Genomic DNA, 47,920 nt, shown 5'->3' with positions numbered 1-47,920 from the left:
GCTGGCCGCCCGTCATCTTCATCAGTTGCACGCCCGTGCCGGCCAGCTCGGCGTCGGCCTGTACCCAGTAGCGGCTGTCGACCCACAGCCCCGCGAAATCCGCGGTCACGACCAGCGTGCCGACCGAGCCCGTGAAGCCGGACAGCCAGCGGCGCGCCTGCCAGCGCTCGGGCAGATACTCGGACAGATGGGGATCGGCGGACGGCACGAGATAGGCGGCCAGGTCCTCGCGGGCCATGGCACCGCGCAACAGCGCAAGGCGGGCCGGCACCGGCGAGACTTCGGGAAGACGGGCATTCATGATTTCACCTGAGAGCATTCAGCGACGGGCCGACAGCGCGACCGTCACGGCTACGGCAAGGAACGCGACGCCGGTGCAGACCGGCCATTCGAGCGTCTCGCCATCGTAAAACAGTCCCGAGAGATTGCCGGCCATGCGGGCGGCGGCCGCACCGACGATGCCGGCGAGCACCGCGATCCACCACGCCGGCCGACTCGTGCGCCGCATCGGATGCAGCCAGCGGCCGAACAGCCCGACGGCCGCTCCCAGGACAATGATTCCAAACCAGTTCATTCGACGCCTTCTATAAATTCAGATTCGTCCCATAGGCGTGAACGTTACCAGCGGCTAGCATCGATTCATCCATCGAACCCGAGACCAGCCGGGTGCCGCGAACGTTCGAGTGTAGGGGCCGACTCGACGTTATGGCAAGCGCGCACCGGCTACCGTAATGAAGAAACTCTCATGCGAATCGCTCTGATCGATCCCGAGTCGCGTCGCGCCGCGCTCCTGAACCGGCTGCTCTTCGCGGGCGGTCACGTGTGCCACGCGTTTCCGTCCAGCACCGCCTTCTTCGCGTGGCTCGCGGCCGACAACACCTGCGACATGCTGATCACCGGCCACTGGGCCGGCGATCAGCCCGCCGAGGAAGTCATTCCGCGCGCGCAGACGGTCCTGCCCGGGTTGCCGGCCATCGCCGTGATGCAGTCGCCGCGCGAAAGCGAAATCGTCTCGTGCCTGCACGCGGGCGCCGACGATTGCCTCGCGCGGCCCGTGAGCGGCCCCGAGCTGCTTGCGCGCGTCAACGCACTGAGCCGGCGCGCCGGCGTACGCCGGCCGCCGACCCGCTCGCGCGAAATGTATGGGGAATACGCATTCGACGCAACGCACGACCTCGTGCGCTTCGGCAACGCAATCGTTTCACTGACGCCCAAGGAATTCCGTTTCGCCCAGCTGCTGTTCACGAACCTGTCGCGGCCCGTGTCGCGCGCCCATATCCTCGAAACCGTGTGGGGGCGCCGCCGCGACATGAAGTCGCGCACGCTCGATACGCACGCATCCCGGCTGCGCAGCAAGTTGCAATTGCTCCCGGAGCGCGGCTACCGGCTGTTGCCGCTCTACGGCTACGGCTATCAGCTCGACCGCGTGCCGATCGAACCCCCAAATTCCCGGCCCCGCCACGCTGATGCCCGGTATGCCGCGAGTGAGGAAATCGCTGAAACGCTATAATATGGGGCTAAACGATAGCCCTCGATATGCAACTCCTCACGATCGGAATCAATCACCACACTGCGCCTGTCGCCTTGCGCGAACGCGTGGCGTTTCCGCTCGAGCAGATCAAGCCGGCTCTCGTCACGTTCAAGAACGTGTTTCTCGGCCCCCAGGCACCCAATACGCCCGAAGCGGCGATCCTCTCCACCTGCAACCGCACCGAACTGTATTGCGCGACCGACGATCGCGCGGCGCGCGAAGGCGCGGTCCGCTGGCTGTCGGAGTATCACCGGATTCCGGTCGACGAGCTCGCCCCGCATGTGTACGCGCTGCCGCAGTCGGAAGCGGTCCGGCATGCATTCCGCGTCGCGTCCGGCCTCGATTCGATGGTGCTCGGCGAAACCCAGATTCTGGGCCAGATGAAGGACGCGGTCCGCACCGCGACGGAAGCCGGCGCGCTCGGCACCTATCTGAACCAGCTGTTCCAGCGCACGTTCGCGGTGGCGAAGGAAGTGCGCGGCACGACCGAAATCGGCACGCAGTCGGTGTCGATGGCCGCCGCCGCGGTGCGCCTCGCGCAGCGGATCTTCGAAAAGGTGTCGGATCAGCGCGTACTGTTCATCGGCGCCGGCGAGATGATCGAGCTGTGCGCGACGCACTTCGCCGCGCAAGGCCCGCGCGAACTCGTCGTCGCGAACCGCACGGCCGAACGCGGCCAGCGGCTCGCCGAACGCTTCAACGGCCGCGCGATGCCGCTGGCCGACCTGCCGACCCGCATGCACGAATTCGACATCATCGTGTCGTGCACCGCATCGACGCTGCCGATCATCGGCCTCGGCGCGGTCGAGCGCGCGGTGAAGGCGCGCCGCCACCGCCCGATCTTCATGGTCGACCTCGCGGTGCCGCGCGACATCGAGCCCGAAGTCGGCAAGCTGAAGGACGTGTTCCTCTACACCGTCGACGATCTCGGCGCGATCGTGCGCGAAGGCAACGCGTCGCGCCAGGCCGCGGTCGCGCAGGCCGAAGCGATCATCGAGACGCGCGTGCAGAATTTCATGCAATGGCTCGACACGCGCAGCGTCGTGCCGGTGATTCGTCACATGCATACGCAGGCCGACGCGCTGCGCCGCGCCGAAGTCGACAAGGCGCAGAAACTGCTCGCACGCGGCGACGATCCGGCCGCCGTACTCGAGGCGTTGTCGCAGGCGCTGACCAACAAGCTGATCCACGGCCCGACGAGCGCGCTCAACCGCGTGAACGGCGCCGATCGCGATTCGCTGATCGACCTGATGCGCGGCTTCTACCAGCACGCGCCGCGCTCGAACGACCAGTCCGGCCACTAGCGCCGCCCGGTCGCCCTGCCGCCGGCCCCGCGCCGGCCTATCCTTTCCGAATACCCCTTGCCCGGGAGCGCCGCTCCACACCATGAAAACGAGCATGCAACGCAAGCTCGACCAGCTGTCCACACGGCTGGCCGAACTGAACGACCTGCTGAGCCGCGAAAACGTCACGGCCGACCTCGACCAGTACCGCAAGCTGACGCGTGAACATGCGGAACTCGGCCCGGTCGTCGAGCAATACGCGCTGTGGCGCCAGTCGCGCAGCGACGAGAAGGCCGCGCAGGAACTGCTCGCCGACCCGTCGATGCGGGACTTCGCCGAAGACGAAATCCGCAGCGCGCGCGACGATATGGCGCGCCTCGAGACCGAGCTGCAGAAGATGCTGCTGCCGAAGGATCCGAACGACGATCGCAACATCTTCCTCGAAATCCGCGCGGGCACGGGCGGCGACGAATCGGCGCTGTTCGCGGGCGACCTGCTGCGCATGTACCTGCGCTTCGCGGAACGCCAGCGCTGGCAGGTCGAAATGATGTCGGAGAGCGCGTCGGATCTCGGCGGCTACAAGGAAGTGATCGTGCGGATCGCGGGCCAGGGCGCGTTTTCGCGCCTGAAGTTCGAATCGGGCGGCCATCGCGTGCAGCGCGTGCCGGCGACCGAGACACAGGGGCGCATCCATACGTCCGCGTGCACGGTCGCGGTGATGCCGGAAGCCGACGAGATCGGCGAAGTCGAGATCAACCCGGCCGACCTGCGGATCGACACGTTCCGCGCATCCGGCGCGGGCGGCCAGCACATCAACAAGACCGATTCGGCGGTGCGCGTCACGCACATCCCGACCGGGATCGTCGTCGAATGCCAGGACGACCGCTCGCAGCACAAGAACAAGGACCGCGCGCTGAAGGTGCTCGCCGCGCGCATCAAGGACAAGCAGTATCACGAGCAGCACGCGAAGGAAGCCGCGACGCGCAAGAGCCTGATCGGCTCCGGCGACCGTTCCGAACGGATCCGCACGTACAACTTCCCGCAAGGCCGGATGACCGACCACCGGATCAACCTGACGCTGTACCGGCTCGAGGCGATCATGGACGGCGATCTCGACGAACTGATCGGCGCGCTCGTCAGCGAGCACCAGGCCGAGCTGCTCGCGTCGCTCGGCGAAGCCGACTGAGGCCGCGATGCCCGACACCACCGCCGCCGAATTGCTGCGCGCGTCACCGCTCGACGCGGTCGACGCACGCGTGCTGCTCGCGCACGCGCTCGGCTGGACCCGCACACAGCTGATCACGCGCGGCGATGTGCCGCTCGATGCGGCCGCGGTCGAACGCTACCGCGCGCTCGAAGCGCGCCGCGTCGCCGGCGAACCCGTCGCGCAACTGGTCGGGATCCGCGAGTTCTTCGGCCGCCCGTTCGACGTGACGCCCGACGTGCTGATCCCGCGCCCCGAAACCGAACTGCTCGTCGAAGCCGCGCTCGATGCGATCGACGGGCTGCCGCATCCGGCCGTGCTCGATCTCGGCACCGGCAGTGGCGCGATTGCCGTGTCGATCGCCGCCGAGCGCCCCGATGCACGCGTGTGGGCGCTCGATCGCTCGCCGGCCGCGCTGGTCGTCGCGCAGCGCAACGCAGGCAAGCTGCTCGACGCACGCCGCCCCGGCGGCCCGCTGCAGTGGCTGCAGAGCGACTGGTACGCGGCGCTCGATCCGGCGCTCGTGTTCGACACGATCGTCAGCAACCCGCCGTACATCGCGCGGCACGATCCGCATCTCGCGCAGGGCGACCTGCGTTTCGAGCCGCGCGGCGCACTCACCGACGACGCCGACGGCCTCAGCGCGATCCGCACGATCGTCGCGGGCGCCGGCGCCCATTTGAAACCAGGCGGCACGCTCTGGATCGAGCACGGCTACGATCAGGCCGAAGCCGTCCGCGACATTCTCGCCTCGCACGGCTTCGTCGCGGTCGAATCGCTCGCCGATCTCGCCTCGATCGAACGCACGACAGGCGGCCGGCGGCCGGGCTGACGCCCGGCTCGCCCGGTTGAAATCCGCTATCATTTCGATCTAACGCCCCGCAAACGCAAGGTCAGTCATGGACACCCAACAACGTATCAAGCAAATCGTCGACGAAAACCAGGTCGTGCTCTTCATGAAGGGCAACGCGCAATTCCCGATGTGCGGCTTCTCGGGCCGCGCCGTGCAGGTGCTGAAAGCCTGCGGCGTCGACCAGTTCAAGACGGTCAACGTGCTGGAAGACGACGAAATCCGCCAGGGCATCAAGGCATTCTCGAACTGGCCGACCATTCCGCAGCTCTACGTGAAGGGCGAATTCATCGGCGGCTCGGACATCATGATGGAGATGTACCAGTCGGGCGAACTGCAGCAACTGTTCGCCGCCGCCTGACACGCGGCAGCCGCTGCCCTTTCGATGGCCTCTCCCAGCGCGCCGCCACGCCGGCTGATCGTCGCGATCACCGGCGCCACCGGCGCGATCTACGGCGTCCGGCTGCTCGATCTGCTGCGCGCCGCGGGCGGCGTCGAAACGCACCTGCTGATTTCGAACGCCGGCTGGCTCAACATCCAGCATGAACTGAAGCTGCCGAAGGCCGAGGTCGAACGCCGAGCGGACGTCGTGCACTCGGTGCGCGACGTCGGTGCGACGATCGCGTCGGGTTCGTTCGCGACCGACGGGATGGTGATCGCACCCTGTTCGATGAAGACGCTCGCGAGCGTCGCGCACGGGCTGTCCGACAACCTGATCACACGCGCGGCCGACGTCACGCTGAAGGAACGCCGCCGTCTCGTGCTGATGGTGCGCGAAACGCCGTTCAACCTCGCGCATCTGCGCAACATGACCGCCGTCACCGAGATGGGCGGCATCGTCTTTCCGCCGCTGCCCGCGTTCTACGCGATGCCGAAGACGATCGAGGAACTCGTCGACCAGACCGTCACGCGCGTCCTCGACCTGTTCGCGCTCAGCGCGCCGCAGACGACACCCTGGGCCGGCATCCGGCACGCGCAGTAAGCCCCCTTCTTCGCCCATCTTCGCCGATTTTCACGGAAATTCACTCGATTGCACGCGTACTGACGATTTCGCACACCGTCACGCATTACGTTGCGACGATTATCAACAAACAAGCGTCAATCAAATTCCGCCACGCGGATTTATCAATACGCGGTGCGCGCCTATAGTCACAGGCAAACCCTTTTTGCAGGCCACCACCATGAACCGCTTGCCTTCGCTGTACCTGTCCCACGGCGCCCCGACGCTGCCGATCGACCCGACGCTGCCGTCCGGCGCATTCACGCATCTCGGCGCCGAATTGCCGCGCCCGCGCGCGGTACTGATGCTGTCCGCGCACTGGGGCACGCAACGGCCGGTCGCGAGCGTCGCCGCGCATCCGGAAACGATTCACGATTTCTACGGTTTCCCGCAGGCGCTGTACGACATCCGCTATCCGGCGCCGGGCGCGCCCGACGTCGCCGAACGCGCGGCCACGCTGCTGAATGCGGCCGGCATCGCGACCGCGACGACCGAGCACGGCCTCGACCACGGCGCGTGGGTGCCGATGCTGCTGATGTTCCCGGAGGCGGACGTGCCGGTCGCGCAGCTGTCGATCCAGCCGCGCGCGGATGCGGCGCACCACTTCGCGCTCGGCCGTGCGCTGCGGCCGCTGCGTGACGAAGGCGTGATGGTGATCGGCTCGGGCCAGATCACGCATAACCTGCGTGCGGCCGATTTCGGTGCCGCGCCCGAGGATGCGGACCCGCGCGTCGCGGAATTCACCGACTGGTTCGAGGCGAAGCTCGCCGCGCGCGATGTCGATGCGCTGCTCGACTACCGCCGGCAGGCGCCGCACGCGGTGCTGATGCATCCGACCGACGAGCATCTGCTGCCGGTCTTCACGGCGCTCGGCGCGGCGGACGACGACTACCAGCTCGGCATCCAGTCGCTCGGCACCTACCAGCGCGTGCTCGCGATGACGAACTACGTGTTCGCGAGCGCCAACGCCTGAGCCGCGACGCCATCGCCGACGCAAACAAAAAGCCCGCCCGAGCATCGCTCGGGCGGGCTTTTTCCGCTGCTTCCCGCCGCCGCCGAATCCGGCGACAGGTCATGCGTCAGGCACCGACCCCTTCGAGGATCTCGTCGTGCGACTCGCGCTCGTCGAGATACTGGGTCCGGTAACCGGTATTCACACCCCAGAAGTAGAACACCAGCGAGATCGCCGCGACGATCAGCATGTCCCAGCCGTACGGCAGGTAGCCGTGACCGCCGAATTCCTTGCTGCCGATCAGCGACAGCACGGCCATCGTCGGCAGGTACGCGACCAGCCACCAGGCAGCCTTCAGGTCGGCGCCCCAGCCGGTCCAGCCCGATTTCGCCTGGAAGTAGAAGTACACCGGCAGTGCGACGATCATCAGCAGGATGATTTCGCCCGTGAGCGGCCACTTCGCCCAATACAGGATCAGCGACGCACACACGAACGCGAACGGTGCGATCAGCTTCATCAGCGGGATCGACAGCGGGCGCTCGATGTCGGTCGCCGCGCGGCGCAGCGCCATCAGGCTGATCGGGCCGGTCAGGTACGAGATCACCGTTGCAACCGAGATCACCGCCGCGAGCGAGCTCCAGCCGCGGAAGAAGAACAGGAACACGAACGACACGAGCAGGTTGAACCACATCGCCTGGCGCGGCACACCGTAGATCGGGTGCACGTTGCCGAACATCTTCGGCATCGTGTTGTTGCGCTCCATCGCGTAGATCATCCGCGTGGTCGTCGCCATGTAGGTCGTGCCGGTGCCGCTCGGGCTGACGAACGCGTCGATGTACAGCAGGATCGCGAGCCAGTTCAGGTTCAGCGCGATCGCGAGTTCCGCGAACGGCGACGAGAAATTGAAGTGCGCCCAGCCCTGCGCGACGTCAGCCGGATTCACCGAACCGATGTACGCCATCTGCAGCAGCACGTAGATCACGAGCGCGATCAGGATCGACGTGATCACCGCGAACGGCACGCTGCGCGAAGGATTGCGCGCTTCGCCCGCCAGGTTCACCGGGCTCTGGAAACCGTTGAACGCGAACACGATGCCGCTCGTCGCGACCGCGGTCAGCACGGCCGACCAGCCATACGGTGCGAAGCTCGCATTCGACGCGGTGCCGAGGTTCTCCGAATGGAAGCTCGTCAGCATCAGGCCGAGGATCGTGGCGCCCGGGATCAGGAACTTGAAGATCGTGATCGCGGTGTTCGCCCGTGCAAAGGCCTTCACGCCCCAGTAGTTCAGCATGAAGTAGATGACGACCAGCACGGCCGACAGCAGCAGGCCGGGTGTCGTCAACTCGCCGTTCACGAACAGCGCATGCGCCCATGGATACGGCCACGTACTCATGTACTGGATCGACGCTTCGGCCTCGATCGGGATCACGGAAACGATCGCGATCCAGTTGGCCCATGCGCTGATGAAACCGACCAGCGAACCGTGCGAGTAGCGCGCGTAGCGCACCATGCCGCCCGACTCGGGGAACATCGCGCCCAGTTCGGCGTACGTCAGTGCAATCGCAAGAATCACGACCGCACCGATGATCCATGCGCAGATCGCCGCCGGACCGGCGATCTTCGCGGCTTTCCAGGCACCGAACAGCCAGCCCGAGCCGATAATCGAACCCAGCCCCGTCAGCATCAATGCAAACGGGCCGATGTTCCGTTGAATAGAACTCTTCACATCCTCTCCTGTGTCTCAAAAAGCATGGTCGGCCCGCGGTCCGGGATCGGCTCGGACAGCACCGCGCACGCATTCTTGGGGGGACGAGTCATCCGATCGGGGCAACCCGTCCGCGCGGCGCGTAGTTTAACGGTTGCACCTCGAACGTGCCGCCAAAATCGTTCGGCCCCTACAAAAAATTCGCATCGCCTGCAAGCTTTGTAAACCTGATATACGCAATAACCCTGAGAGCATGGGAATACGGTTGACCATGAGCGCGATTAGCCGTATAAAGGACTTCGCAGGATTTCAGGTGGCGAGTGAATTGGTTCTTTCGTAGTTCGCCCATCAACGGTACTCCGGTGGTCCTATTACCCCTTCCTTGATTTTCCGCACCCCATGGGCTTCGGCCCCGTTTTATCTTTTTAGGAACAAGTAACATGGCAACCGGTACCGTCAAGTGGTTCAATGACGCAAAGGGCTTCGGCTTCATCACCCCGGAAGGCGGCGGCGACGATCTGTTCGCGCACTTCTCGGAAATCCGCGTCGAAGGCTTCAAGACGCTGCAAGAAAACCAGAAGGTTGAATTCGAAGTGAAGACGGGCCCGAAGGGTCTGCAAGCTGCGAACATCCGTCCGGTCTAAGCTTGGCGCGATAATTCGTGTAAAAAAGCCCCGCTTCGGCGGGGCTTTTTGTTTTTGGGCGCCGATGCGGGATGGCAGCTACGCCCTTCCGCCTGCCGCCATTCAACCGAACAATCGCTGCGCGTGAATGCCGAGGCCCGTCGCGACGCTCGCGAGGCGGTCGCCGAATACCGGTTGCGCCTCCGGAAACGCGCCCGCGAGCGCACCCGACAGGAACGCGAGCCCGGTCGAACCGCCGGTGAAGTACAGCGCGCCGACCTCGCGCGGCGCGATGCCCGCAAGCCGCACCGTCTCGCGCGCGGCGTCGACGATGCGTGTGGTGTCGTCACGGCTCGCATCGACGAGGCGATCGGCGTCGAACGCGATCAGCAGGTCTTCTTCCACGTCGTTCAGGTCGATCATCGTCTCCCCGCCCGCCGCGACGCCGATCTTTGCCTCTTCCGCGCGCGCCATCAGCGCATGCCCGAGCCGCTGCTCGACCACGCTCGTGAGCCGGTCGTACTGCCGCACGTCCTGGTACAGGTGCTTCATCAGCTTCAGCTCGCCGAGCCGCTTCGGCGTGTAGACCGTGTTGATCAGGTGCCAGGTCGCGAGATCGAAGTAGATCTTGTTCGGCAGTTCGCGCCCTTCCGGGTCGAGCGAACGGTAGCCGAATGCGGGCAGGATCGCCGCCAGTTCGACACGCCGGTCGTAGTCGGTACCCGCGACGTGCACGCCGTGGTGCGCCAGCACGTCGTCCTTGCGCTCGAGCCGCGCCATCCGCTCGGGCCCGACGCGCACCAGCGAGAAGTCGGACGTGCCGCCGCCGATGTCCGCGACGAGCACGAGGCGCTCGGCCTGCTGGCGCGATTCGTAGTCGAACGCGGCGGCAATCGGTTCGTACTGGAAGTGAACGTCCGCGAAACCGACCGATTGCGCGGCCGCCGCGAGCTGATCCTGCGCGAGACGGTCGGCGCGCGGATCGTCGTCGACGAAGAACACGGGCCGGCCGAGCACCGCGCGGCCGATCGGCGCGCCCGCGCGCGCTTCGGCCTTGCGTTTCAGGTGGGTCAGGAAGCGCGCGATGATTTCGGTGTACGCGATCGCGCTGCCGTCGCCGAGATCGGTCGTCGTCTCCGCGAGCGGCGAGCCGAGGATGCTCTTCATCGAGCGCATCAGCCGGCCGTCGAAACCGTCGATATAGGAAGCCAGCGCCGCACGGCCGTATTCGACCGTTTCCTCGTCGTTGTTGAAGAAGATCGCCGTGGGCAGCGTCAGGTGGTCGCCCTCGACGGGCGCGAGGCGCATGCCGTCGCCGTCGGGCAGCGCCACGGCGGAATTGGACGTGCCGAAATCGATCGCGCAGTAAGTCATGGGAAATTGCCGCAGCAGGGCCGGCGCGAAAACGGAAAGGACGGGCTTTTTAACATGAAGCCCGCTGGATCACAACCGGGGCGGGCCACCGGTGCCGCGCGGCGGGCGCGGCAGGCGACGGCGCGCGCCGCGGCGCGCCAGGGACACACACGGGCGGGATGCAGGACGCAGCCCGCCGCCTGCGGGGTCAGGCTGCCGCGTCGAAGCCCTTCTTCCACGCGCCCGCATAGACGACTTCGCCGATCGCATGGCGCGTACGCGGCGCCTTTTCGCGATCGCGCAGCACCGGATCGAGCTTGTCGACGTTGCCGTAGTGGCCGAGCGAGATGATCGACAGGATCGCGACGTCGGCCGGAATCGCGAACGCGTCGCGAAACGCCTTCGTATCGAAACCGCTCATCTGGTGGGCCGCGAGGCCGAGCGCATGCGCCTGCAGCACCAGCGACATCGCGGCGGCGCCCGCGTCGTACGACGCGGTCGGTGCCGGCTCGCCCTTCGGCGTCAACGTGTGCGCGGTCACCGCGATCAGCACGGGCGCCGGCGCATTCCAGCCCTGGTTGAACGGCACCAGCGTCGCGAACGCGCGCTTGAATGCGTCTTCGTCATGCGCGCGATCGAATACGATGAAACGCCACGGCTGGGCGTTGTACGCGGACGGCGCCCAGCGCGCCGCTTCGAGCACGGCGTGCAGATCGCCGGCGCTGACGGGCTCGTCCGAATAGGCACGCGGGCTCCAGCGGCCTGCGATCAGATCGTGAATCGAAACAGTGGTGGGAGCAGGTTTGACGGACATGCGGTTCCTCGCTGACATCGATGAAGGGGCGCGAACGCCCGGCGAACCGCAAGCATACCCGCTTGAGCGGCGGCGCGCCCGCTCCCGCCGCGCTATGCAAATCTCCGTGCGTGCATTGGCCGGCCGCAGGCTGCGCGGCCGGCCGCGTTCACCGCAATCAGGCCGCCTGCGCGGCCGCGCGCGACGGGCCGCGGTTGATCCGCAGCACGATCAGCGCGCCGGCGATGCACAGCCCGCCCGAGATCATCGAAGCGACCGTGTAGGTACCAAGGCTCGCGCGCAGCAGCCCGGCCCCGAGCGCCGCGAACGCCGCGCCGAGCTGGTGGCCGGCGACGATCCAGCCGAACACGACCGGCGCCGCGGCCTTGCCGAACACATCGGTCGCGAGCCGCACGGTCGGCGGCACGGTCGCGATCCAGTCGAGCCCGTAGAACATCGCGAACAGCGGCAGCCCGAAGAAATCGATCCCGAACGCATGCGGCAGATAGATCAGCGACAGCCCGCGCAGCCCGTAGTACCAGAACAGCAGCACGCGGTTGTCGTAACGGTCGGAGAGCCAGCCCGACAGCGTCGTGCCGAACAGGTCGAACACCCCCATCGCCGCAAGCAGCGATGCGCCCTGCACTTCGGTCATCCCGTAGTCGCTGCACATCGCGATCAGGTGCGTGCCGACGTAGCCGTTGGTGCTCGCGCCGCAGATGAAGAAGCTGAAGAACAGCAGCCAGAAGTCGCGCGAACGGCTCGCCATCAGCAGCGTGCGGAACGCGACCGCGAGCGGGTTCTCCTTCGTCGCGTCGGGCGCGGGCGGCGCGTCGGCCGGCTCGCCGTACGGGCGCAGCTTCACGTCGGCCGGCCGCTCGGGCAACAGGAACGCCACCAGCGGAATCACGATCGCGGCCGCCACCGCGACGACCAGCACGACCGGCCGCCAGCCGTGGCGCTGCGCGATCGCCGCGAGCATCGGCAGGAACACGAGCTGGCCGGTGGCCGTGCTCGCGGTCAGGATCCCCATCACGAGGCCGCGCCGTGCATGGAACCAGCGCGTGACGAAGGTCGCGGACAGCGTCAGCGCGACGACGCCCGTCGAGCAGCCGACCATCAGCCCCCAGATCACCACCATCTGCCAGCTCTGCGTCATCATCGACGACAGCGCGACGCCCGCGCTCATCGTCACCAGCGCGGTGAGGATCGTCGGGCGCAGCCCGAAGCGCTGCATCGCGGCGGCCGCGAACGGGCCCGTCAGGCCGTACAGCGCGATGTTCACCGAGATCGCCAGCGAAATCGCCGCCCGGCTCCAGCCGAGCTCGCGCTCGAGCGGCACCATCAGCACGCTCGGCGTCGCACGCGTGCCGGCTGCCGCCAGCAGGATCAGGAATACCACCGCCGCCGCGAGCCATCCGTAGTGGAAGCGCCCGCTGATTCGTGTCACTGCCCAGTTCATCTTCGCGTTCTCCAGTTGGCGGCTCCGGCGCCATCGCACCTGCTCCGCCCCGATCAGGCCACCTCCGCCGCGCATTGCAACGTCGGCTGACCCGGGCCGACGCTTGGCATTCGTCTGTCGATCCGGTGCGATTGTTACCGACCGGTCACAAGTGTGTTGCGATCGTAGTTACCAGTCGGTAACATGTCAAGCAATTCATCACGTAGTCGAGGGTCATCATGTCGGGCATCGAGATCGACAAACCGCCGGCGCGGCGTACGCGCCGGCCGATCGACGGCGCCACCGCACAGGAGCACCTGCTGCGTGCCGCCGAGGAGCTGTTTTACAGGGAAGGCGTGCGAACGGTGGGCGTCGAGGCGGTCGTGGAGCGCGCGGGCGTCAACAAGATGAGCCTGTACCGCCAGTTCTCGTCGAAGGACGAGCTGATCCTCGCGTATCTCGAACGGATGGACGCATGCTTCTTCGAGCGGCTCGACACGAGCGCCGCGAAGCACCCGGGGCAGCCGAAGGCGCAGTTGATCCAGTATTTCGTCGATCTTGCCGAGCGCGCGACGCAGAAGGACTATCGCGGCTGCCCGTTCGTCAACGTGGCCGCCGAATTCCCGGATGCGTCGCACCCGGCGCGCGAGCGCGTCGCGCAAAACAAGGAACAGTTGATGAAACGGCTCGTCTCGCTATGCGAAGGCGCCGGAGCGCGGCAGCCGAAGGCGCTGGCCGACGCGCTTGCGCTGGTGGTCGAAGGCATCTATGCGGCGAGCCAGACGTACCGGCACGGCGAAACGCCGATCGGCACCGCGCCCGCGCTCGTCACGCAGTTGATCGAAGCCGCCTGCGCTTGACGCGGCGCATGCGCCGGCGCGCGGCGCGCCCGCTACAATGCGGCCCTCGCCGTTCTTCCGCCCGACTGGTTTCACGATGACCGACACCCGCCCCGAATCGCACGACGACATCCTCGCCGCCACCCGGCACTGGCTCGCGCGCGCGGTGATCGGGCTCAATCTGTGCCCGTTCGCGAAAAGCGTCTACGTGAAGGAACAGGTGCGCTACGCGATCAGCGACGCGACGACGCTGGAAGATGCGCTCGCCGAACTCGAGACCGAGCTGCGCGCGCTCGATGCGGCGGACCCGCGGCAGGTCGATACGACGCTGCTGATCTTCCCGCATGCGTTTGCCGATTTCGTCGATTACAACGACGCACTGTTCTTTGCCGAACGGCTGGTGCAGCAGTTGCGGCTCGACGGCGTGCTGCAGATCGCGAGCTTCCACCCGCAATACCGATTCGAAGGCACCGCGCCCGACGACATCGAGAACTACACGAACCGCGCGCCGTACCCGATCCTGCATCTGCTGCGCGAGGACAGCATCGCACGCGCGGTCGACGCGTTTCCCGACGCGTCCGCGATCTACGAAAAGAATCAGGAAACGCTGCGCCGCCTCGGCCATGACGGCTGGCGCGAATGGATGCGCAGGCCGGGCGACGACGTCTGACGCGCCGCGCGGGCCGTGCGTCAGCCTTCGGCCGGCTCGGCGGCCTCGCCGCCTGCTCGCGCGGCTTGCGCCACGAAGAAGCGCTCGTTCAGTTCGGCAAGGCCGAACATCCCGAGGATCTCGTTCAACCGCTCGCCGGGCCGCCGGCGCGGCAGGTTCTTGTACTGCGCGATGATCAGCTCGTTCTTCATCGAATGCTCCCAGCCGACCAGTTCGGTCACGCTGACCTGGTAGCCGTGCGCCTCGAGTTGCAGGCAACGCAGCACGTTGGTGATCTGGCTGCCGAATTCCCGCGTATGCAGCGGATGCCGCCACACCTCGGTCAGCGCGTTCGCGAGCGACTTGCCCTTGTTCTTGCGCAGCACGCCCGCGACTTCCGCCTGGCAGCACGGCACCAGCACGATGTGCTGCGCGCGCTTCGCGAGCGCGAAGCGGATCGCGTCGTCGGTCGCCGTGTCGCATGCATGCAGCGCGGTGACGACGTCGACGGTTTCGGGCAGCCGCGGCGACGTGATCGAGTCGGCGACCGACAGGTTCAGGAACGACATGCCGCCGAACCCGAGCCGCGCGGCCAGCTCGGTCGAGCGCGTGACGAGCTCCTCGCGCGTCTCGATCCCGTACACGTGCGACGCGAACGCCGGCGTACCGTGCCCCGGCTGCTGCTTGAAGAACAGGTCGTACAGGATGAAGCCGAGATACGACTTGCCAGCACCGTGATCGACGAGCGTCACGTTGCCTTGGTCGGCCTGCACGCCGGCGAGCAGCGGCTCGATGAACTGGAACAGGTGGTAGACCTGCTTCAGCTTGCGGCGGCTGTCCTGGTTCAGCTTCCCGTCGCGGGTGAGGATGTGCAGTTCCTTCAGCAGCTCGACGGACTGCTCCGGACGGATTTCGTGGGTCTTGTTCGACATCGTGATGCGGCGCCGGGCCACGGTCGGTCGACCACGGCCCGGCGGCGGGAATTCGTGAGGAATGGCGACAGTTTACCGAAAATGCGCGGTCAGGCTCGTGCGCCGAGCCGCCACAGCGACGTGACTTCGGCGCGGCGTGCCGCGTGCAGCGGATCGTCGGCGTCCGTCGACTTTGGGTGGGCGGGGCGGATGTCGTCGCGGCCGAGCACGACGAGGCCGGCTTCGTCGATCCATTGCAGCAGCGTTTCGCGCGGCCGCAGGCCGAGATGCTCGGCGAAATCGGACAGGATCAGCCAGCCCTCGCCGCCCGGCTCGAGATGCGCGGCGAGCCCCGCGAGGAAGCCGCGCAACATGCGGCTGTCGGGGTCGTAGACCGCGTATTCGATCGGCGCGCTCGGCCGGGCCGGCACCCACGGCGGGTTGCAGACGACGAGCGGCGCGCGGCCGGGCGGAAACAGGTCGGCTTCCACGACGTCGACCTGGCTCGCATGGCCGAGCCGCGCGACGTTCTCGCGTGCGCACGCCAGCGCACGCGGATCCTGGTCGGTCGCGACCACGCGCTCGACGCCGCGCGACGCAAGCACGGCCGCCAGCACGCCGGTGCCGGTGCCGATGTCGAACGCGAGCGATGTCGCCGGCAGCGGCGCGCGCGCGACGAGGTCGACGTATTCGCCGCGCACCGGCGAGAACACGCCATAGTGCGGGTGGATCGGCGCGCCGCCGAGCGCCGGAATCGGTACGCCCTTCTTGCGCCACTCATGCGCGCCGACGAGACCGAGCAGTTCGCGCAGCGACACGACCGACGGCGCGCCGCCGGGGCCATACGCCTCCTCGCAGGCGGCACGCACGTCGGGCGCACGGCGCAGCGGGATCGTGTAGTCGGCGTCGAGCGGGATCAGCAGCATCCCGAGCGTGCGCGCACGCTGCGACTGCGCGAGACGATGCAGGTTGAATGCGTCGACGCCGGCCGCGGCTTTCGCCTTCTTCGGCTTGCGCTCGACACGGCGCGCCATCGCCTGCACGAGCTGGCGCGCATTCTGGAAATCACCCTGCCAGACGAGCGCGGTGCCCTCGCAAGCAAGGCGGTAAGCCGCGTCGGCGGCAAGACGATCGTCGGCGGGCACCGCACGCTTGGGCGGCGGCACGCCGGCTTCGGAGCGCCAGCGCACGGCATGATCGGCGCCGTCGGCGTCGGTCCAGTGGAAAACGGGGAAATCGGTCACGCGAACTCGGTTACGGTTGGCATCGATGGCGGCGGGAATTCACCGCGCGGACCACACCATACCGCGCTTTGCCCGGACCGGCAAAACGGGCGCCGCGACGCCCGCCCGAAAGCATGCGTCGCGGCGCGATCGACCGTCAGGCGAGATCGATGGCTTCCGCGCCGGGCGCATCGCGCTTGACGGCCGCGATGCCGTTCTCGCGGCCCTGCACGCTCTTGTACGTTTCGCTCGTGCCGATGACCTGATGGTTGGCCGCCTTCAGGTTGAACATCGGCTCGCCGTTGTGGGCGAGCTTGCGCTCATAGCGCTCGTCCAGCGGCGCATTTTCCCGCACGGATGCGATCCCGTTTTTCGCGCTGCCCTTCTCTTCGTACCGCTCGCTCGCGAGAATGATCTCGCCGTTCGCCGACTTCAGGTGGAAGTAGTACTGACCGTTCGTGGCTTTCTTGATCTCGAATTTTGCCGCCATGGTTTGCTCCTGGAAGAATGTCCGGCCCTCGGACATCGGCAAGTGTAGGGGCAACGCCCGCAAAAATCGACCTCACGCGACGATAAGCATTGAAGACCGTCAAATCGTCAATTTTCGTTGACATTTGAGCGACGTTACCGGAAACCGCATGGCCTACCCGCCCCACCCCGGCATGACCGGCATGCGCAGCGTGCCCGCGTCGTTGAAGCGCACGGTGCCGATCACGCCGCCGGCGAGTCGGCCGCGCAGCGCATACGGCAGTTCGCCGTTCGCGGCCGCGCCGGGCAGGTTCCACGCCTGCCGCGCGGCGGCGAAGGCGGACACGGACACCGGCACGTCGAGCACCGCTTCGCCGAAACGCGGCACGGTGCCCGCGCGATCGCTGACGCCGCTCGCGAACGGCGTGCCGTTCAGGTCGAGCGACACCGAGATGCCGTCGTACTCGATCGGCGCATCGTTCGGGTTCTGCACGCGCAGCTTCAGGTTGAAGCGCATCTCGAGCCCCTGCCCGACGAGCGGGTCGAGCCCCGCGACCGACACGCGCACGGGGTCGCGCGTCAGCCCCGCGCAACCGCCGAGCAGCAGCAGCACGGCGGCGAACAGCATCGGCACGGCGCGCAGCGGCGCGAAACGGAACAGGGTACGTGGCATGGAAGGGCCTCCTCGCGGCGATCGGTGAGCGGGTCGTCGATGCATTGTACCGAGCGTGCCGCTCCACGCCGGATTTCGTAGTTTTCGCGGCAGCCCAAGATCGTTAATAGATTAAAACTACGAAATCATCAGCTAAACGGAAAGCGAATTAATGACTTCCAGCATTCAATGAAGCGCGGAGAATTCAATAGATGCTCTTTCTAAATTTTTCGTTTCCTTTACCCAAAACCATCAAGTATATTTACGCATCCTTGGAGCAAGCCGACAAACCTTGAAGCCGCATGACGGCGCATTTACGGAATGGCAACCCGCCTTCCTTCCGTCCTGCGGCCTGGCCCGGCCAGCCCCGTAGGTCGTCGGTTCAAAGGGATTGCGCGCCCCACCGGGCGCGCGGCCCCGTGTCGTGCGCGCGAAATCAATTCAGTACAACACGCGTCCGGCCATTTTGAACTGGCAAGTTAACCAATATCCGGAAATCCAGAGGGGGCAGTAAACCATGATTACCTTCACGTAGTCGGCTACCGTCTTTTCGAATAATCCGTCATTGCCATTTTTTCGCCGTTGATTAACGGCGAGGGGAAGGTTTTTGCCGGCGTTTTCGCAGCACTGAACGATTCCTTCAACAATCGAGGTTTCAGTCATGTCGATCCATATTCGCAAGATGCGTTATCTGCCGCTCGTCGCCGCACTGGCACTCGCCGGGTGCGGCGGCGACGACGGCGGTGCGGGCTCCGCTTCCGCGCTCAGCTCCGCCGGCACGCCGCATTCAGGCTCGTCGCCCGCCGTCACCGCGCCGCCGAGCGCATCGAACGTCGACAAGAGCGTATCGCCTGTCGAATTGCCGGACACCGTGGTGCCCGTGAACTACCGGCTGTGGTTCCGCCCGAACGACGCGCTGAACGCGTTCGACGGCCGCGCCGACGTCGAAATCAAGGTGCTGAAGCCGGTCAACAACATCGTGATCGCCGGCCACCGGATCAAGTTCACGAACGGCCGCATCACGCTGCAGCCGGGCAATATCCAGCTGATTGCGACGCCGCAGGACAAGGGTGACTTCTATCAGTTGCGGCCCGTGAGCGGCACGATCTCGCCGGGCACCTATTCGCTGCACATGGAGTGGTCGGGCATCATCAACTTCAAGTCGTACGACGATCCGGGCACGAAGACGGGCGGCAGCTGCGGCGACGATCCGTATCCGGGCTGCTCGGCCGCGGAAGGCGTGTTCCGCGTCGACCTGAAGGGCACCGACGGCAAGACGAGCGGCGCGATCCTGACGCAGGGCGAAACCAACCTGGCGCGCCAGTGGTTCCCGGGCTGGGACGAGCCCGCCTTCCGCCCGACCTATGAAGTGACGGCCGAAGTGCCGTCGAGCTGGCGCGTCGTGTCGAACGCGGCCGAAAAGCCGTCGACCAACGTCGGCGGCGGCTACAAGCTCGTGCAGTTCGAGAAGACCCCGCCGATGCCGTCGTACCTGCTGTTCTTCGGCGGCGGCATGTTCGACACCTACGAGGACGATTTCACGAGCCCGCTGCCGGGCGGCAAGGGCGGCCTGCACCTTCGCGTGTTCACGCCGCCGGGCATGAGCGAGTGGGCGAAGCCGGCGATGGACCGCACCAAGCAGGCGCTCGACTTCTACTACCGCTACACGGGCATCGCGCTGCCGCTCACGAAGTTCGACACGGTGGCCGCGAACGACGCGTTCAAGGACCAGAAGGACCTGAACTTCGGCGGGATGGAGAACTGGGGGTCGATCCTCGAGTTCGCCGACGACATCCTGCCGCAGCCGGGCCAGCCGATGTCGCACTACGGCAACGAGGTGCTGACGCACGAAGTCGCGCACCAGTGGTTCGGCGATCTCGTCACGACCGACTGGTGGGACAACGTGTGGCTCAACGAATCGTTCGCGACGTTCTTCGAGACGAAGACCACGATCCAGTTCTTCCCCGACGAGTTCAGCTGGCTCGACCAGGTGAAGAACAAGTACCGCGTGATCAATCGTGACATCGGCCCGAACGCGTTCCCGGTCGCGCCGAACTTCAACGGCTGGGCGTCGAACGACTTCGTGCTGAGCGCCAGCGCGTTCACGTACGACAAGGGCGGTCACGTGCTGAAGACGCTCGAGAACTATCTCGGCGAGCAGACGCTGCGCAAGGGTCTGCAGCAGTACCTGGTCGACTACTCGTTCGGCAACGGTACGCCGAAGCGCCTGTGGGATGCGCTGTCGAAGGAAAGCGGCCAGGCGGTCGGCCCGATCGGCGACAGCTACGTGCGTCAGACCGGCGTGCCGCTGATCTCGCTCGACACGCAGTGCGACCTGACGAAGAACCAGACCATCGTCACGCTGAAACAGCAGCCGTTCCCGAACAAGAACGCGTATCCGGGCCTGCAGTGGACGGTGCCGATCACGCTCGCGTACGGCCAGGGTCTCGCGAAACGCACGACGCTCGCGCTGAAGGACACGCAGACGCAGACGCGGATCGACGGCTGCACGGGCGTGGTCGCCGACCCGAGCGGTCTCGACTACTACGTCGTGAACTACAGCGACGCGGCCTGGAGCGGGCTGCTCACGCAGGTCAACGGCTCGACCGATCCGGTACTGCTGGCGAACCTGAAGAGCGAAGCCGCGCTGCTCGTCGCGAACAATCTCGCGCCGGCTTCGCGCTCGACATCGATCGGCTCGGTCGCTTCGCCGGCCGCGATGAAGCTGCGCCAGACGCCGACCTTCGGCGGCGTGGAGCTGACGACGAAGGAACGCCCGGCACTGCAATACCAGGGCATCTTCAAGCCGCGCAAGGTAGTGACGCAGTAACGGTGCGCAGCCGTCCGGCGCCGCGCAGCCTGCGGCGCCGGACGGCGTACCGGCTTCTCCGACCTTTGACGGGCCTCGCATGCGAGGCCCTTTTTTCGTCCGCCCGACGCACGCGCGACCGCGCCGCGGCGCCGATGCGTCGCTAGCGGTCGTCGCGACGCCGGAATGCCCACCAGGCGGCGAGCGCGGTGAAGCCCGCGACGAGCAGCACCATCAGCCAGAAGCCGTGCTTGTTTTCCGAGAACGGCACGCCGCCGACGTTCATCCCGAAGAAGCCGGCGACGATGTTGATCGGCAATGCGATCACGGTCACGAGCGTCAGCGTGAACAGCGTCCGGTTGTTCTGCTCGTCGAGACGCGAGCCGATCTCTTCCTGCAGCAGCTTGATCCGCTCGTTGAGCCCCGCCAGGTCGGCGAGCACGAGCGAGAACTCTTCGGTCGATTCGCGCAGCTCCTGCACGTCTTCCAGGTGCAGCCACGCGGGCGGCTTCGCAAGCAGCCGGAAGATCGACCCGGGTTCCGGCGCGAGCATGCGCTGCAGGCGCGTCAGCGTGCGGCGCATCGCACCGAGCTCGATACGGCTCGACGTGAGCCGCTGCGACAGGAAGCGATCCTCGATGCGGTCGACGTCGACGCTCGTGCGCCGCATGATCTGGATCAGCAGGTCGGCCTGGTCGCGCAGCAGGTGCACGAGCAGTTCGGCGGGCGACCTGAACCGCTCGCCGTCGCGCACGCACGCGCGCAGCGTGTCCACCGAGCGCAGCGGCTTGAGCCGCGCCGTCACCATGATGCGCTGCTCGACGTGGACAAACAGCGTCGCGATCTCCGACGGCGTCAGCTCGAGGTTGAACATCACGTCGTTGACGACCGCGCGCAGCGCGCCGTCTTCCTGCTCGATGCGCGTCGAACGCGACCCCTCGTGGAGAAATTCGAAGAAACTGTCGGGCAGCCCGAGATGGGTGCGCATCCAGCGCTCGCTCGCGCCATGCGCGAGATTGAAATGCAGCCAGACGAAATCGCCCGACGCGCCTGTGCCGTGTTCGCGGCACGTGCGCAGCCACGCGGCGGCCGCGTCGGCGTCGAGCGTCGCGCCGGCGCCGCCGGGCACGAAGCGGAAGCCGCACACCATGCCGGACGTATCGGCGCCGTAAGTCTGTACGATCAGGTCCATCGTGTCGAAGGTCGTGCGGCGCGCGACGCGCCGCACATCGCGGGTCGCGGGCCCGCGCCGGGAAAGGAATGGAGACGTATGCCCGACGGGCGTGACGCGCTCGTGACAGCATCAGGCCGCATCATACCGGCAGCTTGCTCGCCCCCAAAAGCAACGCGCCGCCCAACGGGCGGCGCGGACCAAGCGCGGCGGCAGGCGCAACGCGCGTTACTGCCGCGTCTCCGACTGTGCGGCGCTCGGGCACGCGGGGTCCTTGCCCCAGTGGCCGTCACACACACGCCAGCGGCACAGCTGATCTTCGAAGAAGCCGCGCTCCGAACATTCCTTCACGCGCGACGCGAGCGAGCCGGACGTCGCGGCCGTCTTGGTCGGCACGGCCTGGCCCTTCTGCGCGGCGAGCTTCTTGTCGGCCGGCTTCGTGCGCGCGACGAGCGCCGCGAGCAGGTCGGCATCCGGATCGTCCTTCCCGGCCGCCTTCGCGGTACGGGTCGCGGCCGCGTCGCGGCGCTTCTTCGCCTGCGCGAGCTCCGCCTCCTGTTCCTTGCGATGCTTGCGGGCCTCGGCCTTGGTGTCGGCCTTGCCGTGCGCCGCGACCTTCGTGCTCTTCGTGGCGTCGGCCTTCGCGGTCTTCGTCGTCGCGGCTGCTGCGGCCGTGGCGGCTGCAGCCGCGCCGGCCGTGGCTGCGCCCGATGCGTCGTCGGCGCCATTGGCCAGTGCGCGCGACAGGCGGCTGCCGTCGGCGGCGGACGCGGACGATGCAGAGGCAACGGCCTGGGATGCCAAATCGTCGTTGACGATCGTGGCAGGTTGCACGGCGGACGCGGCGGATGCGCCATTCTGCGCGACTTGCGCGACGGCGTTGCTGGCCGGTACAGCCTTGGCCGGCGCGGCGGCCGCGGGCTCGGCGGCGGCCGTCACGGCGGCGACCGGTTCGCCCGAGTGCTGCTGCATGCGCCACGCACCCCAGCCGCCGACGGCAACCACCAGTGCGACGACGGCGGCGATCGGCGCCTTCAGCGAACGGCGCGGGGGTTCGGCGGGCGGCGTGACACGTCCTTCCAGATTCGCGAGAATGCGCGACTGCTGAGGTCCTCCCTCGCCTGCCGGTTTAGTATCGGACAGCAGGCTGGGCGGAGTTTTCGAATTTGAATTTTCCGGCGCACTCATTCAGCGTCTCATTGAATCCTGGTTTAATTCACCGCGATAATATAGCCCGGCCTCTCGAAGCAGCCTGATTCTAAGAGCAAGCATTGCAAAACACAATCAATTCCAATTTCCGGGGATTTCCTTGATTGCCGTCGCACTCGTCGCCTATTTCGCCCTTGCCGTTGCGGTTGCGGCACTGTTGCTTTTACCGGGTATCCGCGCGACCGTTTTCGAATCCGTCGCCCAGTTTCACGGCCGTCTTACGCGCCGCGCGAACGATCGCGCCGCGCGCACGCGGAGTCAGATTGTTAAATCGGCAAGCGTTACGCGCGGCGCATTAAACGATGTGCAAAATTTACTGGTTCGACGGCGCTTGATGATTATGGTATCGGCAGGTATTCTTGCGACGCCGCCATTGGTCGCCATTGCTTTACGCGGCCGGCAATTGTTCCAGTATGACGACACGGCGCGCGTGCCCGACGAGAAGATCGCCGCGCTGCTGCAGGGCGAGCAGCTCGTACCGCCGCCGCCGCTGCCGCCGGAAGTCTTCGCCACCAAGGAAGTCGAGCAGATACGCCCGGCACTCAAGGATGCGAGCCGCGACTGGAACCTGCTGGACCCGGATTTCCGTACGCGTCTGCTGCTGGTCTACAAGATCATGCACGAACAGCACGGTTATGAGATGGCGCTGCTGGAAGGGTACCGAAGCCCGGAACGGCAGAACCGGCTGGCACAGATGGGCAGCAACGTGACCAACGCGGCGGCCTTCCAGAGTTATCACCAATTCGGGCTGGCGGCCGACAACGCATTCCTGCGCGACGGCAAGCTGGTCATTTCCGAGAAAGATCCCTGGGCGATGCGCGGCTACGAGTTGTACGGCCAGGTCGCCGAGCAAGTCGGCCTGACCTGGGGCGGCCGATGGAAAATGATGGATCTCGGGCACGTGGAATACCATAAACCCGGTTTTAAACTGGGACGCGGCAGCTAGCCAGGGCTGCCGGACAGGAAATAATGAGGGCGGCATGGGGCTTTTAAATATCCCGGCAGGAAACGATACGGGCGACGCAAAAAATCGGGCATTCCGGTGCGCGATTTTTTCCGGCCGCCGCTTCCGTTTTAAATCTCACAGCGTCCTTTCATTAATGCGCGCGCCTTCTCCGATGCCGCGGGCGCATTGATGCCAGCCCCCTTCATCCCGTTTGACAGCATGGCGACACATCGCGGCGCCACCCTTGCCGCTCGGCGCGCCTGCGTCGCCTCACCGAATCGCACCGGAACCTGAACGTCCTATGCAACGCATCCTCAACGTGCTGACTCATCCGCGTACGCTCTCGATTGTCGGGATCGTCGCGCTAGCGGCGATTCTCTTCATCGTCGCCGACATGCTGCAGCTGCCGCTCCTGTGGGCGGCGATCGCGTTCGCGGCGATCCTCGCGCTGTGGCTCGTCGTCGCGCTGTGGCGCCGCTGGCGCGTGAAGCGCGCGAACCAGCAGCTCGGCCAGGTGCTCGAGGAGCAGGCGGAAACCGGCAAGATCGCCGCGCCCGCCGCCGCCGCGCTCGCCCCCGATTCGAAGACCGCCGACCTCGACGTGCTGCGCACGCGCCTGTCGGATGCGGTGAAGACGATCAAGACGTCGAAGATCGGCCAGGTGTCGGGCGGCTCCGCGCTGTACGAACTGCCGTGGTACATCGTGATCGGCAACCCGGCCGCGGGCAAGAGCAGCGCCGTGCTCAACTCCGGCCTGCAATTCCCGTTCGCGGACAAGAACAGCGCCGTGATCCACGGCATCGGCGGCACGCGCAACTGCGACTGGTTCTTCACGACCGAAGGGATCCTGCTCGACACGGCCGGCCGCTATTCGGTGCACGAGGAAGACCGCAGCGAGTGGCTCGGCTTCCTCGGCCTGCTCAAGCGCTATCGCCCGAAGGCGCCGATCAACGGCATCATCGTCACCGCGAGCATCGCCGAACTCACCGGCAACCGCCCCGAATTCGCGATCAACCTCGCGAAAAACCTCCGCCAGCGCGTTCAGGAGCTGACGGAAAAGCTGGAAGTGTTCGCGCCGGTCTACGTGATGTTCACGAAGGCCGACCTGATCACCGGCTTCACCGAATTCTTCAGCAGCAGCGACAAGCACGAGTATGACCGCGTGTGGGGCGCCACCCTGCCCTACGAGCCCGACGACAAGCGCGACGTGGTCGCGCAGTTCGATACGCACTTCGAGGAACTCTACGAAGGGCTGAAGGAGATCAGCGTCGCGCAGCTGTCGCTGTCGCGCGGCAACCAGCTGTCGCCGGGCCAGCTGAGCTTCCCGCTCGAATTCTCGACGATCAAGCCGTCGCTGCGCGCGTTCCTCGCGACGCTGTTCGAGAACAACCCGTTCCAGTACAAGCCGATCTTCCGCGGCTTCTACTTCACCAGCGCCCTGCAGGAAGGCGAAACCAACAGCGCGGCCGCGCAGCGCATCGCGCACCGCTTCGGCCTCGACGGAAACGCGCTGCCGAAGCCGCACAGCGCCTTCTCGAAGAACGGCTTCTTCCTGCGCGACCTGTTCTCGAAGGTGATCTTCGCCGACCGCCAGACGGTGCGCCAGTTCGCGAGCCCGACCAAGACACGGCTGCGCTACGCCACCTTCTTCGGCTTCGTCGCGGCGCTCGCGCTCGCGCTCGGCGGCTGGACCTGGTCCACGATCGGCAACCAGCAACTCGTGTCGAACGTGCAGGCCGACCTCGACAACGTCACGCGCCTGCAACAGGGCCGCAACGACCTGCAGTCGCGCCTGCAGGCGATGGACATCCTCGAAGACCGGATCGAGCAGCTCGAGCAGTTCCGCCGCGACAAGCCGCTGTCCGTGTCGCTCGGCCTGTACCAGGGCGACCGTCTCGAGCAGCACCTGCTGACCGAGTACTACAACGGCGTGCGCCAGATCCTGCTGGCTCCGGTGTCGCAGAACCTCGCGTCGTTCATGAAGGACGTGAACGCGCACCCCGAACAGCTCGTGCCGATGACGCGCCCGCCCGAATCGGGCGCCGTGCAGGGCGGCACGCTGCCGGTCTCGACCAACGCGGCAGGCGCCGCGCCGCAGGCCGGTGCCGCACTGGCCGCGTCCGGCCCCGCGCCGGCCGCCGCGCAACAGCCCGCCGCACCGCAGGGCGGCCTCTACAGCGACGCGTCGCCGACCAACGTGCAGGACGCGTACAACGCGCTGAAGACGTACCTGATGCTGTCCGACAAGCGCCACGTCGAGCAGGCGCACCTGACCGACCAGCTCGCCCGCTTCTGGCGCGGCTGGCTCGAGACGAATCGCGGCAACATGCCGCGCGACGAGATGATCAAGAGCGCCGAGCGCATGATCTCGTTCTACCTGTCCCGCGTGAACGACGACGACTGGCCGATGATCGACGCAAACCTCGCGCTCGTCGACCAGACCCGCGAGAACCTGCGCCGCGTCGTGCGCGGCATGCCGGCCCGCCAGCGCGTCTACGAGGAAATCAAGGCGCGCGCGTCGACCCGCTTCGCGCCGATGACCATCGCGCGCATCGTCGGCGACGGCAACCAGTCCCTCGTGGCGGGCAGCTACGCGATTCCGGGCACGTTCACGCGCGAAGCGTGGTTCGACTACGTGCAGCCGGCGATCCGCGACGCGGCGACCAAGGAGCTGCAGGCGAAGGACTGGGTGCTGAACACGTCGACGCAGGACGACCTGACGCTCGAGGGCAGCCCCGAGCAGATCCAGAAGACGCTCGTCGGCATGTACAAGACCGAGTACGCGCAGCACTGGCAGAAGTTCATGCAGGGCATCGCGGTGCAGGGCTTCAGCAGCTTCGGCCAGGCCGTCGACGGGATGAACCGCCTCGGCGACCCGCAGGATTCGCCGATCCGCAAGATCCTCGAGACCGCGTACGACCAGACGTCGTGGGACAACCCGTCGCTCGCGAACGTGGCCATCAAGAAGGCGCAGACGGGCGTGGTGAACTGGGTCAAGCAGCTGTTCACGCGCTCGCAGGCCGGCCAGGTGGCGGCGGCCAACATCGACATCAACGGCAATCCGGCCGAGGTGCCGATGGGTCCGATCGGCCAGGAGTTCATCGGGCTCGCGCGGATCGTCGCGACGCATGACGGCACGTCGATGCTCAAGGGCTACATGGATTCGCTGTCGAAGGTCCGTACCCGCTTCAACGTGATCAAGAACCAGGGCGACCCGGGCCCGGGCGCGCGCCAGCTGATGCAGCAGACGCTCGACGGCAACGGTTCGGAGCTCGCCGATTCGCTGAAGCTCGTCGACGAGCAGATGCTGACGGGCCTCACCGATTCGCAACGCAAGTCGCTGCGCCCGCTGCTCGTGCGGCCGCTGATGCAGGCGTTCGCGGTCGTGATCCAGCCGGCCAGCGCCGAAGTCAACAAGGTGTGGAACGCGCAGGTCTACCAGCCGTTCCAGAACTCGCTCGCGACGAAGTACCCGTTCGCGGCGAACGCCAAGGTCGAGGCCGGCGCCGGCGAGATCGCGCAGGTGTTCGGTCCGGACGGCTCGATCGCGAAGTTCGTCGGCACGACGCTCGGGCCGCTCGCGGTACGCCGCGGCGACACGCTCGCCGCCCGCACGTGGGGCGACATGGGCATCGGGCTCACGCCGGACTTCACGAACGGCTTCGCACGCTGGGTCGCACCGCTCGCGGGCGGCGCCGCCGGCAGCGCGGCCGCGTCGTCCGAGCCGCAGACCGTGTTCCAGATCCTGCCGCAGCCGAGCACGGGCACGACGGAATACACGATCGCGATCGACGGCCAGCAACTGCGCTACCGCAACACGCCGCCGCAGTGGACCAACTTCGTCTGGCCGAACCCGCAGGGCTCGCCGGGCGCGACGCTGTCCGCGACGACCTTCGACGGCCGCACGGTGCAGCTCGTCAACGAGCCGGGCCGCTACGGTCTCGAGAAGCTGATCAACTCGGCGCAGCGCAAGCGCCGCCCGGACGGCACCTTCGACCTGACGTGGGCGCAGGGCAGCGTGAACGTGTCGGTAACGATGCGCATCATCAGCACGTCTCAACCGTCCGGCGGCGGCGGTGACCAGCCGCAGCAGCAGAGCCTGCGCGGCCTGCAGCTGCCGTCGTCGGTCGCCGACGCGAGCGCGGGCGCGGCGCTGAACGCAACGCAGTCCGCCGGCACGGGCACGCCGGCCGCCGCGCCGGCCGTCGCGGCCGCCAACGCAACGCATGCACAGGGGGCGCAATGACGCAAACCGTTCAGGCGCAAATCGCCTACTTCGGCAAGATTCCGTCGCGCGGCGACTTCGTCAAGAGCGCACACAATCCGCAGCTGCTGCAGACGCTCGATCGCTGGATCGCGCAGGCGCTCGAGCTGCTTGCGGAAGATCCACGCTGGAAGATCGTCTACGAGGATGCGAAGCCGATGCATTTCGCATTCATCGGCTCGCGCAGCAAGCTCGCGATCGCGGGCCACATGGTGGCGAGCCACGACGTGTCGATGCGCCGCTTCCCGTTCCTCGGCGCGACCGCGCTCGAGGTCGACCGGCCGCTCGCGTTCCTCGCGCGCAGCCCGCTCGCGTTCGCGCGGCTGTGGTCGCGCGTGGCGGCGCAGATGCCGGCGCTGCTCGCGAAGGAGGAGCCGCCCGGCGCGCTGCAGGCGCTCGGCGACACGCAGGTGCCGATCGATGTCGGCGGCCCCGGTACGTCGCACGACGGTACCTTCAACGATTTCGTCGAACATCAGTCGCTGTACGGCCTGCAGCAGATGCTGCTCGAAAGCGGCCATCCGGTGCGGCTGCGCGGCGCGATGCTCGCGCTCGGCTCGCTGCTGCGGCCCGTGATGCAGAGCGGCTCGTCGCACATCGAGCGCGGGCTCACGCTACCGCTGCCCGTGGATCCGTTCTACCGCAGCCTCGTCGCCGCGTTCTGGCTCGAACTCATCACGCCGTTCGTCGCGCAGGCCGACTTCGAGCTCGCGATCTTCATCGGCACGATCGCCGAACGCGAACGGCTGATCATCGGCTTCAACGGCGCGTCTTCCAAGACGCTGCTGAGCGTGGTCGACCCGCAGACCTACGCCGCCCACAACATCGACATCGACGATCCCGAGTGGATCGACGCCCATGCGCAAAACGATCAGCAGATCAGCAAGCTCGTCAGCTACCTCGACCAACCGCAACTCTCGCTGCGCGTCGCCATCGACGCGTTCCGCGAAGCGTTCATCGGAGGCTGACGGGATGCATCGCACGATTCACGCCCGGCGCGCCCGTCTTTCGGCCGCCCTCTCGCCCGCCCTCGCCGCCCTCTTCGCCGCCGGCCTCGTCGCGAGCGGCGCGGCCTTCGCGCAGAACACCGGCGCCACCGTCACGCCGGTCGGCAACGGCACGGTCGCGACGACCGCGCTGCCGTCGTCGAACCCGAGCGCCGGCACCGCGTCCGGCACGGTGGTGCGCGGCACGGCCGGCACGATCACGCCGCCGCCCGCTAACGCGGCGCCCGGCCAGGTCGTCGTCGGCGGCAAGGTGCCCGACGAGGCGACCAAGGCCGCCGTGCTGCAGAAGCTGCGCGATACCTACGGCACGACGAACGTCGTCGACCAGATCGAGGTCGGCGACGTCGCGACGCCGCCGAACTGGAGCGCCAACGTGCAGAAGCTGCTCGGCACGCAACTCAAGCAGATCAGCAAGGGGCAGTTGAAGATCAACGGCACGCAGATCGAGATGAAGGGCGAGGTGCACAACGAGGCGCAGCGCCAGCAGCTCGCCAGCGACATGGCGAACACGCTGAACCCGACGTACACGATCAAGAACGGGTTGCGCGTGTCGGCGTCCGAGCAGGGCGTGCTCGACCAGACGCTCGCCAATCGCACGATCGAGTTCGAGACCGGCAGCGCGACGCTGACGCCGCAGGGCCGGCTGATCCTCGACCAGATGGCGGCCGCGCTCGCGAAGATGCAGAACCGCACGGTCGACATCATCGGCCACACCGACAACTCGGGGAACCGGACGTCGAACATCGCGCTGAGCCAGGCGCGCGCGGATGCGGTGAAGGGTTACCTGATCACGAAGAACATTCCGCCGCAGCAGATGACGACGACGGGCGTCGGGCCGGATCAGCCGATCGCGCCGAACGATACGGCCGACGGGCGGGCGAGGAATCGGCGGATCGAGTTCCGGGTGGGGCAGTAAGGCGGACAGCCGGCTCATCGCGAGCCGGCGTGCGATCCGATGCGGGCGGTGACAGGCATGTCGCCGCCCGTTTTTCATGGGCGGCTATCGGCAGTCAATGAATGGGCGGCGTCGCGCCGCCCTTGTAGCTTTTCGCCCACTCTTGGCTCTGCTTGGCAGCCTGGTCGATGCGGGCGGCGACGCGATCGTCTTTCTGGCGTTGCTTCGCCTCCTTGGCGAAATCGGTCGAACCGAATTCGTCCTTGTCCCGCGTGCGGAAGTACAGCGACGGCGCGAGCACGTGGTCCTGCCAGCTCGTCAGCAGCGTGTCGTGAACGAGCATGTCGAATAACGCCATCACGTCCGGAGGAAGGGGGTGCTTGCCTTCGATACCTTCCTTCCATGCGGACACGAGTTCCATCTGCGCTTCGGGCAGCATGGCTGCTTCGACGGCGTCCGCACTCGCCTTGTTGTTGGAATCCCACGAGTCCGGCATGTTTCGGATTTGCTCTGCGGATTTCTTCAGGCCTTCTTGGTAGGACGCGTTACGCAGCATCTTTTCCGATTCCTTGTGAAGGCGCTCCCACACGGTCGTGTAGTCCTTCGGCGCTTCCGCGATCAGCTTCTCGTAACGCTTTTGTGCCGCATCGCTGGCCGCCTTCATCCCCCGCAGCGTCGCCTGATCGGCCGGACTGCGGCTCGCCAGCATGCTCATGTTGATACCCTGCCGCTGCAGTTCCCAGTCGAGCTGCGATTTCGCCGTCTTGCGTTGCAGATCGGCGTCGGACATGTTGCGCTTCCAGTCGGAGACGGGATCGGACATCGTGCGTTGGAACGCGGGATCCTGGTAGCGGACTGCGATCCAGCGCAGGAAGATTTTCGAGTGTGCGACGAGGTCGAGGCCGTCTCTATAGGGAACAAGTGCCGTGTACGCGTCGACGAGTTGCCGGATGCGGTATTGCTTGCCGTTGCCGTTAATGGGTTTGGCGATCGAAAACTTGTCGAAGGTCTTCCGCTTATAGAGGTACATGTCCTCCATCGTATCCATGGCCGTCCCCGCCTTCAACGCTTGCAGCAACATGTCTTGCAGCGGTACCCTCATCAGTTCCGCATTCAGGCCAAGCGAACCGGTTGGTGCGCCCCCCACAACGTCGCAACTCGTTCCAGGGTAGAGAAACTGGGCCCCTCGGGTCTTTTCAAGACTATCAAGGCGCTGGTAAAAGCGCATTTCGTGGGCGGCCGCGAAGTGGACGCAATGCTGCACGCTTGGGGGGATGGAAAGCTTGCGATCCTTGTAACTGGTTTTGATCAGGCCCAAGTACGGCACCATGCCGATCAGTTCACCGGCCTCTTCCGACATGATCGAAGAAACAGCGTCAAGCAGGCCGACGAACTTGATCTGGATCGGAACGCCGTCGATTGCAAGATCGGTATCGCTTCTTCGTTTGTACTTCTCCGCCAGATCGTTGACGAAAGCCCGGGCCAATACGCAGCCTCGATCCGCGCCGAACACCGACACCTCGATGACACGAACCTTCTGCATCTTGCCTTTCACTTCACGGTAAGCCGCCTCGAACTGGTCTTTCGCTGCGATCAGTCGACTATCGACACCCGTTCCGAAGGCCTCTGCCATCACAGCGTTGTCTCGAGCGATTGGCACGTTCTCCATCACCAGCCCCACGAAAAGACCGCGCGCGACCGCCCACGCCGTCTTCATCGGATTGCCCCTGATGTTGGTCTTGACGTCGTTCTTGGCATTGCGCCACAGCAACCTGCCGGTCGCCTTGGTTCGCTCCCAAATCCGCTCAGGCGACGCATTCAGCACGTTCGTGATACGCCGGGCTTGAGCGGGAATACGCTCGATATCCCGTCGGAAATCCTCGAATGCCTTCTCAACCGGCCGAAGTGAAAAATCCCCCGCAAGGATCTGCTTCTTCACATCGTCGACGCGCTTTTTCATATCCGCCTGTTTGATCGGCGTATTGATGCGCGTGAACGACCCGCCGACGGATTTTGCGGCACTCGCAGCCTTTTTCGCTCCTGACACGATGGCAGCCTTCTCCATGTTCTTGAGCGCGTCGGAATTGCTGTCGTCGTTCAACGGCGTACCCAACCCCGAGTAGTAGTAGCGATACCAGAACTGATTCGCGGGCCGCCTCTCGTCCTTCATTTCACGATGCGCTTCCCAGAGTCGCGCGATGTTCGAATACTGAGAACTTGAGGCATCGTCGATGTCGCGATTGCGACCAAAGGCATCGAAGAAAAATCCAATGCGGATCGTCGCCCCACACGGCATGCAATCGGCCTTCGGATACGCATCCGCATTCTGACGAGCAAGCGCTACATATACCGACGCCGGCGTCGCGTCGTCCGGGTCGAGCTTGATTCTCTCAGCCATGCTGTTTCTCCTCTACGCGCGGCGGCGGCAACAGACCGGTGGGAATGGCGGGTACCGCCACTGCTTCGAATTTATTGCGTTTCAGCTCGGACAGAACGCCGTTCGGCAGCGATTGCATCGACTTCGCGAACGTGCCGGGCTTGCCTCTGGCCGCTTTCAGGATCTGCTGTACGGCCGGATGAGCGTCGAATCTGTTATTAACGAGCAGATCGAAATACGCGTATTGCTCGAGATCGTCGATGTCGGTGAGCCGATATTTGAGCCAGGCCGCGGCGACAATGCGGGCGATACGGCGATACTGCTGATCCTCGCGCTCGTCGTAGCGTTTGTTCAGTTGTGTCTGGTAATGACTCGATATCCAGTGAGACACGTCAATCATCGGAATGCGTGAGTCGTCCCCTGGTGCAGCGGGAAACTGAAGCTCGACGTGACGATCCGGATAAAAATGAACCGCGACAATTCGAGTCCCGACTTTCTCCGGAGCCTTTGATGGTGGCAACGTAACCTTTGCTTCGGCATGAAACGTCTGCTCGTCGCCTTTATGCCACTGATCAACGTCGTAGTAGTCCCACTTGACCGTAAAATCTGTCCCCTTGAGCTGATAGCAGCAGGTCACGCCACCGCCACCGCCCGGCATACTGTCGCCCCCGCCACTCGCCTTATTTCCGTATGCGTCGACGATCGTGAATTTGTCCAGGTTATAGGGCAGGTAGTTCTGGGCCATGACCGAAATCGCGCTGTAGGTCGGCTCCGACTTCCCGCATGCGGTCACGGTCACCACAAGCAGGCACCCTGCCAGAACACGACTTACCAGACTCGACAATCTCATTGCGCTACCCATTGATGTTTCCCTTCTGAATCGCGACCGGCACGCCAGTGCAAGCATCGGCCAACCGCAATCATCCGAATGCCCGCACCGACATGATCCACCGAGTGCGTCGCGCCTATTTCCATCGTCGCGCATCCCGCTGCCGCAGACGTCCACGTTTCCTCAATCCCGCTCGTTTGCATCGCAAATCGCATCCGATACGTACCCGATACGATCACCCAAGCAGCGCGCCCTCTGCACGCGGCGGTGGCATCAAACCATCGGATATCGCCGGCACCGTCGCTGCTTCAAACGCGTCGTTCGACAGTGAGGACAACACACGCTTCGACAGCGATTGCATTGAATTCGCGAACATCCCCGACTTGCCGGCGGCCGTTTGCAGGATGCGCTGAACCTCAGGATGTGCATCGAACCGGCTGTTCACGAGCAAGTCGTAAAACGCATACTGCTCGAGATCATTCCGGTCGGTCAGGCGGTACTTCAACCACGCCGACGCAACGACACGGGCGATACGACGAAACCGCTGGTCCTCGCGCTCGTCGTATCGCTTGTCCAGTTGCACCTGATACTGCTTCATCCATTTCACGACATCGACAATCGGCAGACGTGCATCATCGATGCATCTCGCCGGGAAACTGGAACTCGACATGTCGATCCGGAAAGAAATGCACTTCTAGAATCCGGGCACCCGCATCGTCGGGCACCTGGGACTGCGGCATCGACACCTTCGTCTCTGCATGGAACATTTGCTTGTTCCCTTTGTGCCATTGGTCGACATCGTAGTAATTCCACTTGACGACAAACTCCGTGCCCTTGAGCTTGCAACAACATTTGACGCTACCGCCCCCTGCGCCCGGCGGGTCGTCTCCCCCTCCGCTCGCCGTATTTCCGAATGTGTCAGAGATCGCGAAGCCGCTCATGTTGCACGGCAGATAATTTCGACCGGTAACCGAGATTCCGCTATACACCGGCTCCGACTTGCCGCACGCGCTCAAGCTCAAAGCCACCGCGAGCCCGGACCTACGCCACGTCACTACGCGCCTCCAGCAATTCCCGCTCGTGTGTCGCGCGAATCACGTCCCACGTCGCATCGTCGATCGTCGCCAGCGCGTCATCGAGCGTCGCCTTCCCATCTGCGACGGCCTCGAAGCACGACTTCACAACCGGATGCTCGTCGAATCGCGGCGCAACCAGCACGCCCGTCACCACGTAGCACTGCAATTCCGCTTCCTCGACGATCCCATGTGCCGCCGCCCGGTCGAGTTGCTCGATGACCTGGTCATGCAGTTCCACATCGGACAGATGATCGACCATAGCCCCCATCGTCTCGCGAAACTTCAGCACGAGCTTGTCCGGATACCCGAGTTCGACCAGTTGCGCATGCTGCTGCTCGCTCAGGCCCGGCGCGTCCCCCGCCGGCATCGCGCCTTCGATCGTCGGCGTGTCGTTATGCCACACGACCTCGTCGAGCCGCCGGTCGCGATAGCGGATCTCGCCAAACGGCGCGACGAACTGCTGCGCCTGCGTATCGCTCCACACCCGCCGAAGCCGCGCCAAAACATGGTTATCGAAGAAAAACAGGTAGTACGCGCGACCGTTCGGCAGCGCGTACTTCACATACCGGCGCAAATGCGCGCCCAGCGCGTCGAACGACCACGCCGAACACAACCACGTCACCGCATGCAGATCGACCGCATCCAGCCATAGCTGGCGCAGCATACGATGCTGTTCGGCATCTCTGTCGTCGAGCACCTGACGGTCGAATGCGATCAGGTACGGCGCGATATCGGTATAAGCATCGAGCCCGGTGTCGGTCCAGAGCGATGCATAGCGCAGGCCGCGCACGGCTGCGAGCTGCGTGTCGAGCCCCTGATAACCGCGTGTATCGACAAGCGCGTAAAGCCGCATCGCGCGGCCGTCGTCGGCCTTGCGCTCCAGCGACGTCTTCAGCATCTCCAGGAACACGGGCCATTCGGGCTCGCGTGGATTCGGCGCAGCATCGACGATCTCGGCAGCGTCGGCGATATCGTTCGGGGCGGCGTCGCCGCCTGTATTGTCGACTTCGTCCATCAATCTGCCTCGACCATCGATTCGCGCCCGCTATGCGCGTTCAGCACGCATTGCTTGCACGTGCCACCCGGCATCGCGGGCAGCGGATACGGCATGCTCGTCGGCCCGGCGAACTGGTGCTGCGCCCCCTTGAAATCGATCTTCCCCGGCGCGTGAATCTCGATGTTGCCGCCCTTGATCCGGATATACGCGCCGCCCGAGGTCAGCAGGATTTCCTGCTTGGCGGCCACGTCGACGTTCTCGGTCGCCGCCAGCATCTTCAGCGTCTTCTGCGCGGTAAGCTCGACATTGTCCGCGTGCGCCTGGACCTCGACCTTGCCCTTCGCGGCGAACAGCTTCATCCCCGCGTTTTGCACGAACAGGCTGATGCGATCGCGAACGCCGGCTATCAGCGACTTGCCGCTCGTGATGAAGGTGCTCTGACCGCTGACGATATTGGTCTGCCGCTCGCTCGCGAGGTGCACCGATTGCTGCGACGCCATCCCTATCCCCGACGGACTCGCGAACAGCATCACCGGCTCCTTGAATGCGTTCGCATTGCCGGCCCCGCCGCCGCCGGTGCGCCCGCCCGACGACGCACCCGATACGCTCTCCTGCGTCGCGTCGGCGAACGCCTTCAGCGCATCGTGCCCGGTACCGAGACTCTCCGCCTGATGCATCTCGCTGACCTGCGACATCGACTCGATCAACCCCTCGGCATCGACCAGTTGCTGTTGCGCCTCACGCACGTCGAGCGGCTGGCTGTTCGCCTGCTTCGGATGGGTCGTGACGTACAGCCCTTGCCCGGCCCGCACCGCACCATACGCATCCGTCCGCAAATCGAACCCCGAACCGAGATACGCACCGCGCGTGTTGCCGTTCTGCTCGATCAGGTAACCAAGATGAAGCAGCGAATTCGCACTGCTGCTGGACAGTCGCGCGCGGTTCTGCCCCGTCGCGTCGTCGAGCACCATCTCGTTGTGACCGGAGCCCGCGTACTCCTTCGAACGGAAGCCCGACAGGATTCCGTCGCTATGCCATTGCGGCTTGACGGCCCCGTTGTACACGCGGTGCATCACGATCGGCCGGTCGCAGTCGCCGCCGATGTAGCCGATCAGCACTTCCTCGCCAACCCGCGGAATATGGACGGCCCCATAGCCGCCGCCGGTATCCGACTGCACGACGCGCATCCAGCACGACGCGGTTTCGGTGCCCGGGTTCTGACGATCCCAGACGAACATGACCCTGATCCGGTTCAGTTCGTCCGTATACACCTCTTCGCCCTTCGGCCCGACGACGACGGCCGTTTCGAGCTGCATGACGGGCTTCTTGTGCTCGAACGGGCTGCGATACGGCACGGCGGCACGCTGCGCTTCGACTTCGACGAGATAAAACCCTGCCGAACCGTCGTCGTGCCCGACCTCGAACGCCACCGCCGCGCCGTGCGCCGCCTTGGCCTGCGCGAGCCGGGCCTGCAGACTGTGCGGCAAGTGCGCGTCGTGGTCCGACAGCGGCAAGTTGTTCTCGATGTACCGCGTCACGCCGATCGCCGCGAACTCGCGATCGCCCGGCGAATCGCGGTCGTGCGCCGGATGATCGGCCAGCGTGAAACGCCGGCCCGCATCGATCGCGCGCACGCCGCCCACGCCGAAGAAGCGCTTCGCGCGGGACTCCCATTCCTCCAGGCGGATCTTCGACAGATGTTCGCCGCGATCCTGGCCCGGATACGTGTAGGCGCCCGTGTATTCGTAGATTTCGGCCTGGTCCGGGAGATCGCCCTGCCCGGCCTTGGTCGGCAGCGTCGTGCCGTTCGGACTGCCCGCCGACGACGGCGATTTGTAGTCGAACGTGCGCGTCGTGTGCAGCGTGCTCTGCAAGGTCCGCGACGCGGCCCACTGCGTGAAGCCGGTGGTTTCGGTGCCCGCTCCCGTTTGATCGAAGCCGACGGTTTTCGGCGACAGTTCGTCGACCGCGTGCAGATCGTCGGTAATGACGAGCATGTGCGTCTTGCCATCGTCGGCGTGGCGCCAGAAACCGAACAGCCCTTCGTCCTCCATCAGGCGATGCACGAAGTTCCAGTCGGTTTCGCTCTGGCGGCAGTACGAGCGCGACGGCAGCGGCTTCGACAGTGCGAACTGATACCGGCCCCTCGCCTGCGGATGCGCGTCGAATACGTCGGCAAGGATCGCGTCGACGCTCCTGTCCTGCCAGTACCGCATGTCACTGCGGAACCTGAGGAAGTGCATCCACGACGCGAAGCTCAGCTGGTAGCTCGACAGGCTGCCGTCCGCCCCGAGCCGGCGCGCCGTGTGGACATAGCCGTTGATCGGGAGATACGACCGGTCTGCCTGCTGGATCCACAGCGTGATCGGCTGCGCGATCAGCGTCTTGAGTTCGACGTCGCTCGCGGTGGACACGAGATCGAGCGTCACGCTGAAATCGCGCCCCAGCTCGGAACGGGTCACGGCCCGGCGCGGCACGAGCGCATTGTTCGGCAACGACGGAATGTCCGTCTTCAGCAGGCGGTCCTGCTGGATCAGGCCGCCGCGAAGCGCCTGCGCCAGTTCTGTCACGTTCATGCGTCACTCGTCTTCTTGTTTGCCGCAGGCCCGCCGGGGCCCGCGCTCTCAGGAAAAAGCCCTGCTCTCGCGGCACGACGGTACCGCGAACACATGTCACGCGCGTTGCCGCGGCGCAGCCGTCACGACTGCTCGTCCGGCCGCACGCCCAGCAGCTCGCGGATATGCGACAACGACCCGTCGTCCTTCACGACGCTCTCCAGCCACTTGTGCAGCGGCATGTCGGCCCATTCGGCCGCCTTGTCGGCGAGATACGCGACCGGGCTGTGCGGCTCGGTCTGGCGGAAATAGCGCGCGACCGCACGCAACTGGTCGACGGCCTGCGCGCGGTTCTGGATGCCGGCGATCATCTGCGTCACCGGAGGACGCGGCGCGGTCTGCTGCTGCACGTGGGTCTCCTCGGTCTGGATCGAATTGCCGAACACCGGCTCGATGCGCTCGGGTTGCGCCTGCGGCGCCGCCTGCGTGTGCGGCGCGCTGCCCGTGTAGCCTTGCTCGCGCGCAAAACGCTCGGCGAGCCGGTACACGGTCTCGAACGCGTCGCGCGCCTGACGGAAGCTCGGCGCCGAATCGCCCGCGCGCTCGACGAGCCGCTCCTCGAACGCATCGAGCGCGAATTCGAACGCCTTCAGGTTCGCCAGCAGCGTCGTGTAGAACGCGATCGGCGTCACGCGCCGCGACGAATCGATCTGGTCGAGCGACGGCTTGCCGCGCGCGATCTCGTCCGCGTGATCGGGGTCGCGCTTGATCGCCTGCGCGACGTGCTGCGCCACTTCCCAGTCGAGCGTGCTGAACGCGTTCGATGCACCGTCCGTCATCGGCACCGCGCGCAGCAGCTCGGCCGTGCGGCCGGAGAGCCATGCGACGTTGCCGAGCCGGTATTCGGTGTCCTCGCCTTCGGGCAGCGGGTGCACGGTGTCCCAGAACTCACGGCACAGGCCCTCGAGCAACGCATAACCGTCGGTGAGGCCGGTGATGCCGTCCTCGAGCGCGAGCGCCTCGGTCAGCCACACGCCGAGCCGCAGGTCCTTCGTGCGCGTACGCAGCAGCACGCTTGCCTGATCGACGACGAAGCCCCAGTCCGCCTCCTTGATCTCGGTCACCCATTCGCCCTGGTCGAGCGTCGGATCGTCGTAGCGCCGCGCGTCCTGGATCGCGTCGAATTCGTTCGAAAACAGCAGGTCGTCGCCGCTGGGCGACGCGTCGCTGATCGGCGTCAGCAGCTCGGGAAGATTGATCGGCATGGTTTGGTCAGTTCATCAATGCTTGGACGTTGCGCGACCGCGCTCATTCGACGGTGTACGCGAATTCGCCGGCCTCGTCCGCACGCACCGCGATACGCGCGATGGCTTCGCCGTCGGCGATCCGGCCGAGCACGTGGCCCGCGATCTCCGGCAGCAGCGTGCCGTTCAGGATATGGTCGACGTTGCGGGCGCCCGAGTCGACCTCGGTGCAGCGCGCGAGCACCGCCTCGACGAGCGACTCGTCCCATTCGAACGCGGCCTTGTGGTTCGCCTCGATCCGGCGGCGGATCCGTTCGAGCTTCAACTCGATGATCTCGGCCAGCACGTCGTCGGAAATCGGATAGTACGGCACGACCTTCATGCGCCCGAGAAACGCGGGCTTGAACGTCTTGTACAGCTGCGGGCGCAGCGTCTCGGCGAGCGCGTCCGGATCGGGCAGTTCCTCGGCCGGCTTGTTCAGGCACGCCTGCATCACCGCGGCCGACCCGACGTTCGACGTCAGGATGATCAGCGTGTTGCGGAAGTCGATCTCACGCCCTTCCGCATCGTCCATCGCGCCCTTGTCGAACACCTGGAAGAACATCTCGAGCACGTCGGGGTGCGCCTTCTCGACCTCGTCGAGCAGCACGACGGAATACGGGTTGCGGCGCACGGCCTCGGTCAGCACACCGCCTTCGCCATAACCGACGTAGCCGGGCGGCGAGCCTTTCAGGCCCGACACGCTGTGCGCTTCCTGGTACTCGCTCATGTTGATCGTGACCATCTTGCGTTCGCCGCCGTACAGGATGTCGGCCAGCGCAAGCGCCGTCTCGGTCTTGCCGACCCCCGACGGCCCGACGAACATGAACACGCCGCGCGGCTTGTTCGGATCCTCGAGGTTCGCGGTCGCGGTGCGCACGCGCTGCGCGATCGCGTCGAGCGCGTGATCCTGGCCGATCACGCGCGCGGTGAGCAGCGGCTGCAGGTTCAGGACGGTGTCGATCTCGTCCTTCACCATCCGGCCAAGCGGAATACCCGTCCACGCGGCGACGATCTCGGCGACGACATGGCCGTCGACCTGCAGCGGCACCATCGGCTCGCCGCCCTGCAGCGCATGCAGTGCCGCCACGCGTTCGGCGAGCTTGTCGCGGGTGGCCGGCACGTCGACCGGCTGGCCGTCTTCCGACGGGCCGCGCGCCTTGTCGAGCGTATCGCGCAGCTCGGTGATCTCGGCGACGATCGCACGCTCGGCTTCGTAGCGCGCGTCGTCCTTCGCGAGTTGTTCGAGCGCCGTGTCGCGCGCACCACGCAGTTCGGCAAGCCGCTCGTCGTGCGGCGCGCCGCCGGCGGCCTCGCGCTCCAGCGACGCGATTTCCGCGTCGATCCGCTCGATCCGCTTCTTCGTGTCGTCGATCGCGGCCGGCGTCGCGCTGTGCGCGAGCGCGACCTTCGCGCACGCGGTGTCGAGCACGCTGATCGCCTTGTCGGGCAGCTGGCGGCCGCTGATGTAGCGGTGCGACAGGCGCACGGCCTCGGTGATCGCATCGTCGAGGATCCGCACGTTGAAGTGCTTTTCCATCAGGCCCGACATCCCGCGCAGCATCGCGGCCGCGAGCGGCTCGCTCGGCTCCTCGACCTTCACGACCTGGAAGCGCCGCGCCAGCGCCGCGTCCTTCTCGAAGTACTTCTTGTATTCGCTCCACGTCGTCGCGGCGATCGTGCGCAACTCGCCGCGCGCCAGCGCCGGCTTCAGCAGGTTCGCCGCGTCGTTCTGGCCGGCCTGGCCGCCCGCGCCGATGATCGTATGCGCTTCGTCGATGAACAGGATGATCGGATGCGCGCTCTTCTTCACTTCCTCGATCACGCTCTTCAGGCGGTTCTCGAACTCGCCCTTCACGCTCGCACCGGCCTGCAGCAGCCCCATGTCGAGCACGTGCAGCGCCACGCCGCGCAGCGGCGGCGGCACGTCGTCGGCCGCGATCCGCAGCGCGAGCCCCTCGACGACCGCGGTTTTGCCGACGCCGGCCTCGCCCGTCATGATCGGGTTGTTCTGGCGGCGGCGCATCAGGATGTCGATCGCCTGGCGGATCTCCGCTTCGCGGCCGATCACCGGATCGATCTTGCCGTCGCGCGCGCGCTGCGTGAGGTTGGTCGTGTACGTGTCGAGCGCGGGGGTCTTCGACGGGCCCGCCGCGGGTGCCGCACCGGCCTCGCTCGCCGCCGCGCCGCCGTCGTCCGTATCGGCCTGACGCGGCTCGGCCTCGCTCGACCCGGCCACGACGTCGTCGAACTTGTGCTTCAGGTCCGTCACGTTCACTTCCGCGAACTGGGACGACATCCGCTGCGCGAACTGCGCGAGATCCGGCGCGGTCAGCAGCGCGAGCAGCAGATGCCCCGAACGGATGCGGCCGAGCTGCGAATCGAGCGACGCGATCAGCCATGCCTGCTCGAACAGCGCGATCAGGTGCACGGAAAACACCGGCGTACGCGTGTTGCCGGTCTTCAGCCGCGTCAGCTCGCGTTCGAGATCGGCACGCAGCGCATGCGGATCGACGCGGCTCGCGCGCAGCGCGAGCGGCAGGTCGCCGGCGGGCTCCTCGAGCAACGCGAGGAACAGGTGCTCCAGATCGACCTCGTAATGGCCGCGCGCCAGGCACGCGCTCGCCGCGCGCTCGGTCGCGTGCCGGCACAGCGGATTCAGTTTCGTGATCAGGGTCTTCAGAGGCGTGCTCATGGCGTCGATCTCAGGTTCGATTGCGTGTTGTTGTCGTTCGGAATCAATGAATCACGTGCAGTTCGTAGCGTGCATCGGAGCGGTCCTCGATCGCGTCGCGCGTGCAGAGGAATGCATCCCAGCCGAGCCGCGAGCCCGCGCCCAGCACGCTCGCGCCGACCTCGGTGCGCTTCAGTACGAGCTTCACCTCGTATTCGAGCGTGACGCCGGCGAGCAGCGTCAGCATCCGCTCGAGCGCGACGGCGTGCGCGCCGCCAGGCAGGAAGGCCTCGTAATCGCGCTTGGACAGCGGACCGACGACGATCCGTGCGCGCATGTCGCGCTGCCAGACGCGTTCGCCGACGAGCGCCGTCGCGCCGAGCACCGCGTTGACTTCGCCGAGCACGCTCAACTGGTCGGGTGGCACGTCGTACCACTTGCCGACGAACTGGTCGATTTTCACCGGCACGCGGAAGTAATCGGACAGCGCGCGCTGCAGGTACGCGGCCGACATCGGCCGGTGCCGTGCGGCCAGCGCGTAACCGGCGACGGCTTCGTCGAGCACGCCGCCCGGGCCGGCCGCGAGGCTGTCGCGCACCTCGTCGCTCGGTACGCCCGCGATCGCGAGCAGCAGCGGCAGATAGCGCTCGTCGCGATCGAGCTCGTAATGGAACGGCAGCCGGTATTTCTTCCACGCCGCGTAGAACAGCGCGGTCGCGCGGTTCGAGAACACGTCGAAGAACGCGCGCGCCGCATGATCGCGCCGCAGGTACTCCCGCGCGACGATCTGCTCGGTGTAATGCAGCGGCAGCGCCCCCTGGCCGCCGAGCAGCCCGAAGAACGCGGGCGTCAGCTCGACGTGGCCGAGCTCGCCGGCCGCGAGCGCGGCGGTACGCTGCTCGCCCGAATCGAGCAGCGCGCCGCCGTCGTCGAACGAGCGCACACCTTCGATCTCGCTCGGCGGAAAACCGAGCGACAGCGTATTGCGGAACTCGATGCGCTGCGCGACCACGTCGCCCTGCCGCCATGCGCCGGGCGCGTCCGACGCCTGCCGTGCGAACAGCCCTTCGAGCACGCGCACCGCCTGGAAGAATTCGAAGCGGTGCGGCTCGTCGAGCAGCGCGTCGACTACGCCAGGATCGATTCGCCGGTTCGGGGCTTGCATCGGATGATCTCCTCGCCGGTGCGCTTCGACACGACGACCAATTGAACGAAACTGTTGAGATGGACGTACAGCCCGAAGAAGCTGTCGAGCACGCGCACGAACGACGCGAGGCTCGCGCCGACGAAGTGCTCCTCGTCGATCGTGAGCCGGATCTCGATGCCGCGCACGAAGGTCGCGAACGGCTTGCCGGGCAGCCACTGCACGGCGCCGCGCTGCTCGACCCCGACGAGGCCGTCGATCTGGCGCATCGACACGGCCGTGCGCCGCAGGTCGTACAGCGTCAGCATTTCCTTCAGCGGCGCAAGGCCGTGCGCGACCAGCGACACGTGATTGAGCGCCAGATGCGACACGAGCCGCCAGTGCGCGGCGCGGCCGCGCTCGAAGCGCACGCTCTGCGTCGGGCGGCGCAGCATCGAAATGCCGCTCGTCTGCGCACCGCCCTCCTGGAACAGGTCGCCGCCTTCGAGGCCGAACGCGAGCATCGCCGGCAGATCGCGGTTCGTGCAGGTGAGGTCGAGGCTCAGCGTGTCGGTTTGCGGCGACGTCGGCTCGAAGTCGATATCGACGATCGAGATTTCGGTTTCGTAGCCGGGGCTCTTCTGCGCGACCCAGTCGTTGCGGCGCGCGAACCAGTAGTGGCCGATCCGCGCCGATTCACCATGATGCAGCGAGTAGAACGGCCGGAATTCGATCACCGACTCCTCGTGCGCCTGCTGCCTGACGAGCTTCACCGAGTCGATCGAGTACACCTCGTACGCGAACGCGCGCCGCGCCTCGGCAATCACCGGATACGACACCGCGCGATGCGTGACGCGGATCGGCTCGCCGTGCTGACGGAACAGGTTGACGATCGGCGTGCAGAACAGCCGGAAATGACTCGGCGTCAGCAGCTCGAGCAGCCGCGCGACGTGCGAATCGCTGCGCACGTCCTGCAGCACCAGATGCAGCGTCGCGCGCTGGCAGCGGCCCGACGCGCGCGTGATCGCCGCGAGGTCGAAATCGACGAAATCGAACTTGTCGGGGAACGCGAAGTATTCGGTGAGCAGGCGATACGCGGGATGCGATTTCGCCGGATAGTCGATCAGCGCGTCGTCTTCGTCGAAACCGGCCTGCGCGATCGGCAGCTTGCGCAGCGCGGTCCAGCGGCCGTTGCGTTCCGGCTCGACATACGCGCCCAGCACGTTGACGAACAGGCAGTCGGTAAGCGCGGCGACGAACGACTGCTCGCCGTGCAGGTGCGCGCGCAGCGTCGACAGCTTCAGCGCGCCGAGATCGAGCTGCGCGGCGAGCGATTCGAACGTGATCGAGATCACGCCCGTCGCGTTCGACGGCAGCACCGTCGCGCTCGGCGCGAGCGCGACCGGCGTGTAACGGGCCTCCGAAATGCGGATCGGCGCGAGCGTCACGTCGTAGGCGGTGCGAAACCGGCACTGCACGCCGCGGATCGGACGGCTCTTCAGCTCGGTGCCGCGCTCGATCACGACCGGTTCGGTCTGCTGACCGGGCGAAGCCGGCGTGAACTGCGCGATCGAGCACGACGGGAACGGCCGCAGGTAGTGCGGATACAGCACTTCCAGCAGCGCTTCGGTGAACTCGGGGTAGTCGTCGTCGAGCTTCTTGTTGATGCGCGCGCCGAGCAGCGCGAACGACTCGATCATCCGCTCGACGTGTGGATCCTCGCAATGCTCGCCGGACAGCGCGAGCCGCGCCGCGATTTTCGGATAGCGTTCGGCGAAATCTCGCGAATAGCGCCGCAAAAACGATAATTCGCGCTCGTAATACGGCAGCAATTCTTCCATCGACGACCCCGAACCTCAATATTTCCTGCCGGACCTGATCAACCACCGGGCGGTCCGGCCCGCTCGGCGGCTTGATTTACTGCATTCTCGCGGCGCGTGCGCGCGTGACGGAATACTGCAGCGTCGACGGTTGCAGCATCGCGTCGAAACTCACCGGCTCTTCGGCCGGGTGCACGACGAGCAGCGCCTGGATCGCGAAATAGAGCGCGTTGGTGGCTTGCTCGTTCAGCTCGAACGTCACCTGCACCTGCTGCAGGCGCGGCTCATGGCGCGCGATGGCCTGCTGGATCGACTTGCAGATGAACGCGCGGTCGTAGTGGCTCGCGAGGCTCAGCCCCGCGAAATCGTTCAGCCCGTAGGTCAGCACCGACTTCTGGCATTCGGGCAGCGCCGCCAGCTCGCTCTCGGTATGCGCGATACGCGTGTTGAGGATCGCCTCGACGTCGCGGGCGACCGTGTTCTTGAGCTCGTCCAGCGACAATTGCCGCATCGCTGCCGAGGCCGGCAGGTGCGGTTCGTCGTCGAACAGCTTGTCGAGAAAACTGGGTTCGAATCGTTTCATCAGCCGGCGTGCACAGCGAAAACGGCAACGGGACGCCGTGCGCCCCGTTGCCGCAACCGACCTTAGACCGCGTAGGTCTTGTCGTTCTTCGTCAGGCTCCAGGCGCCCTGCGTGTTGCCGCCCTGGTTGCCGCCGATCTTCTGCTGGGTCTGCTTCCACTGCACGGCTGCGTACTTCAGCGAGAACGTCTCGATCGGCAGGCCTTCCTCGCGGACGCTCGGCGCGATGCTCGAGATGATCACGTACTTGAGCTTGACTTCCAGATACTGCACGCGCTTGCCTTCACCGTCGGCGCGCGAGAAATGGATCGTCACTTCGTCGAACGTCGTGCCGCCCGACGCGTGCTGGTACAGCAGCGGGCTCGACGAATCGATTTCCTTCGAGAACACCATGTCGCCGTGTTCGCACCGCGTCTGCGTCAGGCCGCCGGCCGACGACGCCGTTGCCGAACGCGGCTGCACGATCGAGTGATCCCACGACTTCAGCTCAAGCCAGCCCTGATGGTCCTTGTCAGCCGACTCGCCCTTGACTGCCGGGCTACCAAATTGCAAGTGAATGTGTAACATGGCCCTTCTACTCCCCAAAGAGGTGGTTTTAACGTCCTACCCAGGCGGCCCGCCCGGGCGATTTTGCTCGCTTATGAATTTGCCGATTTGGGCAGATCAGCGACAAGTCGCAGAGAAATCGAGAGTTCGTCGAGCTGAAAGTGCGGGCGCAGGAATGCGACCGAACGATACGAGCCCGGCTTCCCCGGAATCTCCGACACTTGTATGGAAGCCTCGCGCAGCGGGAATTGCGCCTTCTGCTCCTGCGACGCGTTGTCGTCGAGCAGCACGTACTGCGAAATCCACCGGTTGAGGAATGTTTCCACGTTCTGCGCCGAGGCGAAGCTGCCGATCTTGTCCCGCATCATCGCCTTCAGGTAGTGCGCAACACGCGATACCGAGAAGATGTATTGAAGCTGGGCGGACAGGACGGCGTTCGCGTTGGCGCTGTCGGTGCTGTATTTCTTCGCTTTCTGCACCGACTGCGCGGCGAAGAACGCGGCGTAATCGGAATTCTTGCAATGGACGAGCGGGATGAAACCGAGGTCGCTCAGTTCCTTCTCGCGGCGATCGGTGATCGCGATCTCGGTCGGGCACTTCAGCGCGACTTCGCCGTCGTCCGTCTTGAACGTGTGGGTCGGCAGATCCTCGACGAGGCCGCCGCCTTCGACGCCGCGAATCGCCGCGCACCAGCCGAAGTCGTCGAATGCAGCCGTCAGGCGGGCTGCGAAGGCCCACGCCGCGTTGCACCACAGGTACTTGTCGTGCTCGGTGCCGTCGACGTCCTCGACGAAGTTGAAGCGCTCCGCGGTCTGGCCGTCCTTCGGATTGAACGGCAGGCGGCCGAGGAAGCGCGGCAGCGTCAGGCCGACGTAGCGCGAATCCTCCGAGTCGCGGAACGACTTCCACTTCGCGTATTCGACCGTGTCGAACACCTTCGCGAGATCGCGCGGCTTGCCGAGGTCGGCGAACGACTCGAGGCCGAGCAGCTCCGGCGACGCCGACGCGATGAACGGCGCATGGGCAGCCGCCGCGACACGCGACATCTGCTCGATGAAGTACAGGTCTTCCGGCTGGCGCGAGATCTCGTAATCGCCGATCAGCGCACCGAACGGCGAGCCGCCGAACGTGCCGAATTCTTCTTCGTAGACCTTCTTGAACAGCGCGCTCTGGTCGAACTCGCTCGCGCCCTTGAAGTCGCGCACGAGGTCGCGCTTCGGGGCGTGCAGCGCCTTGATCTTGATCGTCTGGCCCGTGTTGCTTTCCTTGACCAGGTAGTCCATCCCGCGCCACGTGCTCTCGAGGCGCTGGAATTCCGGCGCGTGCATCACTGCGGAAAGCTGCGTGGAGATCAGGCGGTCGAGTTCCGCGACGCGCGCGTCGATCGTGGCCGACAGGTTGTCCGACACGATCACCGTGCCGTCGAGCACCTGGTGCGCGAGTTCGCCGATCAGGTCCTTCGCGCGGGCATGCTCGGAATCGGATTTCGCGACCTTGCTCTTCTCGACGATGTCGTCGAGCAGCGAAGTCCCGGCGGCGTATTCCGCGCCGCTCGCTTGGGCCGCAGCCGTTTGCTGGTTCATCTCAACACTCCGTCGTCATTCGCCGTCTTTGTCGCCGCCGGTGCCCTTCGCGAGCTCCTGCAGCTGCTGCGTGTTCTTCAGCACCTCGGACAGCAGATCCTCGAGCTTGTCGTTGCCGGCGAGCTTGTTGCGCAGGTCGGCGAGCTTCGAGCGCGCCTCGAGCAGGCGGCGCAGCGGCTCGACCTGTTCGACGACTTCGTCCGGGCTGAAATCCGACAGCGAGCGGAACTTCAGGTCGACCGCGAACTTGCCGCCTTCCGGGCTCAGGCGGTTTTCCACCTGGAACGCGGCACGCGGCTCGATCGCCTTCATCACGTCGTCGAAATTGTCGCGGTCGATGTTGACGAATTTGCGGTCGCGCAGCTTCGGCTGCTCGATTTCGGATTGGCCCGCCAGATCGCCGACGACCCCGACGACGAACGGCAGTTCCTTCACCTCGATCGCATCGCCCTTCTCGACCTCGTAGGTCAGCTGGACGCGCGGCGGCCGAATTTTCTGCAAGCTTTTCTGAATGCTTTCTTTCTTGGCCATCTCGACGGCTCCCAGGTTAGTTGTGGTTATCGCGTCAGTTGCGGTTTCAGTTGCGCAGTGCGCCGAACGGATCGGCGCTGCCCTTTTGCGGCGTGGCGGGCGGCGTCGGCGTGGTGGCTGCCGCCGCTTCGGCGGCCGGTGCGGCAACGCCCTTCGGACGATGGAC

Annotated in this window: 41 protein-coding genes and 1 pseudogene (1 of these 42 only partly in view); 15 read left to right on the top strand and 27 right to left on the bottom strand. The window is 65.8% G+C overall.

The annotated features are described in order from the left end of the window. Both G3N62_RS03440 and G3N62_RS03435 read right to left on the bottom strand, forming a co-directional pair. On the bottom strand, positions 1–301 hold a 301-nt coding region (locus G3N62_RS03440), incomplete at its 3' end, for an aminopeptidase P family N-terminal domain-containing protein (RefSeq protein WP_206141140.1). 18 nt (positions 302–319) lie between these two features. Further along, positions 320–574 (bottom strand): hypothetical protein, encoded by a 255-nt coding sequence (locus tag G3N62_RS03435; protein WP_034187497.1) that lies wholly within the window; start codon positions 572–574, stop codon positions 320–322. A 171-nt stretch (positions 575–745) separates the two neighbouring features. Between G3N62_RS03435 and G3N62_RS03430 the strand changes: the two genes are divergently transcribed. From G3N62_RS03430 to G3N62_RS03400, 7 genes are all read left to right on the top strand, one after another. Further along, entirely contained in the window at positions 746–1,510 is a 765-nt protein-coding gene (locus tag G3N62_RS03430) for a response regulator transcription factor (RefSeq protein WP_034187498.1), read from the top strand. A 26-nt stretch (positions 1,511–1,536) separates the two neighbouring features. Continuing rightward, entirely contained in the window at positions 1,537–2,835 is a 1,299-nt protein-coding gene (gene hemA, locus G3N62_RS03425; RefSeq protein WP_011350794.1) for a glutamyl-tRNA reductase, read from the top strand. Between the two features lie 82 nt (positions 2,836–2,917). Next, a complete protein-coding gene (gene prfA / locus G3N62_RS03420; RefSeq protein WP_034187499.1) occupies positions 2,918–4,000 on the top strand; it encodes a peptide chain release factor 1 in 1,083 nt (360 codons plus the stop codon). Between the two features lie 7 nt (positions 4,001–4,007). After that, a complete protein-coding gene (gene prmC / locus G3N62_RS03415) occupies positions 4,008–4,850 on the top strand; it encodes a peptide chain release factor N(5)-glutamine methyltransferase (RefSeq protein WP_124670899.1) in 843 nt (280 codons plus the stop codon). Between the two features lie 67 nt (positions 4,851–4,917). After that, a complete protein-coding gene (grxD, locus tag G3N62_RS03410; RefSeq protein WP_006477066.1) occupies positions 4,918–5,229 on the top strand; it encodes a Grx4 family monothiol glutaredoxin in 312 nt (103 codons plus the stop codon). Positions 5,230–5,253: 24 nt separating this feature from the next. Then, on the top strand, positions 5,254–5,850 hold the full coding sequence (locus G3N62_RS03405) for a UbiX family flavin prenyltransferase (RefSeq protein WP_034187501.1): 597 nt from the start codon (positions 5,254–5,256) through the stop codon (positions 5,848–5,850). 199 nt (positions 5,851–6,049) lie between these two features. After that, complete coding sequence (locus tag G3N62_RS03400) at positions 6,050–6,841, top strand: class III extradiol ring-cleavage dioxygenase (protein WP_069705996.1); 792 nt, start codon at positions 6,050–6,052, stop codon at positions 6,839–6,841. A gap of 106 nt (positions 6,842–6,947) precedes the next feature. Here G3N62_RS03400 and G3N62_RS03395 read toward each other — a convergent pair whose 3' ends face one another. Beyond that, positions 6,948–8,546, bottom strand: a complete 1,599-nt coding sequence (locus G3N62_RS03395; RefSeq protein ID WP_034187503.1) for an APC family permease — start codon at positions 8,544–8,546, stop codon at positions 6,948–6,950. A gap of 419 nt (positions 8,547–8,965) precedes the next feature. On the opposite strand from G3N62_RS03395, the gene G3N62_RS03390 reads away from it, so the two are divergent. Next, positions 8,966–9,169 carry a cold-shock protein gene (locus G3N62_RS03390; RefSeq protein ID WP_006477070.1) on the top strand — a complete coding sequence of 68 codons (204 nt, stop codon included), beginning with the start codon at positions 8,966–8,968 and terminating at the stop codon, positions 9,167–9,169. Positions 9,170–9,271: 102 nt separating this feature from the next. Here G3N62_RS03390 and G3N62_RS03385 read toward each other — a convergent pair whose 3' ends face one another. From G3N62_RS03385 to G3N62_RS03375, 3 genes are all read right to left on the bottom strand, one after another. Beyond that, positions 9,272–10,522 (bottom strand): Hsp70 family protein, encoded by a 1,251-nt coding sequence (locus tag G3N62_RS03385; RefSeq protein ID WP_034187504.1) that lies wholly within the window; start codon positions 10,520–10,522, stop codon positions 9,272–9,274. Between the two features lie 187 nt (positions 10,523–10,709). Further along, positions 10,710–11,315, bottom strand: a complete 606-nt coding sequence (locus G3N62_RS03380) for a nitroreductase family protein (protein ID WP_034187505.1) — start codon at positions 11,313–11,315, stop codon at positions 10,710–10,712. A gap of 157 nt (positions 11,316–11,472) precedes the next feature. After that, the gene (locus G3N62_RS03375; protein ID WP_034187533.1) at positions 11,473–12,756 is read right to left on the bottom strand and encodes an MFS transporter; all 1,284 of its coding nucleotides are present in this window, start codon (positions 12,754–12,756) and stop codon (positions 11,473–11,475) included. 218 nt (positions 12,757–12,974) lie between these two features. Here G3N62_RS03375 and G3N62_RS03370 point away from each other — a divergent pair, with 218 nt between their 5' ends. Together G3N62_RS03370 and G3N62_RS03365 are read left to right on the top strand one after the other, a co-directional pair. Next, positions 12,975–13,595: a TetR/AcrR family transcriptional regulator gene (locus G3N62_RS03370; RefSeq protein ID WP_034187506.1), complete on the top strand. Its 621-nt coding sequence runs from the start codon at positions 12,975–12,977 to the stop codon at positions 13,593–13,595. A 76-nt stretch (positions 13,596–13,671) separates the two neighbouring features. Beyond that, positions 13,672–14,244, top strand: coding sequence for a DUF1415 domain-containing protein (locus G3N62_RS03365; protein ID WP_034187507.1), 573 nt, complete (start codon positions 13,672–13,674; stop codon positions 14,242–14,244). A gap of 20 nt (positions 14,245–14,264) precedes the next feature. Here G3N62_RS03365 and G3N62_RS03360 read toward each other — a convergent pair whose 3' ends face one another. From G3N62_RS03360 to G3N62_RS03340, 5 genes are all read right to left on the bottom strand, one after another. After that, positions 14,265–15,155 (bottom strand): SAM-dependent methyltransferase, encoded by an 891-nt coding sequence (locus tag G3N62_RS03360; protein ID WP_034187534.1) that lies wholly within the window; start codon positions 15,153–15,155, stop codon positions 14,265–14,267. Positions 15,156–15,244: 89 nt separating this feature from the next. Continuing rightward, positions 15,245–16,378 (bottom strand): class I SAM-dependent methyltransferase, encoded by a 1,134-nt coding sequence (locus G3N62_RS03355; RefSeq protein ID WP_034187508.1) that lies wholly within the window; start codon positions 16,376–16,378, stop codon positions 15,245–15,247. A 136-nt stretch (positions 16,379–16,514) separates the two neighbouring features. Further along, complete coding sequence (locus G3N62_RS03350; protein ID WP_034187509.1) at positions 16,515–16,847, bottom strand: YegP family protein; 333 nt, start codon at positions 16,845–16,847, stop codon at positions 16,515–16,517. Between the two features lie 153 nt (positions 16,848–17,000). Beyond that, on the bottom strand, positions 17,001–17,498 hold the full coding sequence (locus tag G3N62_RS03345) for an LEA type 2 family protein (protein ID WP_034187510.1): 498 nt from the start codon (positions 17,496–17,498) through the stop codon (positions 17,001–17,003). Positions 17,499–17,918: 420 nt separating this feature from the next. Beyond that, positions 17,919–18,140: a hypothetical protein gene (locus G3N62_RS03340; protein WP_185733117.1), complete on the bottom strand. Its 222-nt coding sequence runs from the start codon at positions 18,138–18,140 to the stop codon at positions 17,919–17,921. On the opposite strand from G3N62_RS03340, the gene G3N62_RS03335 reads away from it, so the two are divergent. Continuing rightward, on the top strand, positions 18,139–20,307 hold the full coding sequence (locus G3N62_RS03335; protein WP_124670900.1) for a M1 family metallopeptidase: 2,169 nt from the start codon (positions 18,139–18,141) through the stop codon (positions 20,305–20,307). The genes G3N62_RS03340 and G3N62_RS03335 overlap by 2 nt on opposite strands. 142 nt (positions 20,308–20,449) lie before the next feature. Here G3N62_RS03335 and G3N62_RS03330 read toward each other — a convergent pair whose 3' ends face one another. Further along, positions 20,450–21,478, bottom strand: coding sequence for a transporter (locus tag G3N62_RS03330; RefSeq protein WP_034187535.1), 1,029 nt, complete (start codon positions 21,476–21,478; stop codon positions 20,450–20,452). A 207-nt stretch (positions 21,479–21,685) separates the two neighbouring features. Further along, the gene (locus tag G3N62_RS03325) at positions 21,686–22,645 is read right to left on the bottom strand and encodes a phage tail protein (protein WP_124670901.1); all 960 of its coding nucleotides are present in this window, start codon (positions 22,643–22,645) and stop codon (positions 21,686–21,688) included. A 121-nt stretch (positions 22,646–22,766) separates the two neighbouring features. Between G3N62_RS03325 and G3N62_RS03320 the strand changes: the two genes are divergently transcribed. From G3N62_RS03320 to G3N62_RS03305, 4 genes are all read left to right on the top strand, one after another. Next, complete coding sequence (locus G3N62_RS03320) at positions 22,767–23,612, top strand: M15 family metallopeptidase (protein ID WP_034187513.1); 846 nt, start codon at positions 22,767–22,769, stop codon at positions 23,610–23,612. Between the two features lie 301 nt (positions 23,613–23,913). After that, positions 23,914–27,858 (top strand): type VI secretion system membrane subunit TssM, encoded by a 3,945-nt coding sequence (tssM, locus tag G3N62_RS03315; protein ID WP_034187514.1) that lies wholly within the window; start codon positions 23,914–23,916, stop codon positions 27,856–27,858. Continuing rightward, positions 27,855–28,844, top strand: a complete 990-nt coding sequence (gene tagF, locus G3N62_RS03310; RefSeq protein ID WP_034187515.1) for a type VI secretion system-associated protein TagF — start codon at positions 27,855–27,857, stop codon at positions 28,842–28,844. Before tssM ends, tagF begins: the two co-directional genes overlap by 4 nt. Before the next feature lie 4 nt (positions 28,845–28,848). After that, on the top strand, positions 28,849–29,799 hold the full coding sequence (locus tag G3N62_RS03305; RefSeq protein ID WP_124670902.1) for an OmpA family protein: 951 nt from the start codon (positions 28,849–28,851) through the stop codon (positions 29,797–29,799). 94 nt (positions 29,800–29,893) lie between these two features. Here G3N62_RS03305 and G3N62_RS03300 read toward each other — a convergent pair whose 3' ends face one another. From G3N62_RS03300 to G3N62_RS03235, 14 genes and pseudogenes are all read right to left on the bottom strand, one after another. Further along, a complete protein-coding gene (locus G3N62_RS03300; protein WP_124670903.1) occupies positions 29,894–32,176 on the bottom strand; it encodes a DUF2235 domain-containing protein in 2,283 nt (760 codons plus the stop codon). After that, positions 32,169–33,005, bottom strand: a complete 837-nt coding sequence (locus G3N62_RS03295) for a DUF3304 domain-containing protein (protein ID WP_049032367.1) — start codon at positions 33,003–33,005, stop codon at positions 32,169–32,171. The genes G3N62_RS03300 and G3N62_RS03295 overlap by 8 nt, the downstream gene beginning before the upstream one ends. 214 nt (positions 33,006–33,219) lie before the next feature. Further along, a pseudogene (locus tag G3N62_RS03290) lies at positions 33,220–34,039 on the bottom strand (hypothetical protein). Continuing rightward, positions 34,026–35,075: a DUF4123 domain-containing protein gene (locus G3N62_RS03285; RefSeq protein ID WP_124670904.1), complete on the bottom strand. Its 1,050-nt coding sequence runs from the start codon at positions 35,073–35,075 to the stop codon at positions 34,026–34,028. Before G3N62_RS03285 ends, G3N62_RS03290 begins: the two are co-directional and overlap by 14 nt. Further along, positions 35,075–37,633, bottom strand: coding sequence for a type VI secretion system Vgr family protein (locus tag G3N62_RS03280; protein WP_124670905.1), 2,559 nt, complete (start codon positions 37,631–37,633; stop codon positions 35,075–35,077). The genes G3N62_RS03285 and G3N62_RS03280 overlap by 1 nt, the downstream gene beginning before the upstream one ends. Before the next feature lie 122 nt (positions 37,634–37,755). Further along, the gene (tssA, locus tag G3N62_RS03275) at positions 37,756–38,877 is read right to left on the bottom strand and encodes a type VI secretion system protein TssA (RefSeq protein ID WP_034187520.1); all 1,122 of its coding nucleotides are present in this window, start codon (positions 38,875–38,877) and stop codon (positions 37,756–37,758) included. Positions 38,878–38,920: 43 nt separating this feature from the next. Next, positions 38,921–41,590, bottom strand: a complete 2,670-nt coding sequence (gene tssH / locus G3N62_RS03270) for a type VI secretion system ATPase TssH (RefSeq protein WP_034187521.1) — start codon at positions 41,588–41,590, stop codon at positions 38,921–38,923. Positions 41,591–41,633: 43 nt separating this feature from the next. Then, on the bottom strand, positions 41,634–42,734 hold the full coding sequence (gene tssG, locus G3N62_RS03265) for a type VI secretion system baseplate subunit TssG (RefSeq protein WP_034187522.1): 1,101 nt from the start codon (positions 42,732–42,734) through the stop codon (positions 41,634–41,636). Next, a complete protein-coding gene (gene tssF, locus G3N62_RS03260) occupies positions 42,698–44,533 on the bottom strand; it encodes a type VI secretion system baseplate subunit TssF (protein WP_034187523.1) in 1,836 nt (611 codons plus the stop codon). Before tssF ends, tssG begins: the two co-directional genes overlap by 37 nt. 76 nt (positions 44,534–44,609) lie before the next feature. Next, the gene (gene tssE / locus G3N62_RS03255) at positions 44,610–45,095 is read right to left on the bottom strand and encodes a type VI secretion system baseplate subunit TssE (RefSeq protein WP_034187524.1); all 486 of its coding nucleotides are present in this window, start codon (positions 45,093–45,095) and stop codon (positions 44,610–44,612) included. Positions 45,096–45,157: 62 nt separating this feature from the next. Next, the gene (locus G3N62_RS03250) at positions 45,158–45,661 is read right to left on the bottom strand and encodes a type VI secretion system tube protein Hcp (RefSeq protein ID WP_034187525.1); all 504 of its coding nucleotides are present in this window, start codon (positions 45,659–45,661) and stop codon (positions 45,158–45,160) included. A 71-nt stretch (positions 45,662–45,732) separates the two neighbouring features. After that, positions 45,733–47,223: a type VI secretion system contractile sheath large subunit gene (gene tssC / locus G3N62_RS03245; RefSeq protein ID WP_034187526.1), complete on the bottom strand. Its 1,491-nt coding sequence runs from the start codon at positions 47,221–47,223 to the stop codon at positions 45,733–45,735. 15 nt (positions 47,224–47,238) lie between these two features. Further along, positions 47,239–47,754 (bottom strand): type VI secretion system contractile sheath small subunit, encoded by a 516-nt coding sequence (gene tssB / locus G3N62_RS03240; RefSeq protein ID WP_006484395.1) that lies wholly within the window; start codon positions 47,752–47,754, stop codon positions 47,239–47,241. A gap of 46 nt (positions 47,755–47,800) precedes the next feature. Further along, a protein-coding gene (locus G3N62_RS03235; RefSeq protein ID WP_034187527.1) for a tetratricopeptide repeat protein crosses the window boundary here: on the bottom strand, positions 47,801–47,920 show its final stretch. Its footprint extends 510 nt past the window's final position; the window shows 120 of its 630 coding nt (coding positions 511–630); the start codon falls outside the window, past its right edge — the gene reads right to left on this strand; the stop codon is at positions 47,801–47,803.

Source organism: Burkholderia sp. Tr-20355 (assembly GCF_017104685.1).
GTDB lineage: Bacteria > Pseudomonadota > Gammaproteobacteria > Burkholderiales > Burkholderiaceae > Burkholderia > Burkholderia seminalis.
Note: the sequence above shows the minus strand (reverse complement) of the source record. Positions and strands in the feature narration are given on the sequence as shown.

Excerpts from the sequence above, each read along its gene's own strand:
- G3N62_RS03350 (WP_034187509.1), bottom strand. The coding sequence starts at position 16,847 with ATGGCGGCAAAATTCGAGATCAAGAAAGCCACGAACGGTCAGTACTAC.
- tssM (WP_034187514.1), top strand. The coding sequence starts at position 23,914 with ATGCAACGCATCCTCAACGTGCTGACTCATCCGCGTACGCTCTCGATT.
- G3N62_RS03435 (WP_034187497.1), bottom strand. The coding sequence starts at position 574 with ATGAACTGGTTTGGAATCATTGTCCTGGGAGCGGCCGTCGGGCTGTTC.
- G3N62_RS03370 (WP_034187506.1), top strand. The coding sequence starts at position 12,975 with ATGTCGGGCATCGAGATCGACAAACCGCCGGCGCGGCGTACGCGCCGG.
- hemA (WP_011350794.1), top strand. The coding sequence starts at position 1,537 with ATGCAACTCCTCACGATCGGAATCAATCACCACACTGCGCCTGTCGCC.
- G3N62_RS03405 (WP_034187501.1), top strand. The coding sequence starts at position 5,254 with ATGGCCTCTCCCAGCGCGCCGCCACGCCGGCTGATCGTCGCGATCACC.
- G3N62_RS03285 (WP_124670904.1), bottom strand. The coding sequence starts at position 35,075 with ATGGACGAAGTCGACAATACAGGCGGCGACGCCGCCCCGAACGATATC.
- G3N62_RS03430 (WP_034187498.1), top strand. The coding sequence starts at position 746 with ATGCGAATCGCTCTGATCGATCCCGAGTCGCGTCGCGCCGCGCTCCTG.
- tssB (WP_006484395.1), bottom strand. The coding sequence starts at position 47,754 with ATGGCCAAGAAAGAAAGCATTCAGAAAAGCTTGCAGAAAATTCGGCCG.
- tssF (WP_034187523.1), bottom strand. The coding sequence starts at position 44,533 with ATGGAAGAATTGCTGCCGTATTACGAGCGCGAATTATCGTTTTTGCGG.
- tssA (WP_034187520.1), bottom strand. The coding sequence starts at position 38,877 with ATGCCGATCAATCTTCCCGAGCTGCTGACGCCGATCAGCGACGCGTCG.
- G3N62_RS03390 (WP_006477070.1), top strand. The coding sequence starts at position 8,966 with ATGGCAACCGGTACCGTCAAGTGGTTCAATGACGCAAAGGGCTTCGGC.
- G3N62_RS03300 (WP_124670903.1), bottom strand. The coding sequence starts at position 32,176 with ATGGCTGAGAGAATCAAGCTCGACCCGGACGACGCGACGCCGGCGTCG.
- G3N62_RS03325 (WP_124670901.1), bottom strand. The coding sequence starts at position 22,645 with ATGAGTGCGCCGGAAAATTCAAATTCGAAAACTCCGCCCAGCCTGCTG.
- G3N62_RS03380 (WP_034187505.1), bottom strand. The coding sequence starts at position 11,315 with ATGTCCGTCAAACCTGCTCCCACCACTGTTTCGATTCACGATCTGATC.
- G3N62_RS03385 (WP_034187504.1), bottom strand. The coding sequence starts at position 10,522 with ATGACTTACTGCGCGATCGATTTCGGCACGTCCAATTCCGCCGTGGCG.
- tssC (WP_034187526.1), bottom strand. The coding sequence starts at position 47,223 with ATGAACCAGCAAACGGCTGCGGCCCAAGCGAGCGGCGCGGAATACGCC.
- prmC (WP_124670899.1), top strand. The coding sequence starts at position 4,008 with ATGCCCGACACCACCGCCGCCGAATTGCTGCGCGCGTCACCGCTCGAC.
- G3N62_RS03375 (WP_034187533.1), bottom strand. The coding sequence starts at position 12,756 with ATGAACTGGGCAGTGACACGAATCAGCGGGCGCTTCCACTACGGATGG.
- tssG (WP_034187522.1), bottom strand. The coding sequence starts at position 42,734 with ATGCAAGCCCCGAACCGGCGAATCGATCCTGGCGTAGTCGACGCGCTG.
- G3N62_RS03365 (WP_034187507.1), top strand. The coding sequence starts at position 13,672 with ATGACCGACACCCGCCCCGAATCGCACGACGACATCCTCGCCGCCACC.
- G3N62_RS03345 (WP_034187510.1), bottom strand. The coding sequence starts at position 17,498 with ATGCCACGTACCCTGTTCCGTTTCGCGCCGCTGCGCGCCGTGCCGATG.
- G3N62_RS03335 (WP_124670900.1), top strand. The coding sequence starts at position 18,139 with ATGTCGATCCATATTCGCAAGATGCGTTATCTGCCGCTCGTCGCCGCA.
- G3N62_RS03295 (WP_049032367.1), bottom strand. The coding sequence starts at position 33,005 with ATGAGATTGTCGAGTCTGGTAAGTCGTGTTCTGGCAGGGTGCCTGCTT.
- G3N62_RS03305 (WP_124670902.1), top strand. The coding sequence starts at position 28,849 with ATGCATCGCACGATTCACGCCCGGCGCGCCCGTCTTTCGGCCGCCCTC.
- tssE (WP_034187524.1), bottom strand. The coding sequence starts at position 45,095 with ATGAAACGATTCGAACCCAGTTTTCTCGACAAGCTGTTCGACGACGAA.
- G3N62_RS03360 (WP_034187534.1), bottom strand. The coding sequence starts at position 15,155 with ATGTCGAACAAGACCCACGAAATCCGTCCGGAGCAGTCCGTCGAGCTG.
- tssH (WP_034187521.1), bottom strand. The coding sequence starts at position 41,590 with ATGAGCACGCCTCTGAAGACCCTGATCACGAAACTGAATCCGCTGTGC.
- grxD (WP_006477066.1), top strand. The coding sequence starts at position 4,918 with ATGGACACCCAACAACGTATCAAGCAAATCGTCGACGAAAACCAGGTC.
- G3N62_RS03340 (WP_185733117.1), bottom strand. The coding sequence starts at position 18,140 with ATGACTGAAACCTCGATTGTTGAAGGAATCGTTCAGTGCTGCGAAAAC.
- G3N62_RS03330 (WP_034187535.1), bottom strand. The coding sequence starts at position 21,478 with ATGGACCTGATCGTACAGACTTACGGCGCCGATACGTCCGGCATGGTG.
- prfA (WP_034187499.1), top strand. The coding sequence starts at position 2,918 with ATGAAAACGAGCATGCAACGCAAGCTCGACCAGCTGTCCACACGGCTG.
- G3N62_RS03400 (WP_069705996.1), top strand. The coding sequence starts at position 6,050 with ATGAACCGCTTGCCTTCGCTGTACCTGTCCCACGGCGCCCCGACGCTG.
- G3N62_RS03280 (WP_124670905.1), bottom strand. The coding sequence starts at position 37,633 with ATGAACGTGACAGAACTGGCGCAGGCGCTTCGCGGCGGCCTGATCCAG.
- G3N62_RS03250 (WP_034187525.1), bottom strand. The coding sequence starts at position 45,661 with ATGTTACACATTCACTTGCAATTTGGTAGCCCGGCAGTCAAGGGCGAG.
- tagF (WP_034187515.1), top strand. The coding sequence starts at position 27,855 with ATGACGCAAACCGTTCAGGCGCAAATCGCCTACTTCGGCAAGATTCCG.